This is a genomic window from Sedimentitalea sp. (genome assembly GCF_039973035.1).
In the GTDB taxonomy this organism is placed as follows: Bacteria; Pseudomonadota; Alphaproteobacteria; order Rhodobacterales; family Rhodobacteraceae; genus Sedimentitalea.
The window spans coordinates 57,672-114,427 of the sequence record NZ_JBDWLR010000094.1 but is presented as its reverse complement, the minus strand read 5'-3'; the positions used below and the strand labels follow the sequence as shown (position 1 = coordinate 114,427).

The following is a 56,756-nucleotide window of genomic DNA, read 5'->3' as shown; positions in this document are numbered from 1 at the left end:
AGCATTTGTGAAGGTCGCCGTTTGGCACCACGACATAGCTGTTGGGTTTGACTGCCGTACACATACCCAGGAATCTCGGCACGCGGGGCATCGCCATCAGCCCTTTTTCGAAGGCCAGCGCCTGCAACCGGTTTTCCACATCTGCATAGTCAGTCTTGGACAGGCAGCTGTCGCACCCGCTGGCGTTTTCGGCGACGCTTTCGACCGGTGCAAAATAGACCGAGACACCTGTCTTGATGCTCAGCCCGTTCTGGTTCAGCACATCTAGCACCGCGCGGGCCTCGCGTTCGTTCTGACCATCAATGTTCACCCGGACCGACACCGTCAGCAGCTTGCGCGCGGTGACGGCCTTGATGTTGTCGATGATCTTCTGGAATGTCCCGCGCCCGCTGGTCAGGTGGCGGCGGCTGTCATGTGCGGCTTCATCCCCGTCAATGGTGATCTGCACCCGCGTCACCCGCGCCTTTTGCAATTTTTCCGCTACTGGCACAGTCATCTTGTAGCCGTTGGAGATCATCATCGAGCTGTATTTGATACCATTCTCATCGCAATGCTTGATCGCTTCGGCGGAAATGTCCCAGATCGCTTCCTGATCCATCAACGGTTCGCCGCCATACCAGGTCATATGAAAGCTCTTCTTGCCCTGGAGACGATCCAGCACAAACGCCTTGGTCGCCGCGCGCACCTTTGGAGTCATCTTGGTCAGCGGCTTGTCGAGGCCCTGAAAACAATAGTGGCAGCCAAAATTACAGGACAGCGTCGGCGCGATGGTCAACATCATGTGCCCATCGTTGTGACGCACTCGGTCATAACTGGCCCGCAGAACCGCAAGCTCGTCGGCATCCGCATTCAGCACATAACCGCCCTGAACGAACCCGCGATAGATCGGTAAAAATGCCATCGACCCTGCAACTGTCAGATCATTCCACAACGCCATATCTTCGGCATCCCAGATCGAAAACGACTGCGACACGGTATTATATGCCAGATGCCGATCGCCTTTCAGAGGGATCAGGATGGTATAGCGCGAAGGCTTGATACTTGTCGTTGCGTCTTGCGGCGTTTCGTTCTGGAATTGACCATCAGGCATAACGTGCCTCCCTTGAGGACGTGGCAAACAGCATGAAGACCAATAACGACAAGGCTGCCGATGCCGAGATAAAATAGATCGAATAGGACCAGAGCTGACTCTGGGCCAGTCCAAGCGACAGGACCTCGCCCAACAGGATCAAAGTTGCTCCGTGAAGCGCGGCCACGACCCAGATGTTAGTCCCGATCAGACGCAGCGTCAGGTAATAGATTCCTGACCCTGCCGCGATCAGGGCCGCTGGCAGGCCCGCAGGGACATAGAAAATGAATATGGCCAGTGCCGAGATAACGTAGACTGGAAAGATGTCGCGACCGAACGCCTTGATCACCGCCTCACGGAAAAACAGACCCTCAGCGATGACAACCAACACGACTTGCGCCAGCAGCGTTTGGATCAGAGTCGCCGGTACAATCGGTTTTAGGTTGATCTGAACTAGGGCAAACCCATACGCCAGCGGCACGATCCAGAGCAACGGACCAAGGAACACTCCCAGTGCAGTACGCGGCCATGACCAATTCAGGCGTTCGCTTCCATACAGGGGGTCTTTGGGGCAGTGCATGGTCGTTATTAAGTCACTTCGCAGAAGAAGCAGGGCGCATATCGCCAGCGCGCCGTAAATAATGATGGGCGTATCAGAAGGATTAAGCCCGAAAACGCCATGTCGAAGAGTCTCGGACACCCCGACAAATATGAAAAAAATTATGGCATATGCGACTTGCACAACTGCCTCCGGTACAAAAAATACTCATTCAAAACAGGCATAGGATGCGAGACGCATTCATGATTCGTAAAGTCTTTTCTGGATTTTGCATGCCAGATGTCAACATATGTTCATGTTTTATGGGTTTGCCAGACCGGCCAAACACGACACACGTGCACATGTATGACTGCCTCCATCCTATGCTGAAACCAACCCATCGCGATACAATCCGGACCGCGTGCAACTGACACAAGTCGGCGCAAACCTACGGTCAAAATGGTCTGGCTGCACCCGTCGCCTGAAGGTTTGACGCAACATTGATAAGCTGCATGTCGCCAAGCCCTTTGATCGCCACCGTCCCGATATCGCTTATCTGAAACTCGTCAATCAACGCATACTTCATCTCTTCGGGTGCCGCGATATTGCCCGGATTGGCAAAAATCTGAAGCCGGGACGCCATGTTCACCGCAGGCCCAAAAACATCATAGACATATTTCTGGATGCCAACGACCGAACCGACCGCCGCACCTGTGCCAAGACCGATCCGCGCGTTCCATTTGTGTTGGTGGCTTTCGTTGCGACGGTTCAGATACCGCTGAAACCGAACGGCACAATGCGCAACTGCTGTGGCATGGTCTGGCGTCGCATCCGGCATGCCGGACACGGCAAGATAGGCATCACCGATGGTCTTGATCCGTTCGCAACCGTATTGTTCGACGATACGATCAAAAGCAGTAAAGATATCGTTCAGTTCGCCAAGCGTGACCGTCGGATCGGTCTTGGCGGCGAAATCCGTGAAGTTCACAAAGTCCAGCATCACAACCGAAACCTCGGGGTATAGCTGTGGGGTGACGACGCCAAATGTCTTGAACTCTTCATAAACCGCGCGCGGCATAACGTTCAGCAGCAACCGCTCTACCCGCTCTTTTTCTCGCTCCAGTTCGCGGGTGTTGCGTTCGACCATGGTTGAATAACTGTCGATCATGCTTTCGAGTTCACGGATGCGCGTGATGTTTTGGCATTCCACCACCAAGAGCGGTGCATCCTGCGAGGTCGCCAGTGATATCGTCACCGCAATGACAAGGGTGCGGCGTTTCGGTTTGATCTGAACTTCGCCTACAAAACGGACACCGGTCTCAAGAACTCCGGAAACTGCGTCCGGGTCGAGCCCCTCCAGCAAATCCGTCAGCGTTGTGTCCACCCCGCTACCGAACCATTCGGTGAAGGACTCGTTCTGAAAGATCATCTGCATATCCGTGGCGCGGATGATCGCCACGCCGACCCCTATGGCCCTCAGCAGGTTTTCATTGATGGTTGAAATGCTCATGCGGCTTCGCGTGCCACGATGATCGATCGCTTGCCTTCGACGGCTGCCAAGGTCAGCAGAATGTCATCTTTGGATATCCGGTGTTCGCTCAGCGCCTCGCTCAGAATGGTGACCACCTCGTCAAAATCCGCATGGGAAATCTTGAGATGCCGGTGCACGGCCTCAAGACGGTCATCGCTAATCGACGCCGGTCCGCCCATCAACGAGGCAATAAATTTGGTCTGATGGTCGATCAGACGCGCCATGTCGATGTTGTCAAAATGATCTCCGATCTGATCGGAATCCAGCACCATTTCGTAGAACGTCATGATGATGCGGCTCACAGTCTTGAACCCGCCATATTTCTCGAAAAGCGACTGAGGCATGCGATTTCCGTCTATTCTTCCCTGAAAATACCGCCAGCCTACGCTGAAATCGCAACAAATCCAGACTTTTCCGAATATCCTCTCCCGCGGCTCTACTTGACGCGACGCGCGCTCGCACAAAAAAAGGCCGCGCAATATGCGCGACCTTTTCGATTCTGTATGGCGTTTGCCGTTTAACGCTTGGAGAACTGGAAGCTCTTGCGGGCCTTGGCCTTGCCGTATTTCTTACGTTCCACCACGCGGCTGTCGCGTGTCAGGAAGCCGGCAGCTTTCAGAGCGCCGCGCAAGCTGGGATCATAGAGCTGCAGTGCCTTGGAGATGCCGTGCTTGACCGCGCCGGCCTGACCGGAGAGGCCACCGCCTTTGACGGTTGCGTTGACATCGAACTGGTCTTCGACACCGGCAATCGTGAACGGCTGGCGCAGGATCATCTGCAGCACAGGGCGTGCGAAATAGCTGTTCAGTTCCTTGCCATTGACGACAACCTTGCCCGAGCCGGGCTTGATCCAAACACGGGCAACCGCATCTTTCCGTTTGCCGGTGGCATAGGAACGACCCAGTTCGTCACGAACGGGTTCGCGCGAAATGGTTTCGACAGCCGGAGCTGCTTCGAGTCCGGCGACCTGGTTCAGGTCTTCGAGTGTGTTGATTTCTTCAGACATGACTCATCAGCTCCGGGTGTTTTTCTTGTTCATGGATTTGACATCCAGAACTTCGGGGCTTTGCGCCTCGTGGGGGTGATCGGTGCCTGCATAGACGCGCAGGTTGGTCATGACCTGACGGCTCAGACGGTTGCCCGGCAGCATGCGCTTGACGGCCTGTGTGACAACACGCTCAGGATGCGCACCATCAAGGATCTGCTGCTTGGTGCGGCTCTTGATCCCACCGGGGTGGCCAGTGTGCCAGTAGAAATGCTCGTCGCGTTTCTTGCCGGTCATCTGTACCTTGTCGGCGTTGATGACTATGACATTGTCGCCCATATCCATATGCGGAGTAAAAGACGCTTTGTGCTTGCCGCGCAGGCGCACGGCGATGATCGACGCAAGACGGCCCAGAACAACGCCCTCGGCGTCGATCAGGATCCACTTCTTGTCGATATCTGCTGGTGTGGCAGAGAAGGTGTTCATGGCAGGGGTTTCCTGTTTGACGTGAAAAGCGGGCGCAACGCGCACCCGCCTGAATTCGATGGACGGGGTTTACGGCCAGACAGCGCGTGGGTCAAGACTCATCTACCCGATATAAATATGCGAAATCAAAGTGTTACAAATTAGGTATCTAAATACCCCAAAAATCAGGGGAGATACAGACCTATAAATGCGAAGCCCGCTGATTGACCGCAAATTTCATCTGCGCCAGAGGCGGAACACTATCAACAAAACGGCTCGGTCTGGATCATGCCAGTCCGAGCCGCGACATTCTTTTGTTGGCTGTCTCTAAAGATCAGGCGGCACGCCGATTGCGCAGCCGACGCAGCGCCGCAATTCCGCCGACAGCGGTCAGCAACATTGGCAATCCGGCAGGCAATGGAACCGGACTAACCGGTGCGGCCTGCTGGGGCAGACCCACAAAGTTCTGGCGGTGGATTTGCGCGTTCAAGACCACATTGTTGGCAAACAACGTGCCTTCGATGGCACCACCGCCAACGCGGACATCCGCATCCGACGCAAGGATCGAACCGACAAAACCACTGTTGAAAGAGATATTCGTCGCTTCGTGGAAGTTCCACAGAACCTGCTGACCATATGCATCTGGTGCATTGCTGTTTGTGAACCCGCCGGTCGCGCCGGCCACGTTGATAACGATGATTCCATCAGAGTTGCCCGAAAAGTCAAAGCCGATGTCGCTCACATTATAACCCGAGTTGCTGTAAAGCTGGGTCCAGTCCACGTCAAATACGGTCATGTCATCGGCGTTAGCTGCGAAAGTCAGCCTTTGGCCAACCATGTACTCGGACCCTGTTTCGATCAGTTCCGACAGGTCTCGCGACAGGTCATCCAGAACCGCGCCAAAGTTCTCTGGGGCATTGACTGGCGAGCCAGTGGTTAGTGTTCCACCCTGCATATCGGTCGAACCGGACACGCTGCCGACGCTGGCGTCGCCGCTGTTGCCGACACGCAGCAGACCACCGACGTTCCCCTCAATCACAACCGCGTCGTAGTCAGACTCGGACACCCCGCCGCCGGAAGAGAGGTTGCGGTGGGTTTCCAGGTTACCTGATTGCATATCGCCACCGATCAGAACTCGACCCTCTACGCTCGAGGTGGCGTTGGTCACATCCCCTTTGACGATTAGGTTGAACTGATTGAGCAGCTGGCTCGCATCAAGCGTCGCGGCAGATCCGGCAGTGGCCAGTGAGACAGTGGCCGCAGAAGCGAGCAATAGTATTGTTTTCATCGGTTACTCTTTGACTGGTATAAACATTTAAGCTGCACGACCACCAAGCTTTGGTCGTTCTACCGGCGCATTAAGAGTCCGAATATGTCCATTTCAAGACGAGCCACCCGACAAGGAATGTGACGTAGCGTCCTTATCCACCAAAAGCCGCGATTCCTGATGTGCTATGCCTGTTTAGGCGGAATCGAGTAGGTCAGGCTTGCACGTGCAACCGGGTTCTCCGACCCTTCGGAGTAAATCAGCACATCGGTGATCGCCAGCGCCTTGCCCAGTTTGAGCAGCCTGCCCTTTGCAATCAGATCGACCCCGGCCTTGGGCTTGCGCATGAAATCCATCGATATGTTGGTGGTCACCGCCAGCGCCTCTTTCCCGATCGGGGCCATGGTCGCGACATAGGCGGTGACATCCGCAAGTGCGAACATCGACGGTCCCGAGACCGTGCCACCAGGACGCAAGTGGCGCTCGGCCGTGAAAAGCCGCATGGTCACGGTTTCCCCATCCAGATGATCAATGGCAAAGTCGTCTTTGACCTGAGGAAACACCTCTTTCAGGAAATCCATCATTTCTGATGCGGTGAATTTTGGCTGCATGCTTTCCTCCGGCGCGTTTGGCGCATAACGTCGCCGCAAACATGTGCGAGGGCAAGATGACAATATTGGAACGTAGCGACACCGGTGCCGTGGCGCATCTGAAAATGAACGCACCCGAACGGCTCAACGCGCTGTCCGATGAGATGATCGCTGCGCTGCAGGTCGAATTTGACGCGCTGAGAGAAGACAGCAGCGTGCGGGCCGTGGTGGTCTCGGGCGCGGGCAAGGCGTTTTGCGCTGGCCACGATCTCAAACAGATGACCGCCGGGCGCCAGAGCGAAGACGGAGGGCGTTCCTATTTCTCCGGTCTGTTCAGCCGCTGCGCCGCCATGATGCTGAGCATCCGGTCCCTGCCCCAGCCCGTAATCGCCCAGGCGCACGGCATCGCCACCGCTGCGGGCTGCCAATTGGTGGCCTCATGCGATCTGGCCATCGCGGCGGAAGACACGCGATTCGGCGTCAACGGGGTCAATATCGGGCTGTTCTGTTCGACACCGATGGTGGCGCTGTCGCGCAATATCCCACGCAAGCAAGCGTTTGAAATGCTGACAACCGGCCAATTCATCGACGCCCCCCGTGCCGAGACCCTCGGTCTGATCAATAGATCGGTTCCCGCCGACCAGTTGGCCAGCGAAACCGCCGATCTTGCCAATACGCTCGCGGCCAAACTCGGTTCGGCCGTCAAGATCGGCAAGCGCGCATTTTATGAGCAGATCGAGCAGCCGCTGGAACAGGCCTATGCCTATACCGGTGACGTGATGGTCCAGAACATGATGATTCGCGACACCGAAGAGGGAATCGCGGCCTTTATCGACAAGCGCGCGCCGGATTGGGATCAGTAGCCTCAGCAGAAACGACTGGAAATCTCAGCGTTTACCTTTTGTTAACCCGAGGCTTTCAATCGACTCGGGACTGTGTCAAATTTTATCTAAGGGCTCAGCCCTTGTGAAAAGCGGTCGCCGCTGAATGAATGTCCCTCCAAACTGGTTCTCTCACCAGTTCGACGGTTTTCAGCGGCGACCTTTTCGGTTCTCCCCCTTTCCGCTGATTTGCCACGCGCCAGTTGCGCTGTACTGGCACCTGCCCTACATGGCCTGTCATGACAGAAGTTCTTCATATTGTCGGTGGCGGCATGGCCGGTTCCGAAGCGGCGTGGCAGGCGGCGCAAATGGGCGTGAACGTGGTGATCCACGAGATGCGCCCCAACGTCGAAACCTTTGCCCACAAGACCGGCAACCTCGCCGAGATGGTCTGCTCCAACTCGTTCCGGTCTGACGATTCCGAACAGAACGCAGTCGGACTGCTTCACTGGGAAATGCGTGCCGCGGACGGCTTGGTCATGTCCGCCGCCGACGCGCATCGCCTGCCTGCCGGTGGCGCGCTTGCCGTTGATCGTGATCCATTTGCCGAAACCGTAACTGCCCGACTCATGGCGCACCCTCGCATATCTGTGTCCTATGAGGAAATCACCGCTCTGCCCGACGAAGGAAGCTGGATCCTGGCAACCGGCCCGCTGACCTCTGCCGGGCTGGGGGCCGCCATTCAGGCCGAGACCGGGCGCGAGGCGTTGGCGTTTTTCGACGCCATCGCCCCGATCATCTATTTCGACAGCATCGATATGTCCAAAGCATGGATGCAGTCACGCTATGACAAGGGCGAAACCGAGGAAGAGCGCACCGCCTATCTCAACTGCCCGATGGACAAAGCCCAATACGAGGCCTTCATCGACGCCTTGCTCGCCGCGGACAAGACCGAGTTTCACGAGGGCGAAACGGCTGGCTATTTCGACGGCTGCCTGCCGATCGAAGTGATGGCGGAACGCGGTCGCGAAACCCCGCGCCACGGCCCGATGAAACCCGTCGGCCTGACCAACCCGCATCAGCCCGACATCAAGGCCCATGCCGTAGTCCAGCTGCGCCGCGACAATGCGCTCGGAACGCTTTATAATATTGTCGGTTTCCAGACCAAGATGAAATACGGCGCCCAGACCGAGGTGCTGCGCATGATCCCCGGCCTCGAAGACGCCCGTTTTGCACGACTGGGAGGCATACATCGCAATACCTTCCTCAATTCCCCGCGCCTTCTCGACGACCGCATGCGCCTGAAATCACGGCCCAATATTCGCTTTGCCGGACAGATCACCGGGGTTGAGGGCTATGTTGAAAGCGCCGCAATGGGCCTGCTCGCCGGGCGCATGGCCGCATCCGAGTTGCTGGGTCAAGACATCGCCCCACCCCCGCCCATGACGGCCACAGGGGCTCTGATCACGCACATCACCGGCGGAGCGGATGCCAAAACGTTCCAGCCAATGAACGTGAATTTCGGGCTCTTTCCCCCGGTTGAAGGGCTGAAAGGCGGTCGTCGGGGGCGCAAGGACCGATACAAGGCCTATACTGACCGAGCCAAGGAAAACTGGCTCGCGTGGCTTAGGCAGACAGCACTGGACGCGGCCTGATATTGCCCCCTAGTCTGACGGCATGACAAACGGATTTCTTGATAAGGCCTATGGCGCGCGCGACGCTGCCAGCACGCGTCAACTCTATGATGACTGGGCTGCCAACTACGAGGCGGAAATCGCCGAGAACGGCTATGCCACACCGGGCCATTGCGCCGCCGCACTGCGTGCCTATTCGAAGGATCCACAACACCCGGTTCTTGATTTCGGCTGCGGCACCGGGCTTTCAGGGCTGGCTCTCAAGTTGAATGGGTTCACCTGCATCGACGGCGTCGATCTGTCTGCTGAAATGCTGGAGCAAGCCCGCGCCAAACAGATCTATCGCAGACTCGATCAAATCGCTCCCGATGCCCCCCTTTCCCACGCTCCCGGCGACTATGCTGCAATCGCAGCTATCGGAGTCATCGGCGCGGGGGCGGCTCCTATATCGGCATTTGACACGATGATGGCCGGGCTAGCATCCGGTGGCCTGCTTGTGTTTTCCTTCAATGATCACGCGCTAGAGGATCCAGCCAATGAGGGCAGGCTGAATGAATATCTCGACTGTGGCGCTGCGCGATTGCTCTTCAAAGAGTATGGTGACCACCTCCCCGGGATCGATCTCAAGTGCAACGTATATGTTGTTGAAAAAACGTGAACTTCACGACCCGTTTTGCCCCGTCCCCAACCGGACCTCTGCATCTGGGCCATGCCTATTCCGCGCTCCTTGCCCATGACATGGCAACGGCGCGCAACGGGCAATTCCTGTTGCGGATCGAAGACATCGATCAATCCCGCGCCCGCCCTGAATGGGAGGACGCAACCTATACTGATCTGCATTGGCTCGGTCTGAACTGGCCCGCCCCGGTAATGCGCCAGTCAGAGCGCGGCGCGGCCTATGGTGAGGCATTGAATCAACTCTGGACCCGAGGACTGCTCTATCCCTGCACTTGTACGCGCCGGGACATCGAAGCCGCAGCTTCCGCTCCGCAAGAAGGCGCCCCTCTCCACGGCCCCGATGGGGTGATCTATCCCGGTACCTGCCGTCCTAAGGAGCCCAAAACAACGCTGCCCATTCCGAAAGACACTGCATTGCGCCTCGATATCGCGCGTGCACTCGCCACTTTGCCGCCAGAACCGCTATGCTTCACTGAAACCGGAGCGGGACCTGATGGCGCAAGCGGTGTCATCACAACTGCCAAATCTGACCTCTTGGCCAGCGTGGGTGACGTGGTGCTGCTGCGCCGCGACATGGGCACATCCTATCATTTGTCAGTCGTACTCGACGATGCCATCCAGGGCATCACCGATGTTGTGCGGGGACGAGACCTGTTTGAAGCCACTCAGATCCATGTCCTGCTGCAACAGCTTCTCGGCTTTCCAACCCCAACCTACCATCACCACCGACTGATACGCGATGACACCGGAAAACGGCTCGCCAAACGAGATGACGCCCGTGCAATTGCAAAGTATCGCGCCGAGGGAGCTACCCCCACCGACATCCGCGCGATGATTGGCCTCTAACCAGCCACCGCTATTTCATCTTTGCAAAATACTCCGGGGAGTTTGAGGGGCAGCGCCCCTCATCCAACCAGCGAAGCATCAGTGCTCCGGTGCCATCAGTTCGACCTCTTCGCCATCCCGCACAGCCGTGTAAAAACAACTCCGCCGATTTGTATGACAGGCCGGACCGGTTTGGCGAACGGTCACCAGGACGCAATCCTTGTCGCAATCGAACCGAAACTCGACCAGCTCCTGAACGTGTCCCGAGCTTTCTCCCTTGACCCAGAACGCCTGCCGCGACCGCGACCAATAGGTGACCCGCCCGCTTTCCAATGTCCGCCGCACAGACTCGGCATTCATCCAGGCCATCATCAGAACCTCACCGGTCTCCGAATCCTGCGCAATGGCCGGTATTAGCCCGGCTTCATTATAGACCAAGGTATCAGGTTCAAAGGACATGGCGGAAAACCTTTTGCATCACAGTTTCCCGGCCTTATGTATGGAGAAGTCAGCAAGAGGGAAAGACATGTCCGGCGATACCGACCTGATCAAACTCTATTCGGCCCGCATTCTCGCGCTGGCCGCCGACATTCCGCACCTCGAACGGCTCGACTCCCCTGATGCAACAGTCAAGAAACGCTCTCCGCTCTGCGGGTCGACCGTTACGGTCGATGTTTGCGTTGATGACGGTCGGATCACTGAATTTGGACAGGACGTCAAAGCTTGTGCGCTCGGGCAGGCCTCTGCGTCCGTCGTCGGGAGCGCAATCATCGGCGCAACGCGCGCGCAGGTCGAAACCGCCCGCGATCAGCTCAAGGCAATGCTGAAACAAGACGGCCCGGTGCCCGACGCCCCGTTTGACGGTCTCGAAGTGTTGATTCCGGCGCGTGACTACAAGAACCGCCACGCCTCGATCCTCCTCGCACTCGAAGCCACCGCCGAGGCGATCGAACAGGCCGATCAGGCGAACTGCGCCTGACTCACAAAAAAAACCGCCGCACATCCCGGGCGGATGGCGGCGGCAGTCAAAGCTCTCTCATGCGGGATCCGGATCGACCGGTGGGACCAAGAGGCATGGACCCGAGGGGAACAGGACAGGACCCACTTGCATCGATATGGGACGTGATGCAGGCCGTCCGGCATGAGATTGCAGGCAGAAACAGAGAAACTCGTATCAATAAAGTCCGGGCAGATGCAGCGCGACCATCAGCATGACAACCAGTGCTCCGGCCCCGATTGCGTCCTGCAGTAGCGTATCTTGGGTACGGCGAAAGACGGTTTTGATCTGGCTCATCATGGCGTTTGCTCTCCCGGTCAGTCGTTAAGCATTTGTTGACCTTTTGTTCTCATTTTGAACCACTTTTGTAAAGAACTTTTTGAGAACATTTGCGAACTTTTCGGGATTTCGCAGCTAACCCACTGAAATCAAATGGATCGCGCGATTCTGCCGCATCAGCCACAAAAGCACCCGCGCGGCACGCCCCCGATCGGTGCTCAGATCCGGATCCTTGGCCAGCAAAGCGCGGGCATCACTTTGGGCGACCGCCATTAACCCCGCCTGTCGTTCCAGATCGGCAATCTGAAAGCGCGGCAACCCGGATTGCGCGGTGCCGATGACATCGCCAGCCCCGCGCAGTGTCAGATCGGTCTCGGCAATAACAAATCCGTCCTCGGTTTCACGCGAGACCTCCAACCGTTTGCGCCCTCCTTGGGACAAGGGCGATTGATACATCAGCAGACAGGTGGATTGCACCGATCCCCGGCCCACCCTGCCCCGCAGTTGGTGCAATTGGGCCAGTCCAAATGTTTCGGCACGTTCAATGACCATGATCGTCGCATTCGGAACGTTCACGCCGACTTCGATCACGGTGGTTGCGACCAGAACCTTGGTTTCGCCCGCCTGAAATGCCGCCATCGCGGCGTCTTTTTCCGCCGGTGGCATCTGACCATGCACCAGCCCCACAATGCCTTCGCCCAGCACCGCGCGCAGTCGTTTGAACCGATCCTCGGCAGAGGTCAGATCGACGAGTTCGGATTCCTCAACCAGTGGGCACACCCAATAGCATTGCCGCCCGTCATCAATCGCACCGCGCAGGTGCCCAATCACTTCATCCATGCGATCGGTGCTGACAACGGCAGTCTTGATCGGCTTGCGCCCCGGTGGCTTTTCATCCAGCACCGATACGTCCATGTCACCATATTGCGCCAGCGCGAGACTGCGTGGAATCGGTGTCGCGGTCATCACCAGCACATCCGCTGCAACGCCCTTCTCGGCGAGTTCCATCCGCTGTCTCACGCCGAACCGATGCTGCTCGTCGATGATCGCCAGCCGCAAATCGCGAAACGTCACATCAGGCTGAAACACCGCATGGGTTCCCACTAAAATCTGGATCTTGCCCTCTGACAAGGCGGCCAGCTTGGCCTTGCGTTCGCTTCCCTTGTCCCGCCCAGTGAGAAGCTCCAGCACGACTCCGGCGTCATCCGCCAATGGGCTCAACGCCTCAAGGTGCTGACGGGCGAGGATTTCGGTTGGGGCCATCATAACACCCTGACCGCCCGCTTCGACAGCAACCAGCAAGGCAATGAACGCCACCAAGGTCTTGCCCGCGCCCACATCGCCCTGCAACAGCCGGTTCATTCGCTGCGGTGCCGCCATGTCGGCAGCAATCTCCTCGAACGCTCTGGATTGTGCCGTGGTTGGCCGATACGGTAATGATTGCAGCACCTTGCCCTGCAAACTTCCAGTGCCGCTGCTGACGATCCCCCGCGCCTTTCGCTCCATCTGCCGAGCGAGCGCAAGCGTCAACTGATGCGCCATCAACTCGTCATAGGCCAGCCGCGCGCGCGCAGGCGTGGTCGCCATGACATCATCCAGACCGGCGGGGGAATGGGCCGCGTGCATCGCCGTTGCCCAATTAGGCCAGCCCTGACGCTGTGCCTGATCGGCATCAATCCATTCCGACAACTCGGGCACCCGCGCCAAGGCACCTTGCACCGCTTTGTACATGGTCTTTTGCGTAATGCCCTGCGTCAGATGATAGACCGGTTCAAATTCGGGGATTTCGCCGGCGTCTTCTGGCGGTAGCATATGGTCGGGATGCACCATTTGCGCCATGCCATCAAAGAGTTCGAGTTTGCCTGACACGACCCGCCGTGCGCCCTCAGGTAGCTGCCGTTTCAGGAAATCGCCGCGGGCGTGGAAAAACACCAGTTGAAAATCAGCCTGCGAATCCTCCACATGAACCCGATAGGCGCCGCCACGCCCCGAAGACGGACGATGCGCGCCAATCGTAACTTCGACTGTCAAAGTGGAAGGCAAATCAACCCCTTTGATCGTATCGCGGCGGCGGCGATCAACGACAGCGTAAGGCAACGAAAACAACAGGTCACGCGGCGTTTCGAACCCAAGTTGGCCGAAGCTCTGGGCGGTCTTCTGGCCGACACCCGGTAGGGTTTCCAGCCCGGCGAACAGCGGAAAGAGCGGTTCCGGCCGACCGCTCATGCCGCGCCGATCAACTGCAGCCAACCGTCTTCATCCAACGTATCAATGCCCAATTCTGCGGCCTTCTTGGCCTTGGACCCTGCGCCGGGACCGGCAACCAGAATATCGGTTTTGGCACTCACGGAGCCGGATACCTTTGCACCCAAGGCCTCGGCCCGCGCCTTGGCTTCTGCCCGGGTCATCTTTTCCAGAGTTCCACTGAATACCACGGTTTTTCCCGCGACCGGGCTGCCGGATGTATCGGGGCGCATTGCCTCGTTGACCGTCAAATGCGCCACAAGCCGGTCGATGGAGGCCCGTTCGTTTTCTTGCGCGAAGGCCGTCACAAGCGATGTCGCCATCACCGTGCCAACACCGTCAATCGACAAGAGATCGTCCCAGTCCGGTCCTTCCATTGCGCTCGCGCCGGTCATCGCGGCTTCAAACGCGGTCCAAGTGCCAAAATGCGTGGCCAACAGGTTCGACGCCGCCTCACCCACATGACGCAGCCCCAAGGCAAAGATCAACCGACCAAGGGGAATGCTGCGCTTCTCGTCAATCGCATCAAAGAGCTTCTCTGCAGATTTTTCGCCCCAGCCCTCGCGGTTCCTGAGCTGTTGCATCCCGCTGCCATACCGCTCGCGCAGCGTGAAGATATCAGCGGGTTCCTTGATCCATCCATCCAGATAGAACTGTTCGACCTGCTTGGCGCCCATCCCTTCGATATCGAATGCTGCGCGCGATACAAAATGCTTCATCTTTTCAACAGCCTGTGCAGGGCAAATCATCCCCCCGGAACACCGCCGCACCGCATCGCCTTCTTCGCGGATCGCATCACTGCCGCATTCCGGGCAGACCGTTGGAAAGAGAAAGGGCTGCGTTTCTGCCGGGCGTTTGCTCAGGTCCACATCGGCAATCTTGGGTATCACATCACCGGCCCGGTAAACCTGCACCCAATCGCCAACTCGAATGTCCTTGCCGTCGCGAATCTCCTGTCCACGCGCATCCCGCCCGGCGATGTAATCTTCGTTGTGCAAAGTCGCATTGGACACAACCACCCCGCCAACCGTTACAGGAGTCAGTCGTGCCACCGGACTGAGCGCGCCGGTGCGTCCAACCTGAATATCGATGGCCTCCAACCGGGTCCAGGCAAGTTCAGCGGGGAATTTATGCGCGATCGCCCAACGCGGCGTTGTGGAGCGGAACCCCAACCGACCCTGCAGCGCCAAATCGTTGATCTTGTAGACGACACCGTCAATGTCATAACCCAATGTCGCGCGTTGCTCTTCGATCTCAGCGTAATGTGCGATCATATCTTCGGGTCCCGCACAAAGCATGGTCAGGGGATTGGTAGAAAATCCCATCTTTGCCAAACGCGCAAGTGCGCCCATCTGAGTCTCTGCCAAAGGCTCGGACAAGTCGCCCCAGCTATAGGCAAAGAACCGCAGTGGTCGCGATTTGGTGATGTTGGCATCCAGCTGCCGCAGCGACCCCGCCGCCGCATTTCGCGGGTTGGCAAACCGCTTGTCGCCGCGTTCCTCCTGCCGTGCATTCAGGGACGCAAAATCCGGGTGCGACATATAGACTTCGCCGCGCACCTCCAGAACCTCAAGCGCACCGCTCAAATTCTCAGGTATGTCATCGATTGTACGGGCATTGGCCGTCACATTCTCTCCGACCGAACCATCTCCGCGAGTCGCAGCCTCAGTCAAAACACCGTTCTCGTAGCGCAAGGAAAGAGACAACCCATCGATCTTGGGCTCTGCCGTGTACGCAAGCGGATCGTCCTCGGACATCCCCAAATACTTGCGAATACTGGTATCAAAAGCCCTGACATCGCCTTCATCAAACGCGTTCCCGAGCGACAGCATCCGCACTCTGTGCGCGACTTTGGCGAAACCGTCACCAACGCGGGCACCAACCTGTTCGGACGGACTATCCTCCCGCTTGAAATCGGGAAAGCGTGTTTCGATTTCAGCGTTGCGCCGCCGTAGGCTGTCATACTCGGCGTCCGACATCTCTGGCGCGTCGGAAACGTAATAGGCGGCGTTTGCGTTCTCAAGCAGCGCGGCAAGACGACTCAGTTCCGCCTTGGCCTCTTCTGCCGTCATCTCCGAAATGTCTGTCTTCTGTGTCAAAACTCCGCCCCACACCGGTTTTCAGACCAGTGATAGGGCGCAGCATGGGTCAGGTCCAGATCGCAATCGTCGTGAGTGGTGGTATCAACCCCGGCCCGACCCGGTCGAGATGCATGGTCGCGTGACTTTTCGTTCAGGCACCAACGGCGAGACGCGGGCTTTCTACCTGATCGCCCTGCGGATCGCGCAAGACATAACCCCGGCCCCAAACCGTTTCGATATAGCTTTCACCATCGGTCGCGTTGCTGAGTTTCTTGCGCAGCTTGCAAATGAAGACATCGATGATCTTGAGTTCCGGCTCGTCCATTCCGCCATACAGATGATTGAGGAACATTTCCTTTGTCAGGGTGGTCCCCTTGCGCAAACTCAGTAGTTCCAGCATCTGGTATTCTTTGCCGGTCAAATGCACAGGCTGGTCGCCGGCGCTGACCGTTTTCGCGTCAAGGTTGACCGCAATCTTGCCCGTATGAATGATAGACTGCGAATGGCCTTTGGATCTGCGAATAATAGCGTGAATTCGCGCGACAAGCTCTTCACGGTGAAATGGCTTGGTCAAATAGTCATCGGCGCCAAATCCAAATCCCTTGATCTTGTTTTCCGTATCATCTGCACCCGACAGAATGAGAATTGGTGTTTCAACCCGCGCAAGTCGCAGTTGCCGCAGGACATCGTGGCCATGCATATCTGGCAGATTCAGGTCCAAAAGGATCAAATCATAGTCATAGAGCTTTGCCAGATCGATGCCCTCTTCACCAAGATCCGTCGCATAGACGTTCAGGTTGGCGTGTGTCAGCATCAATTCGATGCTCTTTGACGTCGTTGGGTCATCTTCAACTAGTAATACGCGCATTCCAAGCTCTCCGCCTCAATCGTTTTCCCGTTCCGCATTAACCTTGAACAAGAAAAGTTAACCGTGCGTTACCGTCAAAATTGATTATGGCATTGCAACTTATGGTTGTCGATACTTTTTGAGTGACGTCGCCTTCAACGCATCTTCGCCATGGTCCGCGACGGCGGCGATCCAGCTTCTGAATTCCTCATCGCTCAGCCCGTATTGTCGAAGCGCATCGGGTTGCGTTATCAGCCCATACAGTACCCCGCGAACGACCGCTGCCTTGCGCGAGGCCACCCAACGTCGCGTATTGGCCGGGGGCAAATCAGCCCGCGTCATGATCGTCCCGTCCGGAAGCGTCACAGCGCGCGGACCCTCCACCTTTTTCAGAAACATCTGTCATTCCTCTACATCACCCACTCAAATGTGACGCAGCAGACTTAACGAGGCATGAAACCGCCCCTTGTGAGTCTCTAAGATTTTCCTATATTCTGCGAGGCCTTCCCAACCGTGCAGGAGACGCCGATATGGCGCTGGATACAGACACCCCGCTAAATTCACTTGGCTTTGCCAAAGCCCCGGCTGACACGCGGGTTGTCGTAGCCATGTCCGGTGGTGTCGACAGTTCCGTGGTCGCCGCGGTTCTGGCTGACGAAGGCTATGACGTGGTCGGGGTCACGCTTCAGCTTTACGATCACGGTGCTGCCCTTGCCAGGAAAGGCGCCTGCTGTGCTGGGCTTGATATCCACGATGCGCGTCGCGTCGCAGAGGAACGTGGCTTTCCGCATTACGTTTTGGATTACGAAAACATCTTCAAGGATGCGGTGATCGACGAATTTGCCGACAGCTATCTCGCTGGCGCGACTCCTGTGCCTTGCATCCGTTGCAACGAACGGGTCAAATTCAAGGATCTGCTCGAAACGGCCCGCGATCTTGACGCCGACTGCATGGCCACCGGTCACTACATCCAGCGCAAGGTTGGAGCCAACGGGCCGGAATTGCACAGTGCCGAAGATTCCGCACGCGATCAGTCCTATTTCCTGTTCTCCACCACCCCGGAACAGCTCGACTATCTGCGCTTCCCGCTGGGGCATTTGCCGTCCAAGGCCGAGACCCGCGCGCTAGCGGCCAAATACGGGCTCAGCGTTGCAGACAAGCCTGACAGCCAGGACATCTGTTTTGTGCCCAATGGCAACTATGCTGCAGTGATCGAGAAACTGCGCCCGGACGCCGCCGATCCGGGCGAAATCGTTCACGCCGATGGTCGGGTGCTGGGTCAGCATGACGGGATCATCCATTATACCATTGGTCAACGTCGTGGTCTGGGCATCGGCGGCTTGTCCGATCCGCTTTATGTGGTGCGCCTCGACGTCGACAAACGGCAGGTTATCGTCGGCCCCAAGGAACTGCTCGCCACGCGCACGGTTCCGGTCCGCGAGATCAACTGGCTTGGCGATGTCCCGCTGACCAGCCAGTCAGATTGGCATATCTCGGTCAAGGTCCGCTCGACCCGCCCTCCGCGCGAAGCGATCCTGCGGCCCATCACCGAAACAACGGCGACGGTAGAACTGCTTGACGCCGAAGAGGGAGTCTCTCCGGGTCAGGCTTGTGTGTTCTACGAGACCGGTGGCAGCCGGATTTTTGGCGGTGGCTGGATCTGGCGCGGTTGAACCCGACTTTAGGCTGGACCGTAGTATTGCCTCACAAAAGGTCCGTAGCGCTGTCGCTGAGCACGTAGAGACCGGCGACGATCATCACATAGGAGCCAAGCGGTTCCGCACGTTTGGTCCAGCCCGGTGCCAACCCGCCATGTCGGAGCGGAACGTATGCAGTGAGAGCCATCGCTGCAATCGCAAGCAACGCCCCCGCGACGCCCCAAAGCCTGTAGCCCGGCAGGCTGTCGGTCAGGATCGGCACCAGAACACCAAACGTGTCCGCTGACATGCCAAGGAACATCAGGATCAGAGCAATCAGCCCACTGCTCCGCGGTAGTTGATCGCCATCTGGCTCTGGCTTTTGCCTCGCCCGGCGCGCGACGTAAATCCCACGTATCCCCATCGCAATCGGCACCACGCCAAGATAACCGGACCGTCCGGAAAGAACATCGCTGGCGCCCAGCGACACTGCAACGGAAACGCCGAGAACCAACACTTGTGCCACGACATAGCCAGTCAAAGCACGTGCCGCACCAAGCGGGATCTGGATGACGAACAGAACCAACAGATTGTCGATGTTGGTCAGAACAAGCGCCAGGCCGGTGCTGGTTGCAAAGGCAAGGTAATCCATTGCGGCGCTAAAGACGTGCCAGCACGGCCCGCGCTGCGCGCAACCCCGGAGCGTCTCCGCCTCGCCCCAGCCGCTCCATGGTCAGCTCCATCGCCTGCATCTGCGCGCCGGGATTGTCCAGCACTTTGTCCAGCGCTGTAGAAATCTGATCCGGCTGACAATCCGGTCCCAGACATTCCGGAACCACGCGGGTGTCGCTGACCAGATTGACCAGGGTCACAGTATCAATCAAGGCCATACGGCTGATGATCTGCCAGCTCAGCCAGTTGAACTTGTAGGCCACCACCATGGGCGTCTGCGCGGCGGCCAGCTCCAACGAGACGGTGCCTGATGCCGCAAGGGCCACATCCGCCGCGTGGAACGCCGCTCGCTTGTGTGCCTGTGCAGTTTCCGCATCGAATGCCCTCGGATCGACCACAACCGTGCCCACGGGCCAGTCTGCAACCCGCTCGCGCACCAGATCGGCAACCGGGGCCGCTGCTGGGACAACGATGCGCAGATCCGGATGTGATTGCGCCAACCGGGACAGAGCCCGACCAAAGACCGGCGTCAGCCGCGACACCTCGCCTTGGCGCGATCCGGGAAGCACGAGCGCAAATCTCTGATTGCCGAGATCGAATGCCGACCGAAATGCCGCGACCTCTTCCGCGGTTGCCTGCGGCTCTGCCACCACCGGATGCCCGACAAAGTCGCACTGCATTCCGGCGGCTTCCATGTAGGGAGGTTCAAACGGGAACAATGCCAACACCTGGTCGATCATGCGCGCCATTTTCTGCGCCCGCCCTGGTCGCCACGCCCAGACCGTCGGTGCCACATAATGCACCGTGCGGATCGGCGCGGCGGCCTTGACCTGCTTGGCTACACGCAGGCAGAAATCGGGGCTGTCGATGGTAATCAGAACATCCGGCTGGGCCTTGATCACCGCTTGTGCCGTCTCCGCGATCCGTCGTTTTAGATGTGTATACTTCGGCAGAACTTCGGCAATGCCCATGACGCTCAGCTCGTCCATGGGAAAGCGGCTTTCCAGCCCCTGCGCCTGCATCTGTGCACCACCTACGCCTTCAAACTGCACGTCCGGTACAAGGCTTCGCAGCCCCGTCATCAACGCCCCCCCGAGGCGATCGCCCGATGGCTCTCCCGCGATCAGAAAGACACGCATCAGCTGTTCCGGTCCCGCACCCAGAGAAAGAGACCTGCCTTATCGCAAGCCGCAACAACCTCGGCTTGGTTCAGCACCATCACCCCATTGGTTTCGATCACCACACCCTGCAATCCGACTGCGGCAGCAGCACCGATGGTATCGACACCGATGGTTGGCATATCCGCGCGCGTGTCCTGATCCCGCTTGGGCGCCTTGAAGAGCACACCGCCTCTGGGGTCCGCTTCCAGCCGCGCGCCGAGGCTCTGCAGCATCCAATCCGTGCCGTACACCGTTTCGATGGCCAAGGCCTGCCCCGCCTGCACGACACAGCATTGCCCCACATCCGCCGCCGACATTGCGTCGACAATCTGCGCAGCGCGGTCGGCATCGGCGCGGGCCGTATCGTCGGGCTCACACCGCGTCATGCACCCCGTCGCGGGCAGCAGTCCAGGCGCGATCTCATGTGCCGAGCGAACCGCGAAACCGGCATGTTCAAATACCGAAATCACCGCCCGCAATGCACCATCATCGCCCTGAATCAACGCCTGTTGCAACACCGGTATCAACGGCATCGTTGCGGCATCAATGGCCGACGGTTCAATCGCCGGACGGTCGATGGCCCCGGCAAGACAAATCTGGTCCACGCCCTTTGCCTTCAGGTCAGCCAGCAAGCTGCCGAGTGTTTCCAGACGGAACGTCTCGTCGACTTTGACCCCATCCGGCTCAAACCCAGCGAGGGCACAAACAATCGGGCGGGTTTCAAGCTGCTGAACAAGAGCGTGGGGCAGCCCGCCTGCCCCTGCAATAAGCGCCAATCCCATCTGTCAGCGCCCCGGAACCAGAAAAGACCGGTCGGTATGGCCGAGAACAAAGTCCACCATTTCATGGACCTGCTGGCTGTCGGTCTCTTTGCCCAGACGTTCGACACGTTCGTGGAATGTCCCTTCCCCTTGCGCCAGCATCTGAAACGCCGCCCGCAACGCGGTGATGTCTGACCGCGCCACGCCGCGCCGTTTCAGACCGACGAGGTTCAGCCCGTGCAATTCTCCACGCGGAGCCTGCACGAGGCCATAGGGGATCACGTCGTTTGTCACCATGGTGACAGCGCCGATGATCGCGCCGCGCCCGATCCGCACCCATTGATGGATACCGGCCAGACCGCCGATGATCACGTCATCCTCAAGCACACAATGCCCAGCGATGGCCGCCGAGTTGACCACGATCACCCGGTCCCCGACCTGCGCGTCATGTGCAATATGACAACCCGCCATGAACAGCCCGTCATCGCCAACGCGAGTCACGCCCCCACCGCCATCGGTGCCGGCATTCATCGTCACATGCTCGCGAATGCGGTTGCGCGCGCCGACTACCAACCGACTGTCCTCGCCCTTGAACTTCAGATCCTGTGGAATCTCTCCGATCACAGCAAACGGAAAGATCACCGTGTCATCGCCAATTTCGGTCTTTCCGGTGACCACCACGTGGCTTTTGAGTTCGACACGATCACCCAGAACCACGTCTGCGCCCACGATGCACAGCGGACCGATGATACAGTCCTGCCCAAAACGGGCGCCGTCCTCGATCACCGCCGTTGGATGCACTTGCGTCATTCCGTCAGCCCTTGGGAAAGTCGATCATGGCGGTGAATTCTGCCTCGGCAGCAAGTTCACCGTCCACAGTTGCCTTGCCACCAAATTTCCAGACTTTGCCGCCCGGTCTGCCGCGCAGGGTTTCAAGCTCCATAATCAACACGTCGCCGGGGATAACCTTGCGGCGGAATTTGCACTTGTCGATCGACATGAAATAGATCAGCAAATCCTGATCCACCACGTCGGCACCAACACCGATCATCACGCCCGCCGTCTGGGCCATCGCCTCGACGATGGTTACACCGGGCATCACCGGTGCACCGGGAAAATGCCCCTGAAAATGCGGTTCGTTCATCGTGACATTCTTGAAGCCCCGCGCAGAGTTGGTACCGTTGATCTCTTCAACCTTGTCCACCAGCAGGAATGGATATCGATGTGGCAGGATTCGCTGGATCAGATGAATGTCTGCGCGTTTCAAGTCGTCTGTCATTAAACATGTTCCTGAAATTGAGGCTGCAGGAACCTGAGTAACAACCCGGTCCGGCTTGGGCAAGTTACACTGTCGCATTTCAGCAGTACCAAGCGGAGTAGCCATAGGACCATGACGGCTGATCTGCTGGCCGTTCGTCCGTGCGGTACTAGTGTTAGTCGGCGTCGGCAGGCGCATCCGCTGACGTGACACCATCCTTGATGGTCGCATTCAACCGGTTGATCGCGACCTCTGTCACGTCAATCGCAGTAACGCTCAGGAATACGCTGGAGCGTTCCAACACCACGCCGGCGCCGGCCTCGCGCATGAGATCCGTGAGGATCGGGCGCGCAGCCTGGATGAATTTGACCTGCTCTTCCTCGTTCCTTTGAACCAGCGCGCGGGCCTTGGCGTCCTGTGTTCGGCGGAATTCTTTGACCTTCACATCAAATGCATCGGCAAGCTCCCGGAACGCTGCCGCTTCCATACTCGGGCGGCGCTCGGTCAGTTCCTGTTCCTCATTGGTGAGTTCCTGCTCAATACGCCGGTTTTCCTTCGCAAGCTCTCCGCTTGCAGCCTCAAACTCACGGGCGACCCGCTGGCCAAAGGCAGAATCGCTGAACAGGCGTTCAGATGAAATCGTCAGGATCACGCTGTCCGGCAGACCAAGCGCTTGTGAAGATGCGCCTGTCGGAATCACAAGTAGCAGCAGGAGGACCCGGATCAAATCCGCCAGAGCGGACCTCATACGTGCCGCGAGATGCTTCATCTGAAATCAGAACCGCGCCTGAAGCGTCAGGTCAAAGCTCTGTTCCTTGTCAAAGACCTCTTTCTGAATCGCCTTGCTGAAGTTGAAACGAAGCGGTCCAAAGCCGGTTGTCCAAAGCAGCGATACCCCGATCGCGGAACGCCACGATCCGTCCGCTCCGCATACCCCTGCAACACCCTCACACATCGCGCCAGCAGTATCGACATTCTGGGTACCCCAAAGGTTGCCGATATCGTAGAAGACGCCGCCGCGCAGCCCCAATTCCTCGGGCAATCCCAGTGGGAATTCGGCCTCGAAACGGGCAACAGCATAATAGTTGCCGCCGATGGCGTCATCGAATCCGTTAGACTGGTCACGAGGACCGATGCCAGCAGGTTCAAAGCCACGCATAATAGATGGTGTCAGGATGTACCGGTCGATGGACCGGCTGGGCGTATCTGACTCCCAGCTCAATGCCCCAGCTTCAAGGGAGGCCCTGATGACAACTTCTTCGTTCAGAATGCGCTTTTGGGCGACAATCTTGGCTGTGGATTTGATGTATTTGTTGTCACCACCAAGTCCCGCAAAATCTGCGCCGATCTGAAACAGGACACCCGCATTTGGATTAAGTCCGGTCAGTCGGCTGTCATAGATATAGCTAAGTCCGAATGCGCTGCTCGAACGGCGGCCCTGTTCGATCTCACGCAGGATGACCGCGCCACTATAGTCTTCTGCGGGGGTGCCGCGCGCTTCCATTTCGCTGTCATCATAGCTGTAACGCGTTTGGATTCTTCCGTTCTCACTGATCGGAAAGGTTAAGGAAGGGCTAATGAATCCACGGTCAATGTCGTAGCTTGCAAAGCTCGAAGATGCCGACGCAACACCAAGATCGATACTGAACTGCAAATCACGTCCCAGAAGATAGGGTTCTGTGAAGCCAAAGATGTAGGAGTCTGTTTCCTGCGCTGTCGAGATATTAAACGACAGCCGCTGGCCACGACCCAGAAAGTTGTTCTCTGTGAGACCTATGGCAATACCAAACCCATCGACCGCCGAGTAGGAACCGCCAAGGTTCAGCGATCCAGTGGGCTGCTCTTCGACATCTACATCAACGATAACCTGTGCGGGTGTCGATCCTTCGCGCGTGTCCACCTCAGCCGTCGCAAAAAAGCCGAGTGCACGAATACGCTCCGCGCTTTCACGAATTTCACGCGGGTTGAACGGGTCGCCCTCAACGCTCTTGAATTGTTGACGAATAACCCGGTCCAGGGTCGTTGTGTTTCCTTCGATGTCGATTCGTTCAACGAATATCCGAGGCCCTTTAACCAAGGCAAATTGCACATCAAGGGTAAGATCCCTGTCGTTGCGGGTAATCCGTGGCTCTACCCGAAGGAAATCCACACCTTGCTTGAGGCCGTGACGTTCCATCCGGGCAATGGAATTTTCAATCAGCGAAGGTGAATACACTACTCCGGGGCGCACCTTGAGAACATCCTGGTATTCGGCCGCATCAACACCGGTCATCTCGGATACCGTGCTGATCTGACCGAACTTGAACTGCTGCCCCTCTTGAACATTCATCACGAGATAAAAGCCGTCACGTTCCTTTGTCAGTTCGACATTTGTGCCGAGAATCCGAAAGTCGACGTAGCCTCGCGACAAGTAGAAGTCGCGCAGGACCTGCTTGTCGAACTCGATGCGGTCCTCGACAAGCGTGTCCGCGCGGATGAAGGTCCGTAGGAGACCTGCCTGCTTGGTCTCCAAGATACGGCGCAAACGTCGATCAGAAAACACCCGGTTGCCGACAAAGCTGATCCGTTCGACTTCGATCGTATCACCCTCGGCAATCTCAAATATCAGATCGACGCGATTGTCGCTGCGCCGGATGATGCGCGGGGTGACGGTTGCGGCAATCCTGCCTTGCTGCGAATACGCCTCGGCAATGATTCCGGCATCGGCCTCGGCAATGGTCGGGTTGAAGACTTGCCGCGACTTTGACTCAATAAATCCTTCGAGGTCTTCATCCTTAAGGCGGCGATTGCCTTCGATGCTGATCCGGTTGATCGTCGGGCGTTCCGTGACTGTGATCTGCAAAGTGCTGCCACGCGGTTCAAGATCGACGCTTTCAAAGACACCGCTGTCCACGATTCTCTGATATGCGGCGTTCAGTTCGCCCGCACTCACCGATTTTCCCGGGTTGATTCCCGTATAGGCCGCAATCGTCGCTGTCGGAATCCGCTTGTTGCCTTCGACCTGAATCGAATTGAACGTATAGGATTGCGCCGCCGCAATCCCCGCAGAGAACAGTGAAACTGTTGCAAAGACTAGAAAAAATGGGATCAGTCGCCGATACCATATATTGACGCAATTGCATGCGTGATCACGAGATATGCCCACAGCCCAGCCCAAACCCATCTGTCTTAACCCCGTCTCATCACAGCTTTGAGATTGTGATTATCGGGAATGTCAGATGATGTCAAAAGCACATGAGGAACGGTCTGTTCGGGTCCGTGCGACGTACTGAAGCAACATGGCAAGAGGGCGCTACAAGCTGGCCAGATACCCGCTTGCCAGCAAGGCCGTTATTATTGCCAGCAGGAACAACAGACGGTCCGCGTTCAACTCGACCATCAGGCTGAGTCCGCGATATGTTTTATGCAATGCCTGCATGACCGTGTTCCTTTGGCTCCATTCTTTTCCAGAGAACAAAAAAACAACTATAAGCAGAATGTGGCAAGACTGGGGCAAACCTGTGTTGCCGGCGTGGCGCGACTAAAACCACACGACTCAAAGCCTTATCAAAAAGCTGGCGATTTCAACTTGTTCTGAACAGAATCTCACGCAGATGCGCTTCGTGTTAGCAGAACAGGTCGTTGCCCAGGGCGAACACCATCAGCGACAGGATCAGGCTTAACCCGATGGCCATCAGGATGCGAAGCGCACCGTCACTTGGCGGTTTGCCCGCAACGGCTTCGTAAGCGTAGAATACCAGATGCCCCCCATCCAGCGCCGGAATGGGAAAGAGGTTCAACAGGCCAACTGCCGTCGACAGAACCGCGATGAACCAGATAAAGCTCTGCGCCCCTTGCGACGCCATCGCGCCTGACGTTTCCGCAATACCGATCGGGCCTGACATGTTGCAGGTGCTGATCGCGCCGGTGACCATATGCCAAAGACCCGATAGCGAACTGGAGATGATTGCCATTGTCTGCACGGAACCACCAACCACGGCCTCGCCCAACCCGGCCCTCTCGGTTGCAGGAAGGAACGCCATGCCACCGGCAATGCCGATACGCCAGTGTGTGACAAAGCCGCCATCCGCCTGTGGTTCGTCGGTGCGACGGGGGGCCAGCGCAAATTCAAGCGTTTCACCCTGCCGCCAGACATCCAGCAACAACACCCGGCCATCCGAAGACTCCACGGCAGATTTCAGTTGATCAAAGGCAAATATCGGCGCGCCATCAATGGCCGTGATCACATCCCCCGATTCCAGTCCGATATCCATCGCAGCGCTGCGCGGGGCGACCTGTGACACATAAGGCGGAAACAGGTAGGGACCTTCAACATCGCGCTCTTGCCCATCGCGCCGCACGGTGTAGTCAAGCGACGGTTCGACCGGAATGTCCTGGGTGAATGTCGACCAGGCTACGTTGTTGTCAAAGGCCGGAGCGGTAGAGCCTGAAATCGCGATGATTTCATCACCTTGGGCAAGTTGATGAAAGCCGGCAGGCAGGTCCTGAACTTCGCCAACTGTGAGCGGTTCGCTGACCACGCCCCGCGTCAGAACGATGGCCGAAAATACAAGGATGGACATCACGAAGTTAAAGATCGGCCCTGCCGCAACCGTGGCCGTTCTTGCCCACAGTGGCGCACCATGCATCGTGCGGCGCAATTCCGCCGGGTCACGCTCGGCGGTTTCCATCGCCTCGGAATCCTTGCCCGAAGCCGCGTTGGCATCACCAAGAAACTTGACGTATCCGCCAAAGGGCAACGCCGCAATTTGCCAGCGGGTGCCACGCTTGTCCATGCGACTGTAAAGCACCGGACCAAACCCCAGCGAGAATACTTCGGCGTGAATACCCGACCAGCGCCCCACGATATAGTGACCGTATTCGTGCACCGCCACGATGACCGAGAGCGCCACGACAAATGCGAGCAACGTATAAATAAGTCCGCCAAACTGCGGAATAAGCGACACTAAATCCAAAGTCTTATCCTGCTCGTTTTTCCATTGCGGCGTCGGCCCACACTCTGGCGAGATGGTCCGTTTGCATCACGGTTTCAAGGGTCATTTCTGTATCAATGCGCCCGGGTTCTGCTTCAAACCGTGTCAGGACGTCTTCGACAACGCTCGCCATGTCCACGAATCCGATGTGTCCTGCAAGAAATGCGTCCAACGCCCGCTCTTTGGCGCCGTTGAACACGGCGCCAGACAAACCACCACGTTTCATCACATCGCGCCCCAACCGCAAGGCAGGGTAACGCGCCTCTTCGGGTGCGCGGAACGTCATCTGAGCGATCTTGGCGAAATCCAGCCTTTCGACTGGAAGAGCGCAGCGTTCCGGCCAGTTTAGCGCAAAGCCGATGGCATGGCGCATATCAGGCGGCCCAACATGCGCCATCAATGCCCCGTCATTAAACCCGACCATGGCGTGTATCAGGGATTCAGGATGAACGATAACCTCGATCATCTCAGGTGAAATCCCAAAAAACTCTTTGGTTTCGATAAGTTCCAGCGCCTTGTTGAACATGGACGCGCTATCGATTGTGATCCTTTGGCCCATGTCCCAGTTGGGATGGCGTGAGGCCTGTGCCAGCGTCGCGCCTTGCAGTTTTTCGAGCGGCCAATCGCGAAACGCACCGCCACTGGCGGTAATGATGACCCGCTCGACAGCGTCCAGTTTTTCTCCGATCAGCGCCTGAAACACAGCAGAATGTTCACTATCAACGGGCAGTAATCGCCCGCCATTCTTTTCTGCGGTCTCAAGCACCAACGTCCCGGCGCAGACCAGCGATTCCTTGTTGGCCAAGGCCAGTGTCGCGCCCTGCTCCAATGCAGCCAGCCCCGGTTTCAGTCCAGCGGCACCAACGATTGCCGACATCACCCAATCGGCGGGCCGCGACGCGGCTTCGACCAACGCCTCCGGCCCGGCAGTGGCTTCAACTCCGCTGCCCGCGAGCGCGGCACGCAGGTCTTCCAATAGGTCTGGAAAGGCCGTGACCGCCACATCCGCATTCAGCGCGCGGGCATCCTTGGCCAGTTGCGCGATGTTGCGTCCGCCAGTCAACGCAACCACGTCATACTCGGCTTGGGCGTTTTCAAGCAGGTCGATGGTGTTCTGTCCGATGGACCCGGTCGCGCCGAAAATCGAGACCCGTCTCATCACACTGTCCCCGGAGGCAATCCGCACAGCCCCGCGATCACGAGAACAAAGAACGAGGCCCCCAACATACCATCAAAGCGGTCCAGAAACCCGCCATGACCGGGAATCAGAGTGCTTGAATCCTTGACGCCAACCATCCTCTTGACTGCGCTTTCAGCGATGTCCCCCATCTGCGCCGCAAACGCGACAAGGACAGAATAAGGCACCAGCAACAGGCTGGTGTCCTGCTGCGCGGCAAAGGCAAACCCCACCACCGCCGCACCGAGCCATCCCGCCACTGTCCCGGACCACGTTTTTTTCGGGCTGACCTTTGGCCAGAATTTCGGGCCACCCAACATGCGACCAGCAAAATACCCTGCAACATCCGACACGATCACGATCACGATCAACCAGATGATCCACACGAGGCCAAAGTCATCGCGCACGACCATCATTTCCAGCCCCGCCAACAGGACAAGAACCATGAACGCGCCACAGATCAAACGATGCTCGCGCGTGGCGAGAACCCCGAGGAGTACCGGCAATAGAAGCAGCGGAAACAAATAGGGGGTCGGCAGGTAGAGCGCGAGTATCAGCGACAAGGCCGCAACAACCGCTGTTGCAATCACCAGAGGCCCGCCCTGCCCGTTCAGCATCCGCAGCAGTTCCCAGATCATCGCACCACACACGGCACCGACAAAGATGTGAAAGACATCGGCGCCTGCCCAGATGGCCAACACGCCGACTGCGATCATGACAACTGCGGATCCGATGCGTGGCGCGAGATCCGCCCAGCGACCTGAGCCGCTCATGCGAGTACGGCGCCGAATCTGCGGTCGCGGGTGCCATAGCTGGTGCAAAGTCGACGCAGCTCTTCGGCCGAAAAATCAGGCCAGAGCGTGTCGATGAATTCATATTCGGAATAGGCCGACTGCCACAGTAAAAAGTTCGAGATACGCGCCTCGCCACTGGTTCGGATCACCAGATCCGGATCCGGCAGCACATGAGTATCAAGATAGCGTGGCAGCGTTTCCTCATCGACATCATCCGGGCTTAGCCGCCCGTCTGCGACATCCTGCGCCAGCCGTTTGGTCGCCCGCGCGACCTCGTCACGTCCGCCGTAGTTGAGGGCGATGGTTAGATGCACCAGATCGTTATTCGAGGTCATTTCCTCGAGCTGGTCCATCAGGATGACCAGCTTTTCGTCGAGTCTCACGCGGTCACCGATAAAACGCACGCGCACGCCACGTTCTTTCAGAGCACGGGCCTCGCGGGTGATATAGCGGCGAAACAGGCTCATCAGGCCGGCGACCTCGACCTGTGTGCGTTTCCAGTTTTCGGTCGAAAACGCAAATATCGTCAGATACTTGATGCCAAGTTCCGGGCAAGCCTCGACCACATCGCGCACTCGGCGTGCGCCTGCGTGATGCCCGAACAGTCGTGGCCGGCCACGCGCCTGCGCCCATCGACCATTGCCGTCCATGATGATTGCCACATGACGTGGACCGCCCGGAGGCGCCGTATCCGGAACCGGTGTCATGCCGCCCTGTTTCAAACCTGCATAATTTCCGCTTGTTTCGTTTCAAGCCCCGCATCGATGCCCGCGATATGCTTGTCGGTCAGTTCCTGAACGGTTTCTTCCCAGAATTTCTGATCGTCTTCTGACACAGAACCGTCGGACTTGGCCTTTTTGATCTGGTCCATGCCATCACGACGCACATTGCGGATCGCTACCCGTGCATGTTCGGCATATTGTCCGGCCACCTTGGTCAATTCGCGGCGGCGTTCTTCGTTCAATTCAGGGATTGGCAACATGATGATGGTGCCGTTCAACTGCGGGTTAATGCCAAGCCCGCTTTCCCGGATCGCCTTTTCGACCTTGCCGACCAAGCCTTTGTCCCAGACATTGATCGTGACCATGCGTGGTTCAGGTACATTGACCGTGCCCACCTGGTTGATTGGTGTCATCGCGCCATAGGCGTCGACCATCACCGGCTCGAGCATCGAGGCACTGGCGCGCCCGGTCCGCAGCGATGCGAATTCCGTGCGCAGGTTGGCCATGGCGCCATCCATGCGCCGTTCAAGATCATCCGTGTCCAGCATGAAGTCGTCAGACATATCGCTCTGTTCTCCCGAATTGCGCGTTTCGTTTCGTGCCGTTCAGTATCACTGCTGGCCTTCCGCCACGTTATTAGCAGAAGAACCGGGAAACGCCAGCGACACTTATTATCTAGATTACCCGCGACCGACGCAGGCCTTCCCCCAAATCAGCGTCACCCCTGAACCTTGGTATAGGTGCCCTCGCCCGCGAGAATTCCCTTAAATCCGCCGGGTTCATCCAGCGAGAACACGATAATGGGCAAGTTGTTATCGCGCGCCAGGGCAATCGCGCTGGCATCCATTACGCCCAGCCGTTTTGCCAGCACATCATCGTAGGAAACGAAATCGTACCGCTTGGCATCGTCATGTTTCGCCGGGTCCTTATCGTAGACGCCGTCAACCTTGGTGCCTTTAAAGATCGCCTCGCATTTCATCTCGTTCGCGCGCAGCGTCGCAGCCGTGTCGGTGGTGAAATACGGGTTGCCGGTGCCGGCCGCAAAGATGCAGACCCGCTTTTTCTCAAGGTGGCGAACGGCTCGGCGGCGAATATAGGGTTCTGCAACCTCATTCATGGTGATGGCGCTGATGACACGGGTATGAATATCCAGCGCCTCGAGCGCGGATTGCATCGCCAGCGCGTTCATCACTGTGGCGAGCATCCCCATGTAATCAGCGGTGGTGCGCTCCATCCCCTGTGCAGACCCTTGCAGCCCGCGAAAAATGTTGCCGCCGCCAATCACCATGCAAATCTCGACACCGAGATCGTGAACCGATTTCACCTCATGTGCAATCCGCTGTACCGTTGGCGGATGCAGACCAAATCCCTGATCCCCCATCAACGCCTCGCCCGAAATCTTGAGCATCACTCGGCGAAAGGCGGTACCGGATTGCGCGCCTTGCGCGATTGCAGTGTCGGAATCTGGGGAAGTGGTCATGTTGCGCTCCGCGGCAGGACGGGTTTATTTGCGCGCAAAATGAAGGAAATTGCGTCCGGGTACAATCCGCCATCCGGCAGTCGTGCGCAATGAGCTGTAGAATTTTCAAATCGCGCGACGGAGTGACCTGAAAAGCCCGATGCAAATACCTGATATACCGAAAGATAAACCAGTATTGATTGCCGGGCCGACCGCATCGGGGAAATCCGCGCTGGCATTGGAAATCGCCGAGCGGGACGGTGGCATCATTGTCAATGCCGATGCCAGTCAGGTCTATGACTGCTGGCGCATCCTGACTGCGCGCCCCTCGATGGAAGAGGAAGCGCGGGCTACGCATAGGCTGTACGGTCATATCCGCTGCACCGAGGCGTATTCCACAGGCCATTGGCTGCGCGAGGTCCTACCGCTGCTAAAGAGGCCGCGCCGCGCCATAATCGTCGGCGGCACCGGTCTCTATTTTTCTGCCCTCACTCAAGGTATCGCAAACATTCCACCAACGCCCACCGAAGTGCGCGACCACGCCGATGCGCTGAGCCATGACGCGCTGATTGCGGCGGTCGATGAACGCACCCTCGCCGGGCTTGATGTAAAAAACCGGGCACGCGTGCAGCGTGCCTATGAGGTACAGGCCACCACCGGGCGCACGCTTGCCGACTGGAAAGCCGACACTCCCCCTCCCGAACTGCCGCTGAGCGATGCGGTTCCGCTGGTCTTTGACGCACCGCGCGATTGGCTGAATGCGCGCATCGCTCGCCGTTTTGACCAGATGCTGGACATGGGGGCGCTTGAAGAAGTGCGGGCCATGCTCGACCAGTATGACTCCGCCCTGCCCGCGTTTCGCGCCATTGGCGTTCCCGAACTGATCGCACATCTACGAGGAGAGTTGAGCCTCGATGACGCGCGAGAGCGCGCCACGATTGCAACCCGGCAATTCGCAAAGCGTCAGCGTACATGGTTTCGCGCGCGAATGCAGGGTTGGACGTCGGTTTCGCCCGAGACCTGAGCGGCAACGCTGGGCATCTGTACCCAATTCCAACATCAGAAGTCATACAGCCCACGCATCATGGGTGCCGTCTCGGCAACGCAAGATCTGTCGTTTTATTGCGTCCGACATGTCGCAAATATTACCAGAATGTCGAAAGCGATCATTGACCTAAGCCCGAATCTCGTGCCGAATGCCGTCAGGGAATGAAGCCAAAAGCAATCATAAGCCGCGCGGGGGCCTGCTGGAAAAGCAGGACGCGACGTGCGTGTCATTCCGATACACTCATCAAATCGACAGGGAGAGTTAAATGACTCAGCAAACAATCAACGGCAAGCCCGTTCACTGGGCCGCCGAGATGCACGCAAAGGAATATCGCGAGGGCAAGATTACCCGCCGCGATTTCCTCGCTCGCGCATCGACATTCGGTGTTGCAACGGCCGCTGCCTACGCCATGGTCGGGCTGCCCATGCCAGCCCACGCCCAAACCGAGCCTCAGCCTGGCGGCACCATCAAGGTGCAGACCAGCGTGCGCCCCCTCAAGGACCCGCGCACATATGACTGGAGCGAGATGGGCAACCAGACTCGCGGAACCATCGAATACCTCGTCGAGTACAATTCCGACGGTTCCTTCCGCGGCATGTTGCTCGACAGCTGGGAGATCAACGACGACGCGACCGTCTACACGCTCAATCTGCGGCAGGGCGTGACCTGGAACAATGGCGATGCGTTCACCGCAGATGATGTTGCGCGCAATATCGCGGGCTGGTGCGACAAGAGCCTTGAAGGCAACTCGATGGCTGGTCGTTTTGCTACGTTGATCGACGAAGAAAGCGGTCAGGCGGTCGAGGGTGGCATCGAAGTGGTCGATGATCACACGGTCAAGATCAACCTGCAAAAGCCTGACATTTCGCTGATCGCGGGCATGTCCGACTATCCGGCAGCCATCACACATTCCACGTACCAGACCGATGATTTCACCGCGAATGTCGGCACTGGCCCGTTCCTTATCGAAGAGCTGGAAGTCGGCGTGAAATGTACGCTGGTGCGCAACACCGATCACTCTTGGTGGGGTACGGATGTCTATGGCGGCCCCTATCTCGACCGCGTGGAATACATCGACTATGGCACTGATCCCGCGGCCTGGCTTGCGGCGATTGAATCCGAAGAAGTCGACATGCTGCACGAGAGCGTCGGCGAATTTATCGATGTGCTCGACGGACTGGGTCTCGTGAAATCCGAAGTGGTTACTATGGCCACAGTCGTCGTCCGCCCCAACCAGTTGGCCGAAATCGACGGCACGCAGCCCTACGCGGACAAACGTGTGCGGCAGGCGCTCGCGATGGCGGTCGACAACTCGGTCCTTCTGGAACTTGGCTATGGCGGACGCGGCGAAGTTGCCAACAACACCCATCTTGGCCCCAAGCATCCCGAGTATTTTGATGTTGGCGCGGCCAAACATGACCCCGACGCGGCCAAGGCTTTGATGGAAGAAGCGGGGATGATGGACTTCGAACATGAAATCCTGTCCATCGACGATGACTGGCGCAAGAACACCACTGATGCGGTGGCGGCACAACTGCGCGATGCGGGTTTTCAGGTCAAACGCTCGGTTCTGCCCGGCTCGACCTTCTGGAACGACTGGACCAAGTATCCCTACAGCTCGACCAACTGGAACCACCGTCCGCTGGGCGTGCAGATCTGGGCGCTTGCCTACCGGTCAGGTGAGGCCTGGAATGAATTCGGCTGGGCGAATGCGGATTTCGACGCCTTGCTCGAAGAAGCCTTGTCCATCGCCGATTCAGACAGGCGCCGCGAAATCGCTGGCAAGGCGGCGGCCTTGATTCAGGAAGAAGGCGTGACGATCCAACCATACTGGCGCGCACTGTACCGTCATATGCGCGAAGGGCTTGTCGGCACTGACCAGCACATTGCGTTTGAACACCATCAATACAAATGGGGATTGGCCTCCTAAGCCAGCCCTCTTCCCCGCTCCGGCTCGCCGGGGCGGGGCACCTCTCGGGACCGGGGCCACAATCGCCCCTGCAAGACAGACACCGGACCAAACCGGGCCATCCCGCACCTGACCGACAGGGGACATAATGGGACTATTCATTCTGCGCAGAACGGGCGTGATGATACTGACGGCGATCTGCCTCACCTTCATCGTGTTCTTTCTGACCAATCTCTACCCGAACCTCGAAAAGCTCGCCAAGACCCAAGGCAACTTCCGCATGTCTGACGAAGCGGTCGAAAGCTGGCTGACCAAAGGGGGCTATATGCAGCCCTTGCCCGTCAAATACGGTCAGTGGTTGGGCGTGTTGCCCGGCTGGACTCTGGAAAGCGAAGACGGCTTTACCGGCCGCTGCATACGGGGAACCGCCACCGCCGAAGAGGCTGCAGATGCCCGAAGGTTCTGTGGTATCCTGCAAGGTGACTGGGGCTATTCGACTGTGTTCAAGGATGAGGTCTCGGGCATCATCGCCACGCGGCTCGGCCTGACGGGCAAGTTGATGTTCTGGGTTCTGGTCCTGATGATCCCATCGGCCCTATTGGTCGGGGTGCTCGCCGGGATGCGCGAGGGAACCGCAACCGACCGCACACTTTCGACCTTTTCGATCATCACCACAGCGACGCCCGAATATGTATCAGGCGTGATCTTTATCGCGGTCTTTGCATCCTCGGCGGTCGGTCTGAAATGGTTCAAGGGCACGGCGACCTCGGCGATGGAGAACGCCAATTTCGAAAACTTCTTCCTCCCGGTCCTCACCATCTCGCTCTACGGCATGGGTTATATCGCGCGGATGACGCGGGCCAGCATGACCGAAGTGATGACCGCGCAATACATTCGAACCGCCCGGCTCAAAGGCGTGAAATTCTCGAATATTGTCGTGAAACACGCGCTTAGAAACGCGCTGATCGCTCCCTTTACGGTGATCATGCTGCAGTTCCCGTGGTTGCTGAACGGCGTCGTCATTGTCGAGACCCTGTTCAACTACAAGGGCTTTGGCTGGGTGTTGGTGCAGGCCGCAGGCAACAACGACATCGAGCTGTTGCTCGCGGTGTCGGTGGTTTCGGTGATCGTGGTTCTGGTGACCCAGCTGATATCGGATATCGGCTATGTCTACCTCAATCCGCGCATCCGTATATCTTAAGGGAGGGCAGAGAACATGGAACCTCTCGGCACATTCGATATCATCATCCGCGTCCTCTATCAGTTCACCTCAGTGTGGATCGCGCTCATCATCCTGTTTGCAGTCTCGATCGCGTTCAAACGCAGATTGGGCCTCTACGGGAAACTCTTTGACAGTCCCATCGGCATGATCGGGTTTGCGCTGGTGATGTTCTGGGTTTTTACCGGCATCTTCGGAGCGCTCGACCTGATCGTGACCCATGATCCGCTGGCGCAGATATCCGGCATGAAAAACAAGGTGCCCGGCACGCCGCTCCCTGACCCCGAAGAGGGGCAATATGGCTGGTATCTGCTCGGCGGTGACAACCTTGCCCGCGATGTATTCAGTCGCATGGTCAGCGGGGCCTGGGTGGTGGTGCAGATCGCGCCGCTTGCCACGCTATTTGCCTTTATGGTCGGCATCACGCTGGGTCTGCCTGCGGGTTACTATGGCGGACGGCTCGATACGCTGCTGTCATTCCTTGCCAACCTGATCCTTGCCTTCCCAGTGATCCTGCTGTTCTACCTGCTGGTGACCCCGGAAATCGTGGCGACCGGCGTACCGAACTATATGGCGACAGTGCTCTTCGTCTTTCCCATCGTCTTTGTCGGCGTCCTGCTGAATTCGCGGTATTACACCCAGCCCGGGTTCCGAACTCCGCTCCTCATCGGAGTGTTGGGTGTGATGGCCTGGCTTTACCTGTCGCTGATTTCTGAAGTCGGCACCAAGGTTGCGATCCTGCCCGGCGTGCTCGACATCTTTGACATTCCCGGTGGCATTCTTGTGGTGTTCGTCTCGGTGGTTTTCGTCAACTCACCCACGGTGTTCCGCATCGTGCGCGGGCTGGCGATGGACATCAAAACCCGCGACTATGTGGCCGCCGCGCAAACACGGGGCGAAGGTCCGTGGTACATCATGCTGTGGGAAATCCTACCCAACGCGCGCGGCCCGCTGATTGTCGATTTCTGCCTGCGTATTGGCTATACCACCATCCTCCTCGGAACCTTGGGTTTCTTTGGCCTCGGCCTGCCACCCGAAAGCCCGGACTGGGGCAGCACGATCAATGAAGGCCGCAAGCTCTTGTCGATCTACCTGCATCCTGCCCTGCCCCCGGCCTTTGCATTGCTCAGCCTGGTGTTGGGTTTGAACTTGCTGGCCGATGGTCTGCGTGAAGAGAGCCTTAAGGACTGATGCTGGCCTTACTAGCAAATGTAATGGCAATCAGTGCGGCAATTGTTGCTTCTGTCTTTTGGTTCCTAAGCGCGAGAAAGGAACCACCGGCTACGTATGGCTACGGCACTTATGCACCAGATGATTGGGAAACCAATCCTTCGCCTGCTCTACTTTGGGCGAAAGACAATGCCAAAAAGAGTAGGTATGCCGCTATCGCTTCTGGCGTATCCGCAATGTTTTTCGCACTGGCGACCACACTCGACCTTATCGGAAAGGCAAGTTGATCAATGACGAAATTGGATTACGACGGACCGATCCTCGAAATCGACAAACTATCGATCTCGTTCTTCACCCGGCTGCGGGAAATCCCGGCGGTCATGGATTTTTCGGCCACCGTACAACCCGGCGAGGCGGTTGGTCTTGTCGGTGAATCCGGATGCGGGAAATCCACGGTTGCGCTTGGTGTCATGCAGGACCTTGGCAAAAATGGCCGCATCGTCGGCGGTTCGATCAAGTTCAAGGGACGCGATCTCTCTGCAATGAGCGAAGAGGAGTTGCGCGGCATCCGTGGCAGCGAAATCGCGATGATCTATCAAGAGCCGATGGCCTCGCTGAACCCGGCGATGAAAATCGGTAAACAGCTGATGGAAGTGCCGATGATCCATCAGGGCGCATCGGAAAAAGAGGCCTTTGAACGCGCCCTTCAGGTGGTCACCGACGTCAAGCTGCCCGACCCAAAGCGTATCCTCAATTCGTTCCCACACCAGCTTTCCGGTGGTCAGCAACAGCGCATCGTGATCGCCATGGCGTTGATGTCCGAACCGGCGCTTTTGATCCTTGATGAACCGACCACGGCGCTAGATGTGACGGTCGAGGCGGCCATCGTCGAACTGGTCAAGGATCTGGGCCGCAAATACGGCACCTCCATGCTGTTCATTTCCCACAACCTCGGCCTGGTGCTGGAAACCTGTGACCGCATCTGCGTGATGTATTCCGGCGAGGCGGTGGAACGCGGCAGCATCGAAGATGTGTTTGATGAAATGCAGCATCCTTATACACAGGCGCTCTTCCGGTCGATCCCGCTGCCCGGTGCCGACAAAAACAGCCGCCCGCTGGTTGCGATTCCGGGCAACTTCCCCCTGCCTCATGAACGGCCCAAAGGCTGCAATTTTGGCCCGCGCTGCGATTATTTCGAAGAAGGTCGCTGTGATCAGGGTGACATCATGATGGAGCCGGTTCCGGGAAATGACCGCCACCACACGCGATGTCTCAAGTTCAAAGAGATCGACTGGAACGCGCCGATGCAACAGGCGGAGACCAAGGAAAAGGGCGAAATCGGTGATGTCGTCCTCAAGATGGACAACCTCAAGAAATACTACGAGGTCGCGGCCAATGCGATGTTCGGCGGCGGCAGCAAAAAGGTCGTCAAGGCCAATGAAACCCTCAGTTTCGAGGCGCGAGAATCCGAAACCCTCGCCATCGTCGGTGAATCGGGCTGCGGCAAATCTACGTTTGCCAAGGTGCTGATGGGGCTGGAAACCGCGACCGAGGGGCAAATCCTGCTGGATGGCCGCAATATCGAACAGATCCCCATCGAAAAGCGCGACACCAAGACGATCAGTGACGTGCAGATGGTGTTCCAGAACCCGTTTGACACTTTGAACCCGTCGATGACCGTCGGTCGCCAGATCATTCGCGCGCTCGAAATCTTTGGCATCGGCAACAGCGAGTCCGAGCGCAAGGCGCGGATGCTGGAACTGCTCGATCTAGTCAAACTACCCCGTGCCTTTGCCGAACGGATGCCCCGCCAGCTGTCCGGTGGTCAGAAACAGCGCGTCGGCATTGCCCGCGCCTTTGCCGGTGGCGCGCGGATTGTGGTTGCGGACGAACCGGTGTCGGCGCTGGACGTGTCGGTTCAGGCGGCCGTGACCGATCTGTTGATGGAGATTCAGCGCAACGAGAAGACCACGTTGCTTTTCATCTCTCACGATCTGTCGATCGTGCGCTACCTGTCGGACCGGGTCATGGTCATGTATCTTGGCCATGTGGTCGAGCTTGGCACCACCGATCAGGTCTTTTCCCCACCTTATCACCCCTATACCGAGGCATTGCTCTCCGCGGTTCCGATCGCGGACACCTCAGTGGAAAAGAAGCATATCGTGCTCGAAGGCGATATCCCGTCCGCGATGAATCCACCCAGCGGTTGCCCGTTTCAGACCCGCTGCCGCTGGAAATCCGAAGTCCCTGACAATCTTTGCGAGCGAGAGGTGCCTCCGGTGCGGATGCTGCCAGGCGATCATCAGGTCAAATGTCACCTCAGCGACGCGAAATTTGCAGAGATGGAACCGGTCATCAAGATTGCCGCAGAATAAAGGGCGATAGCGATCCTCTGGAATAGGGTCGCTGTCAAACAGCCCTAGCTGCCCCAGATGACCTTCACGTAGTTCTTGGTTTCCTTGTAAGGCGGAACGCCCCCATGCTTTTTCACAGCTTGGGGTCCGGCGTTATAGGCTGCCAGGGCCAGTCGCCATGATCCGAACTCGCGGAATTGGCGTGCGAGATACCGCGCGCCACCATCCAAATTCTCATACGGGTCCTTGGGATCAACGCCCAGTGCCCGCGCCGTTGACGGCATCAACTGCGCCAGACCAAACGCCCCCTTGTGCGAGCGGGCCTTAGGGTTCCAGCCTGATTCCTGCTGGACCAACCGCGCAAACAGTTCCTCAGGTACATTGTGCCGGCGTGCGGCCTCCTTGGCCATGCTCAGGTACTTGCCGCGATACTTGCCGCGGTAAGACTGCGTGCCGCCTTGGCTGGGGGTGTGGATCGTTGGCGGTTTCAGCCGGGCCGAATTCGCATACTGCTTGGCCGCACGACCGTCGAGCACCCGCGTCTGCGATGCAAACAGGTTCCGTTTGTTCTTTGTCGAGAACATATCCGCATGCGCGGCATGTGCCAGCCCCATGCTGGCAATCGCAATCGTCAACGCCAACCTGCGCATCCGGTCCACTTCCTGCTCACTGTTCCTCGGCGCGCACTATACCCAATTCATTCAGAAACGCCAGACATCGGCGTCTGTGTGGCGTTTACTTTGTTTAAACCTTCGTCCCGGACGTATAGGCTGGCGCAAACCGGGTCGTCAGGATTCGGATACAGTCCACACTTTACAGGAACAGGAAGCGCCATGGCCGGCTCAGTCAACAAAGTCATTCTCATCGGAAATTTGGGTGCCGACCCCGAAGTGCGCACGTTTCAGAACGGCGGCAAAGTGTGTAATTTGCGCATCGCCACAAGCGAAAACTGGAAAGACAAAAACACCGGCGAGCGGCGGGAACGCACCGAATGGCATTCCGTTGCCATCTTTAACGATGGGCTGGTTCGCATTGCCGAGCAATACCTGCGCAAAGGCAGCAAGGTCTATATTGAAGGTCAGTTGCAGACCCGCAAATGGCAGGACCAATCCGGTCAGGATCGTTATTCGACTGAAGTTGTTCTGCAGGGATTTGGCGGCACCCTGACCATGCTTGACGGTCGTGACGGCGGCGGCGGCGGTCGCAGCGAAGGCGGATATGGCGGTGGCCAAGGTGGCGGATATGACCGAGGCCAGCGGGATGACGGGTATGGCGGCGGTGGACAAGGCGGCGGTCAAAGCGCCCCGTCTTCACGCGATATGGACGACGAAATCCCGTTCTAAAGCAATTCGGCGCAAACCAGAATTATTTAACGCTGCATGAAATCATGGATTTCAGCGCGTTAGATTCTGGGCAATGATACAGCCCAAAGGCGAAACGCTATAGGACCTCTAATCGTCCTCCAGCGACACTCACATTCGACTGTCTGAACAGGGTCACGCCTTTGGCGTGACCCTGTACTCATCTTCGGAAACGTGCTCCAACCAACTGGCAACAGCACCGTCCTGCGCCTCTTGCATTGCGATATGGGTCATGCCCGTGTCCGGCGCAGCGCCGTGCCAATGCTCTTCCTGCGGTGGTATCCAAACGGTATCTCCGGCCCGGATCACACGCGGCGGCTCTCCTCTTAACCCAACCAACCCGACACCCTCGGTCACATAGAGCGTCTGCCCCAATGGATGCGTATGCCAAGCCGTGCGCGCAGCGGGTTCAAAACTCACCCGCAACGCGCGCAGCCTTGCCGGTTCCGGTGCCTCGACGATCGGGTCCTGCCAGACGGTTCCGGTAAACCAGTCGGAACTGGCACGTTGAGTCGGACGCTGTCCTGCTGCGAAAATATCCATATCCGTATCCTTTTATTGCAGGTTCTTCAGGCGTGGGTTCAGCAGGCAAGTTCGATCAGGTATGGCCCGGAAACTGACAGACCGGCCTTGATCGCCGCTTCCAGCCCCGGCGCATCTTCGGCGCGACAGCCATCGACGCCCATGCCGCGCGCCATTTCGATCCAGCCCAGTTCAGGCCGGTTCAGCGACAGCATATCAACCGCGCGTGGGCCTGGGTTCTGCACACCCACATTGGTCAACTCGCCGCGCAGAATTTCATAGCTCTGATTGGCAAAGATCACGACGGTCACATCCAATTGTTCCCGCGCCATGGTCCAGAGCGCCTGCAACGTGTACATCGCGCTGCCATCACCGATCAGCGCCAGAACCTTGCGGTCCGGACAGGCGACTGCAGCGCCGATCGAAACCGGCATGCCATAGCCGATAGAGCCACCACAATTGTTGATCCAGCTATGCGGAGCAGCGCCCGTCGTCCCGGCAGAAAAGGCGCGTCCCGTGGTGACCGATTCATCGACGACAATACCATTTTCGGGAATTGTGCGGGCCAGAACGGCGGCAATCGCTTCGGATGTGGCCGCACCAATCGGCAGCCCGATATCCTGTCGCGCTCCAACTCCTGCAGGAATGAGCCCGGCGGCACCCACAGCATCTGACAGCGCCTCAAGCGTCCCGACCAGATCATCACCCGCCCCCGCGAGTGGGATAATCTCGGCATCCTCTCGCGTCAGAATTGCTGGTTTTCCGGGATAAGCAAAGAACCCGATTGGCGCACGCGCACCCACCAGAACGATCCGCCGATACCCGCTGAGCGCCTCAAGCGCCAAATCAATCGGATAGGGCACCCGATTGACGGCAACCCGACCTGCACCACGCTCCATCCGGGCATTGGACCATTCTGACAACAGCGCACAGCCGGTCTTGGCCGCGATCCGCCCTGCCGAATCCAACGCCGCGTCACTCAGCGCATCGCCGCCCAACAGCAACAGACTGTCCGGCCCGCTCAGCGCCGCAATCGCCTGATCCAGTCCGGTCGTATCCAGATGCCCACGTTCCGGTACGGCACAGGGGTCCGCCACCTGCCCACCGGTTGTCCATGCCGTGTCACTTGGAAGAATCAGTGTCGCGACCTGTCCCGGTGGCGTCCGCGCCGCCTGAACCGCACGCGCGGCATCCGCCCCCACATCAGCGGCACTACCAGACGCATGCACCCAATGTGAAACCGGACGTGCAATTCCGGCAATATCCGACGTCAGCGGAGCGTCGAGTTCGATATGGCTCGCGGCATGTTCGCCAACGATATTGACCACACCCGAGCCTGCCTTTTTCGCGTTGTGCAGATTGGCCAACCCGTTCGCCAGCCCCGGCCCAAGATGCAACAGCGTACAGGCCGGACGCCTCGCCATCCGATAATACCCGTCGGCAGCACCCGTCGCCACGCCTTCGAAAAGTGCCAAAACGGATCGCATCCCCGGCACCTGATCCAGCGCGGCCACGAAATGCATCTCGGATGTCCCCGGATTGGTGAAACAGGTATCCACCTCACTCGCGATCAAGGATCGCACCAGGCTCTCTGCACCGTTCATGTCTGTCATTGCCCTGCCCTTTCTGAAATTTGCCCGATCCTACGCGCATGCCGAAGAGCGATGCAAACAGTCCGGCAGGTGTTGCCGTTTCCTGCATGATCTGAAAGAGTTGCGCGGCAAGTCCAGCGGGAGCCCGACACATGCACTACCACACCCCGACCAGTTTTGATGACGCCATCGCGATCGCGGCAGAGGCCACCGGCACCACGCGCTTTCTCGCCGGTGGCACCGATGTGCTCGTTCAGATGCGCGCCGATATCCTGACGCCCGACACCCTGATCAACGTCAAGGGAATCAGCGGCGTCAAAGACATCACCCGAACGCCCGAAGGCGGCTGGCAGATCGGCATTGCCGTTGCCGGTGCCGAGATGACCGAACATGCAGAGTTGACCCGCGACTGGCCCGGTGTGGTCGAGGCCACCGACCTGATCGGATCGACCCAGATTCAGGGGCGCTGCACGATGGTTGGCAATCTGTGCAATGCTTCGCCTGCCGCCGATGCCGTGCCTGCCATGGTCGCCGCCGAGGCCAGCGTCACGGTGACCGGACCGAACGGTACGCGGCAGGTCGCCGTCGAAGACATCCCAACAGGCCCCGGCAAGACCAGCCTGGATGCGGGCGAAATGATTACCGCTGTGCATCTCCCCCCGCGCGGCACAAATGGCGGTGACGCCTATCTGCGGTTCATCCCACGCACGGAAATGGACATCGCGGTCGTTGGCTGTGGCATCAACCTGCGCCTTGACGGCGACACAATCACCGAGGCGCGCGTTGCGCTTGGCGCGGTCGCCCCGACCGTGCGACTGGTGGCCGAAGCCGCCGAGGCAATCATCGGCACCACGCTTGATGACGCGGCCCTTACGGCGCTTTCTGAGGCGGCCAGCGCCGCTTGTTCGCCGATTGATGACAAACGCGGCACCGTCAAGTTCCGCACCCACGTAGCCGGGGTTCTGGCGCAGCGCGCGGCCAAGATCGCCTATGCCCGCGCCCAAGGCGAAAAGGACAGCTAAACCATGAGCAAGATACACGTCACCACCACCATCAACGGCGATCAGGTCGAATACCTGTGCGACCCACGCGAAACGCTGCTGGATGTATTGCGCGACCGGCTGGGACTGACCGGGGCCAAGGAAGGCTGCGGCACCGGCGATTGCGGCGCTTGCTCGGTCACTCTGGATGGTCGGCTGGTCTGTTCCTGCCTGATGCTCGGCGCCGAAGCCGAAGGCCACGAGATCACCACCATCGAAGGCATGGCCACCGGCGAAGAACTGCACCCGCTGCAGCAGAAATTCATCGAGTATGCCGCGCTTCAATGCGGCATCTGCACTCCGGGGATCCTCGTTGCGACCGAGGCATTGCTGAAGAAGAACCCCAACCCGACCGAAACCGAAGTGCGCTATTGGTTGGCGGGCAACCTCTGCCGCTGCACAGGGTATGACAAGATCATTCGCGCCGTGATGGACACGGCTGCAGACATGCGGGAGGCGTCGTAATGGCACTGGATTCTGAAAAGACCACTGGTTTCACCCAAGTCGGCACCCGCCCAAACCGGCCTGATGGCATCGACAAGGTGACCGGTCGTGCGCGCTTTGGCGCCGATGCCACCGCACCAGGCATGCTGTTTGCCAGCATCGTGCGCAGCCCGCACGCCCATGCCCGGATCAAGAATATCGACACCTCCAAGGCGACGGCGCTGGCCGGGGTCAAAGGCATCGTCACCCGCGCCGATTTCGCGACCGGACTGACCGGTGAGAACTGGAATATCCTCGAAAACGTCATGGCGGGCGATACCGCGCTTTATGATGGTCACGCGGTCGCGGCCGTTGCCGCCACCAGCGCCCTGATTGCGCGTGACGCCGCCAAGCTGATCGAGGTCGAGTACGAAGTGCTGCCCCATGTCACGGATGTGGACAAGGCGATGGCCGACGACGCGCCGGTGATCCGCGCAGGCACGGCCGACAAATCCGTTCCCGAAGGGCTGCACCCCAACGTCGTGCGCTATCACGAGAGCGGACATGGCGATGTAGAGGCCGGGTTCGCCGAGGCAGATCTGGTTATCGAGGATCACTTCAAGACCGAGGCCACCCACCAAGGCTATATCGAACCCCATGCCTGCCTTGCGACGCTGGGTGGAGATGGCAAGGGCGAGCTTTGGTGCTGTACCCAAGGTCACTGGAACGTGCAAAAGATCTGCGCCGCCCTACTGGGCGTTGAAACTGCCAATCTGCGCGTGACAGCGTCTGAAATCGGTGGTGGTTTTGGTGGCAAAACGGCTGTTTTCATCGAACCCGTCGCGCTCGCACTGGCGCGCAAGACGAACAAGCCGGTCAAGCTGGTTATGCCGCGCGCCGATGTGTTCAAGGCCACCGGCCCTACCGCGTCGACGTCGATGGATATCAAGATCGGCATGAAGAAGGATGGCACCATCACTGCGGCGCAAGGCACCTTCCGCCTGCAGGGCGGAGCGTTTCCGGGCGCACCAATGGAATTCACCGCCATGTGCGCCTTTGCCCCCTATGCGCTGAAGAACGTGCATCAGGTCGGCTATGACGTAATCTCCAACCGACCGAAACAAGCAGCCTACCGGGCCCCCGGTTCGCCGATGGCGGCGTTTGCGGTGGAATCGGTGATTGACGAGCTGTGCAATCAGCTTGGACTCGACCCAATCGAAACCCGGCTCAAAAACGCCTCAAAGAAAGGCACCAAGGCGAGCTTTGGGCCGATGTTTGATCAGATCGGTCTGGTCGAAACACTTGAGGCCGCGCAGTCACATCCGCATTACAGCGCGCCTTTGAAACCCGGTCAGGGCCGTGGGATTTCCTGTGGATTCTGGTTTAACCATGGCGGCGAAACTGCTGTTAATCTTGCACTTTCCGAGGATGGAACGGCCCAATTGGCGGTTGGCACCCCCGATATCGGAGGCAGCCGCGCGTCCATGGCGCTGATGGCCGCCGAAGAGCTTGGCATACCCTACGACAATGTCCGCGTGACCATCGCCGACACTGCAACGCTCGGCTATAACGAAGTCAGCCATGGCAGCCGCGTCACTTATGCCAGCGGTCTCGCTACCATCGAGGCCGCACGCGATGCCGTGAAAAAGCTCTGCGGTCGTGCCGCCGCGAAATGGGGTATCCCCGAAGACGCAGTGAAATGGGAAAACGGCTGTGCCGTGCCCTCGGGCCCCAATGCCGGTGATTTTGACCCGCTGCCCATCGCCGAGATCACCAAACGTATGGGCGCAACCGGCGGTCCGATCGTTGGTCATTTCGAGGCTACGCCCGAAGGCGCTGGCGTCAGCTTTGCCACCCACATCGTCGATGCAGAGGTTGATCCCGAGACCGGCAAAACCAGCGTCGTGCGCTATACCGTGGTGCAGGACGCGGGCAAGGCAATTCACCCCACCTATGTCGAAGGTCAGTATCAGGGCGGCGCGGCACAGGGCATCGGTTGGGCGCTGAACGAGGAGTATATCTATGGCGACGACGGGCGGCTTCAGAACGCCCTGTTCCTGGATTACCGGATTCCCGTCGCCAGCGACCTGCCCATGATCGACACGGTGATCGTCGAGGTTCCCAATCCCGGTCACCCCTACGGCGTGCGCGGTGTTGGGGAAACGTCGATCTGCCCGCCACTTGCTGCGATTGCAAATGCGGTTTCTGCAGCGGCGGGCGTCCGGTTGCGCGAATTGCCAATGTCACCGCCGCGGATTCTCGCGGCGCTCGACCACCAAAGCGATGGTTGAGGTCAATCTCTGGTCGGGCCTGCGCGCCCTTGCTGATGGCAAGGAAAGCGTTGAGGTCGATGCCAAAACAGTTGGCGAGGTCTTGGATGGCCTCGTCAAAGCTCACCCCGGATTGCAGGACGCAATTGACGCTGGCGTATCAGTCGCCGTCGACGGGCGTGTCATCGCCAGCAGCCTGACTGAGCCGGTGCAACCGGATAGCGAGGTATTTCTGATGCAACGTCTGAAAGGCGGATAGTTTCAGTAGATATCGACGGCTTCTGGATCACGCAAAGGCATAGCTTCCGCCCCGCTCCAGCGCCCGGATAAAGCCCGGTCGCGCGTGGATGCGTTCTACAAACTCTGCCAGCTTGGGATGCGCCTCACCGCGCCCTTGCCGCACCGCGACTTCGGCGGGAAAGCTCATCATGATGTCGACCGCTGACAACTCATCAAGCACAAAGTGACCGGATGGGCGCAGAATGACCTCCATATAGTTAAAATGTATATCCAATTGTTGCTCGATCCGGGGGCCGAGCGGCGCACCCGCGGCACCCAGCTTGCCAACATAAAGCGCCAGCAGAATTGGTGTCATCGCGGACCCTTCGGCGAAATGCATCAGCTCCTGATGGGAAATCCAGGCATCGCTTCCCGCCGGGGGAACCATCTGTGATCCGTATCGCGAACAAATATATTCAACGATCGCACCGCTCTCCGCGATCAGGCGCCCATCATCTTCGATCATCGGAGATTTACCGAGTTGGTGGATCTCCAACAGTTCCGGCGGCGCGAGATTGGTTTCCACATCGCGTTGATAGGTCTTGAGATCATATTCCAGACCCAACTCTTCGAGCAGCCAGAGAATACGTTGCGAGCGCGAATTTTTGAGATGGTGAACGGTGATCATGCCTTGTCTCCGAATGCTGGACTTAATGCACGCTGACGGTTTTGATCCCGAAACACCAGTGCCTAAGCAACGTAGCTCTCCGCAATATTTCTCGTGGCGGAACCGCCGCTTAACCTTGTCGATGTAAATGGCCGGATATATTCATGGGGACATCCAAAAGAGCAGCAAGGAAAAATCATGCAACGCTTCGCGATCAGCGGCTTTCTCATCCTGTCACTCGTTGCGGTTTCGGCCTGTGGCGGCGGCGGCGCACGCAACACGACCAATATGTCCACGGCAACCACCGGACAGGAACTGACCGACCTCAAGGCCGCCTTGGATGCCGGGGCGATTTCTCAGTCGGAATACGAAAAGAAGCGCAAGGAAATCCTCAAGAAGAAGGTCTGAGCAAGCGCGGTTTATATTGCCCGTGTTTCAAAGAAAAACCCCGGCGAACATATGTTCGCCGGGGTTTTTCTATTTGCTTCAAAAGCTGGTTTTTCGGCCTGAGCGCAACCAGCCACAATGAGAGACGGGTTTCGCTCGTAGCCGCTTAGCTCAGTTATTCGTAGGCGCCCCAAAGACAGGCAATGCTGCGGCCGAGTTCGCAGTAGAACTCCCGCCTTGCATCGCCTCTTTAAGAACGGCAACGCGGTCAGAGGACTGCCCCAACACAGTCGAACCACCACCAGCAAGCGAGTCCATCGCCAGGTTCATCCATGCGCCGGATTGTTGTGGCGATGTCTTGGCGGTGCCAAACCCTTCCCGCATGTGATGGCTGACCATTTCGCCATAGCCAAGCTGCCCAGCCGATGCGAGCAGTACAGCCGATGCAAGTGCCATCGACGCGTTATCGGTGCGATAGCCAACTCCCAGACAAACCTTGCCACCGGAGACCAACTGATCCATCGGACGACCCGAGCTTTGCAGGAAGCCCGCCGTATCACCAATGACCTTGTCAGGGCGCGACGTTTCAAGCGCAACCATATGCGGCGCGATTGCCTGTGACAGACCCTCACACTGCTGCGCAACCTGTGCGTCCGTCATATTCGGGATCGTCGACACAATCGACGTGCTTTCTGCCATGGCATGGGTCCGCGCCAAACAAAACTGCTCGTTCAGGGCAAACTCAGCGTCAGTAACCCGACCTGCCGTGGTGATGCCGCCATTTGCTGCCGTCAGAACATTGATCTCGTTGCAATACTCATTCACGGACTTCGGCACCTGACCAAAGGTGAACTCAGGCAAGGCACCCGTGTCGGCCCGCGCGGTCACCGGCTCAGGCTGAGTTGGCACTGGCGCGGGAACAGGTGCTGGTGCAGGAGCGGCAACAGGCACCGGTGCTGGCGCAGGAGCGACAACTTGCGGAACAGCTACAGGCGCCGGTGCTTGAACTGCGGCGCTCTGGATATTCGGGTTTGGCGTCTGGATGCCCATCTGTTCATTGCGATAGGTCCGCAGCAATCCGCCGTAACCCTGTGTCGCAACGATCTGGTTATAGGGTGCGACCGAAGAACTGGCCAACGCCCGCTGATAGCTTCCCAACAGAAAGTCTTTTTCGTAAGTGTCCAGATAACCATCCGGCTGAAAGCCCATGTCAGCCTGATACCGGGAAATTCCGGACCGGCTCTTGCGGCCAAGCGAACCATCAACCGACCCGACATGGTATCCAAAGTAATTCAATGAAGTCTGGACCTGCCGGTTCTCGGCACGCTGAGCGGACGAGATGCCACTGCTGTAAGTCCGCGTCCGTGTCGTTGTGCGCTGACGCTGCTTATTCTGCTGAACACCATGCATGATGGCTGCGCCCAATAACGCGCCACCCAGAATCTTGCCCGCATCGCCCGCCAACGCGCGTTGAGAGGGCACGGCGATAAGGCTCGCTGCGACCAATGACGTCAATAATCTCTTGCTAAACATATTTAATACCTCACGCTTGATAGGACGTAACCTGACACGGGCCTCGTGCCGAAATTTCGCCCTTTGCGGTTAAAATACCAATTCTCACGGCAATAGCGGACCATGCAAAGGGCTTTTTGTCAAGATTCGTGGCCTGAAACGCACCCTGTCCGGCAGATAGCTGGCGTCAATGTGATTGGACTTGCGATCTTTGCGACCTCAGTTCAGTTGAGTGCCACGTAAAGCAACTGGGCCGGGGTGATGTCTGGGCGGGCCTCATAGGCAACCAGATCCTCCCAAAAACGATCAAGGGTCCGCAGGGTATTTTCGCGCTCGGACAGAGACAGTTCTTCGCGCAGCACGTTATAGGCGGCCTCGCGATCGGTCGCCCCGATGTCTGTCGATAACGTTTCCAACGCGGCACGAAACGACAACAGGTAGGTCGATTGTACATGCCGCATCTGTTTGATCTCGGCCACGTGCTTCTCGACCTGCCGCCCATAGACCGGGCTGTTTTCTCCGGCACGCTGCAAATCGATAAGCAGTCGGATATTGCCGGCCTTGTTCTCGATATCTGCGGCGTTCTCGTCCAGTGAATCCACGAACACCGCCCCCGCCAGCAGCGTCGCGCGCGCGGATTGCTGAAGCGCGGTCTGCGCACGATCACGCGCGCGGCGAAATTCAAGCTTGAGGTTATCAAGTTCGTCCCTGCGCCGCGGGTCGATCTCGGCCTCGATCAGCGTAGTAATCCGGGCGACCGGATCGACGGTTGCGCCATTCTGATCGGCATTTGCCAATTCCATCCAGCGATCGCGTATCTCGTTCAACCGCTGGTCGGTCGTCGTGATCGGCGCGGCCAGAACGAAACGCACGCCAAAGGTTTCGGCCCGCAGCGGCGTGCCTTTCGCGGCGTCAAACGGAGGGTACTCGGTTCTTTGCGCACTGTAGATCTGATCGGCACTGGACAGGACCGAACCACCTCGCGTCACAATGCCGCCAACCTGACCGCCCGGCCGACCAACTGCATTCAGCCGAAACGGTTCAAGCATCAGTTCCTCGGCGTTGCCGTAAACATCAAACAAACCGAGCGGATTTGGTTTGCGTAACCCGACAGGCCCCAATGTTCCGCGCGACGATCCGGACGCCTGAAAGCGCGCATAATCCCGCAGATCCCCATTGCCAAAGAAAAGTGGGGCTGGAAATTGCGTTGCATCCACACGGGCACCGCCGCGCGTCGCATACTCCCATTCGGCCTCGGTCGGCAGGCGGACAAAGGCAGGAGCGTCATCGACATGTGGCAAGGCATTTGTCGCGTTCTGCAGCAGCCATTCGTTGTAGCGCTGCGCAATTGCCACTGCATCAAACCAGCCAAGACCGCCTTGCGCCAGACGGTCAACCCGAGACGGCGCTTCGCAGTCTCCCATCAAGGCCCGGTACTGACCCCGTGTAAGTTCATAGCGCGCGATGTAGTAATAGGTGGTCCCGCTGTCGTCATCCTCAAATGGCCCTCGCAGGTACGCGGGCAACAGATAGTCGGCGTATCCGGTCTGATCCCGCGACTGCCCCAAACGTACGCGGCGATCCGCAAGAGGATCGCTTGCATCCACCGGAACACTAACCTTCTGAAAGGCCATCGCAGCACCGCAGGGCATCGGCAGCAGCAGATCGGCGGGTTCGGTTTCAAAGGCTGGATCAGTCAATTCAAGCGGCCAACCCTCTTGGGCAGACAGAGGACCGGCCAAGGTTAAGAGTATAACGACCAACAATCTCTGTATCATCATATGCCCTCTCGCAGAACGCTGGCCGGGTCGAGCCGCTGCGCCGACCACGCCGCGACCGCGGCGGCGCCCAGAACCAGAACCAGCACACCAAGGCAGATCGTCAGCCCGTGTGCGATCGGTATCTGCGTGATGGACGCGCCTTGGGGAAGCCCCTGCCCAAACATCGCGCCAGCGATACGCCCGGCCGCCAGATACAACAGGAACGAGACGGTCAAACCCGCGAGCGAGGTGATCAGTGCCTGCACTACCGGAAACAACGCAAGCGTACGCCCCGGTATGCCCAACAGCGCCATGCCCGCCAGAACCGTCTTTTTGCGGCTGACGTCCGACCAGAACCCAAGCACCAGTGCCGCGCCAAGGCCAAGTGCCGCAAGCCCGGCAGTCAATCCAAGCGCAAGGTTCAGCTTACGGCCCAATCCAAGCAAGGATTCAACGTCGCGCGTGCGTGCCGTGGTGCCGATGGACAGGTGATCTTCGATCCGTGCCTGCAGACCTGCGAGATCCTGCAGATTTCGGGCATAGACGCGGATCCCTTCGTAGGACGGCACCCGGTCCGCCAGATCACGCGTGCCCGTGATGCCGTGATCCGGCAGGCTGTAGGAATCATAAAAGGCCTCGATCAGGTCAAGCATTTCAAACGGTGCCAGCACGGCGCGCCCGGCCGTGGCCGTTTCCGGCAAGACCAGCGCAACTGTGACGGGCAGGACAAGTTGCTTGGGGCGCCCCTCGGCCTGGCTGATCAATTGCAGGTCGGTGCCCGCACTCAGTTCCAACCGTGCTGCCAGCTGGGCACTCACGGCAACCTGATTACCAGAAATCTCAGCCCCATCCGGCAAGGTTGGATCCCCCGCGCCGGTCGGGATGATCAACGCCGGGCGCATTCTTCGCCCACCTTTCGCGCGGACGTTCATGTAATCGAACTGGCCGCGCACCTTGGGCGTCAGAAACGCAATCTCTGGCCAATCGCGCATGGACGCAAGATCGGCGTCTGCAAAGGACGCATTGCCGCGCGTGTCGATTTGCCGGTTCACCGGGTCCGCGAGCATTTCACCGATAAGCGCCGAATAGACACCATTCTTGACACCGAACAACACCAATAGCGGCACAAGTATTCCAACCATGATCGCCACATTGCAGAACAGAAAGAACCGGTCGCGCATCAGATCACGCCATGCCAGCGTAGCAATCAGCATGACACCTGCTCCAACCTGCTGGTTACGACACCGTCCCGTGCCTCGGTGGTCAACCCGAGACGCGGAATGTCAAATCGCGCGATACGATCGGTGTCGTGGCTTGACAGGATTACGCCGCACTCTTGTTCAGCCGCTGTGGACAGAAACAGGTCCAATACCACATCTGCTGTGTCGCTATCCAGTGCCGCCGTGGGTTCATCTGCAATGACAAAGGGCGGTCGGTGCGCCAATGCCCGCGCGATGGCCACGCGTTGTCTCTGACCGATGGACAGGGTCCCCGGCATCAGACTCGCGACTTCGCTCAACCCCAATCGATCGATCAACGCCGAACACCATGCAGTATCTTTGCACCCGGTCACCTGTTGGGGTAGTGCGATATTATCGGACACCGTAAGAAACGGCATCAATGCACCTGTCTGGGGCACGAAACCAAACATTTTCCCACGCATCCGGGCCAGATCCGCATTGCGCGCCCCGCTTTGCCACAGCGCCGTCAAATCCGTGTCATCACATGAAAACACTGTGCCTGCGCCCGGTGCCCGCAACAGGCCGAGCAGTTCCAGCAACAGGGTCTTTCCCGATCCGCTCGCCCCGGTCAAGGCCACCGCCTGCCCCGGCTCAAGCTCCAGCCGATCAATCTGCAACCGAAATGCGCGATCCCTGTCGCGCAATTCTATCCGACCATTGGTGAGCGTCAGACCGCGCGCCATCGGGCCTAGGGCAACACGTCAAATGGCATCGCAAAGACGTATTCGCCGTCCGGTGCGCCATCATAGAGTGGTGTCCAGACTTTGGGGTCGAGCAACCATTTGCGATACTGCGCAAGTTTCTGTCGCATTCCGTCCAGAATGGCCCGCCGGTTCATCGCGCTCTGCGCCCAGCGATCCTCGGTGGTCAGCATCAACTGGCTCTCATAGGGCAGATCATCGAGAAATTCGAGCGCGCCGCCCAACGTATCACTTTCGGTGTTGATAAGCCGGTCAGGGTTCTGCGCCATTCGCGCAACAACATCCCGCACCTGGGTGAAAAAGTTTGCGGCATCCTCGGCACCCCGGCTCTGTTCCCCCAGCGTCAGCAACTGCGAGAGCAGGTCGGCCATCGTCGCCATTTCGTTCTTGGTCACCAGCAGCCGTGGTTCGATGGCCAGCCTTGACGGATCCTCGACCGCCTTTTCCGAAACCCAACCCTCGATCACGTCCGGGGCCTGTGTCCCGCGCAACCGCCCCAGATAAGCAAGCTGCAGGGCAAGGCCCAGATTGACCATCTCCTGACCGGTATCTTCTGGTGCCAGCACCGGCTGGTCATTGCGCGCCACCCGGATCACATCCGTGATCGCAGTGACAAGCCGCGTTACAGACTCCTCAAGCGCCTGTGGTGATCCGTCTTCGATGCCGTAATAAAACGTGTCTTCGTGGAAACGCGACAGATCACGATATTGCGCGGCGGCATAGGCATGTTGCGCCTCGCCCCCTGCCGAGGTTTGCAAATGCAGGGTCATGATCGCAACGCCTTTGTCCTGCGCATCCCGCTGCAATTCCTTGGCCCCGATATGGGTCCTTGCATTGGGATCACGAACATCCTTGGGACCGGCGTCGGTGATCAGGATCACGATCCTGGCGTCGAACGGATCGCGCCCGCCGCCGCTCCAATCGGTGAGATCAACGGCATCTTCCACACCGGCCAAACTGTCTTCGTTAAAGCCCGGCGAATTGATCTGGGCAACACGGGTCGCCGCCCGGATCGTTGCCACCACCGGGGTCTGATCCTGACGACGCTGCAGCGGCAACAACGTGCGCGTCCGGTATTCAAGCTCTGGCGTGGCTCCGGGGTTGTCCCGAAAGGCAACGACCCCGAATTGCACCCGCTCGCCGATCTCGGTGCCCTGCAATTCGTCAACGATCTGTTCTACAGCCGCTTGGGTGCGCTGAATATAGGGTTCCATCGATTGCGTCGTATCAAAGACAAAGACGATCCCTGCATCAAAACTGTCAGCTTGCGCCTGTGCAGGCTCAGTTGCCTCGCGAAGCGGCACCGAAGCGACCTTCATCAGCAAGTTTTCTTCGTAGTTCAACGGATGCAGATCCTGCACGAAATCGAGGATCGGCATCAGGTAAAGCTGATCGACGATATTGACGAATTCCGTTGGCTCCACGGCGACGAGCCCGCGCGTATCCGGCACGGTCCCCGCTGCAACTTCCGCCAGCATGCGTGCCTGCGTCTCGCGCAGCGCCTCATGCTCCATCATCTGGCGCAACCGCGCTTCGCTATCGAAGACAAACTGCCGTTCCCGACCGGCGCTGTTGGTAAAGGCCGCGACGATGTTCTGTTTCCACGGGACCACGGTTCCCGCCTGCACCCAACCGGTCGGCCCGCCGCTGATTGAAGGGCCGACCTGAATCCATCCCGGCTGAACATCAAAGATGTAGAGCGGCTGAAATGCGGGATAACCCAGCGTTGCTGCCTCGCCCGGGCTCGGATAGCCAAGCGCGCCGGGCCGCGTCAGAACCCGCTGATAGACCGTCTTGCGCCCCTCGGCGAGCAAGGGTCTTTCGGCGCCCTGCGCGACACTGGGCACCGGGGCGATCATCGGCCCCAGCAGGACGATACAACCTGCGATGGCGACGCGAATACGAGACCAGCTACGAACAGAAATCATCATAAGCCCCTTTGGCTAAGGTCGCGTCATCATTCGCCAACCGCTCGCACGTCTTGCTCAGGTTGTCGGCGGCCGTTTCGGATCCAGCGGTCACCGCTCGTGCATAGTATTCCGAAGCCTGCGCCGGATCATCCGCAAATGTCAGCCCGGTCAGGTTTTCGATCCGCGGGTCCAGCACCTCGCCATCGTACAGCGTACCAAACAGCAACAGCGCATCAGGATCATCTGCCGCGGCGGCCTCTTCTACAAGGCTCAGTGCGGTGTCCGGCTGAACATCAGAACCACAGGCACGGATTGCGTCGGCAATTGCAACGAACCCGCCCTTGGTTGCGGCGAGTGTCTGCCGAGTACAGGGCGCGGTTTGCTCCGTGACAACAGGCGCAGATTCAGGTGTGGGTTCAGGTTCGGAGTCCGGCCAGAAATACCAAGCGAGGGCGGCGGCGATCACAAGTGCCGCCAACAACAAGGGCAGACCCCATCCGCGCCTGCGGTCTGGTTCGACCTCCAACTCTTCCGGTTCTTCTTGCGAAAGCTCCAGAGACTCGATGACGTCGAGTTCCGCATCCTCGGGACCGTCCGGCTGGACCGTTCCGACACGTCTGTCTATGATCTCAACCGGCTTGCGGCCCACCGGTTGCAGGCCGCCCAAAACCGCCGCGCTGGCGCGTTGCGGGACGTTGTCTGGCCAGATCACGTCATAGGTACGACCGGCCAAGGTAAGACGCAAAGACGCATATTCTCCGAGCTGGTTGACAATCTCCGGGCCAATCCGCAGCCAATCTGCACCATCATGCCGATAGACGTCGTAAGGGCCGAATTCAAACTTTTCAGTCTGCCAATTCGGCTCGGCGTTGCCGCCGGACGCGTCAGCGTCGTCGGGACGCGCCAGCCAGCGTTCACCAAACGCATCAAAGACAGCAACCAACTGCCCACCGTCCGGCAGGCTGCCTGCCTCAAGCTCGAGAAACGCATAGCCGCCGGCAGGTTCCTGCGGATCAGGATGAACCTTTAAACTCATGCAGCGCGCGACCCGGTGAGTGAGGCGAGAATCTGGCCAAGGCGCAGGTTCTGCTCGATGTTGATTTCTCCACCGACACCATCCTTGGCATTGGCAAGCGCCACCGCATCCAGTGCAAACACCCAATCGGTCCACATTTGCTCGGCCGTGGCCCTTGGTGTCGCGGGAAGGTCGTCAACGCTATCAGCAGCTGGTGGTGCGCTGAATATCGCGCGGCTTTCGCCATCAGGCGTCTGGACTTGCGGGCGATCCGGTTCAGGCACATCCAGCATACCCAGCGTTGATACAAAGCGATTGATGCTCTCCGCGCTCAGGATCGAGGCAGGTTGCGCCTGTTTTTCGACCGTCAGCCCGAAATTGATTTCCCGGAGCCCATCCGCCGCCGACCGTCCCAGCCCAATGCGCCGTGCGGCATGAATCAATTCTGCAACCAGATCGCCTGCGGTCACGTCGCCCAGCCCGTATGCCTTGCGGCGCGCACGGTCATCCCGAAGCTGTTTCATCCGGTCAATCCAAAGCTCGATCGCGGTTTCGGATTGAAACTGTTCCAGCGTCATGGTGCGCACATTCGATTGATCATTCTCTGCGGCGCCAGCATTCGGTGCCGGGCGCGCGGGTCTGCCGGGTCGCTGCAGAACAGGTGTCTCTGCGATTTCAGGACGGCTGCCCCCACCCGCCGCGCTCACCGCGCTGGTGATCCGGACAGAGCTTGGAACCCGTGCAATGCGACCTTCGATCTCGTCCTGATCGACCATCAGCGCCGCCAGTACCGCGCCAAAGCGATGCCGCGCCAGCGCGTCTTCGAGATCGTCAATGATCCGGCTCACTATTTGCTTCTTTTCGTCAATACGCGTTTCCACGTCATCAGCCACGTGAAACGGGTTGATCGCCTGCCTGAGTTCCTGCCGGGCCTGATCCAGCTGCGTGGCGATCTGGCGCAACTTACTGTCA

General features: G+C 58.5%; 57 protein-coding genes (2 of these 57 cut by a window edge). 18 read left to right on the top strand and 39 right to left on the bottom strand.

All coding sequences use genetic code 11. The features are described from left to right. From ABJO75_RS25550 to ABJO75_RS25515, 8 genes are all read right to left on the bottom strand, one after another. Positions 1–1,090 carry the 5' portion of a radical SAM protein gene (locus ABJO75_RS25550; protein ID WP_348125194.1) on the bottom strand. It extends 401 nt beyond the left edge of the window, so only the first 1,090 of its 1,491 coding nucleotides appear in the window; its start codon is at positions 1,088–1,090; the stop codon falls past the left edge of the window. Beyond that, entirely contained in the window at positions 1,083–1,649 is a 567-nt protein-coding gene (locus ABJO75_RS25545) for a CPBP family glutamic-type intramembrane protease (RefSeq protein ID WP_348125192.1), read from the bottom strand. Before ABJO75_RS25545 ends, ABJO75_RS25550 begins: the two co-directional genes overlap by 8 nt. 412 nt (positions 1,650–2,061) lie before the next feature. Then, positions 2,062–3,117, bottom strand: a complete 1,056-nt coding sequence (locus ABJO75_RS25540) for an adenylate/guanylate cyclase domain-containing protein (protein ID WP_348125190.1) — start codon at positions 3,115–3,117, stop codon at positions 2,062–2,064. After that, complete coding sequence (locus ABJO75_RS25535) at positions 3,114–3,482, bottom strand: group 1 truncated hemoglobin (protein ID WP_348125188.1); 369 nt, start codon at positions 3,480–3,482, stop codon at positions 3,114–3,116. The genes ABJO75_RS25540 and ABJO75_RS25535 overlap by 4 nt, the downstream gene beginning before the upstream one ends. A gap of 173 nt (positions 3,483–3,655) precedes the next feature. Further along, a complete protein-coding gene (rpsI, locus tag ABJO75_RS25530) occupies positions 3,656–4,144 on the bottom strand; it encodes a 30S ribosomal protein S9 (protein WP_348125186.1) in 489 nt (162 codons plus the stop codon). A 6-nt stretch (positions 4,145–4,150) separates the two neighbouring features. Next, the gene (rplM, locus tag ABJO75_RS25525) at positions 4,151–4,609 is read right to left on the bottom strand and encodes a 50S ribosomal protein L13 (protein ID WP_348125184.1); all 459 of its coding nucleotides are present in this window, start codon (positions 4,607–4,609) and stop codon (positions 4,151–4,153) included. Positions 4,610–4,922: 313 nt separating this feature from the next. Continuing rightward, entirely contained in the window at positions 4,923–5,876 is a 954-nt protein-coding gene (locus tag ABJO75_RS25520) for a choice-of-anchor A family protein (protein WP_348125183.1), read from the bottom strand. A 164-nt stretch (positions 5,877–6,040) separates the two neighbouring features. Continuing rightward, positions 6,041–6,466, bottom strand: coding sequence for a PaaI family thioesterase (locus ABJO75_RS25515; RefSeq protein WP_348125181.1), 426 nt, complete (start codon positions 6,464–6,466; stop codon positions 6,041–6,043). Between the two features lie 56 nt (positions 6,467–6,522). Between ABJO75_RS25515 and ABJO75_RS25510 the strand changes: the two genes are divergently transcribed. The 4 genes from ABJO75_RS25510 (at position 6,523) to gluQRS (ending at position 10,424) form a co-directional block, all read left to right on the top strand. Further along, positions 6,523–7,308, top strand: coding sequence for an enoyl-CoA hydratase (locus ABJO75_RS25510; protein WP_348125179.1), 786 nt, complete (start codon positions 6,523–6,525; stop codon positions 7,306–7,308). 257 nt (positions 7,309–7,565) lie between these two features. Then, positions 7,566–8,921 carry a methylenetetrahydrofolate--tRNA-(uracil(54)-C(5))-methyltransferase (FADH(2)-oxidizing) TrmFO gene (gene trmFO / locus ABJO75_RS25505; RefSeq protein WP_348125177.1) on the top strand — a complete coding sequence of 452 codons (1,356 nt, stop codon included), beginning with the start codon at positions 7,566–7,568 and terminating at the stop codon, positions 8,919–8,921. 22 nt (positions 8,922–8,943) lie between these two features. Continuing rightward, positions 8,944–9,558 (top strand): methyltransferase domain-containing protein, encoded by a 615-nt coding sequence (locus tag ABJO75_RS25500; protein WP_348125175.1) that lies wholly within the window; start codon positions 8,944–8,946, stop codon positions 9,556–9,558. Next, entirely contained in the window at positions 9,555–10,424 is an 870-nt protein-coding gene (gluQRS, locus tag ABJO75_RS25495; RefSeq protein ID WP_348125173.1) for a tRNA glutamyl-Q(34) synthetase GluQRS, read from the top strand. The genes ABJO75_RS25500 and gluQRS overlap by 4 nt, the downstream gene beginning before the upstream one ends. A gap of 78 nt (positions 10,425–10,502) precedes the next feature. Here gluQRS and hisI read toward each other — a convergent pair whose 3' ends face one another. Beyond that, complete coding sequence (hisI, locus tag ABJO75_RS25490; protein WP_348125171.1) at positions 10,503–10,862, bottom strand: phosphoribosyl-AMP cyclohydrolase; 360 nt, start codon at positions 10,860–10,862, stop codon at positions 10,503–10,505. Between the two features lie 67 nt (positions 10,863–10,929). Between hisI and ABJO75_RS25485 the strand changes: the two genes are divergently transcribed. Beyond that, positions 10,930–11,382 carry an iron-sulfur cluster assembly scaffold protein gene (locus tag ABJO75_RS25485; protein WP_348125170.1) on the top strand — a complete coding sequence of 151 codons (453 nt, stop codon included), beginning with the start codon at positions 10,930–10,932 and terminating at the stop codon, positions 11,380–11,382. A 195-nt stretch (positions 11,383–11,577) separates the two neighbouring features. Here ABJO75_RS25485 and ABJO75_RS25480 read toward each other — a convergent pair whose 3' ends face one another. The 5 genes from ABJO75_RS25480 to ABJO75_RS25460 all read right to left on the bottom strand — a co-directional run bounded on the left by ABJO75_RS25480 (position 11,578) and on the right by ABJO75_RS25460 (position 17,250). Beyond that, complete coding sequence (locus ABJO75_RS25480) at positions 11,578–11,700, bottom strand: hypothetical protein (RefSeq protein ID WP_348125168.1); 123 nt, start codon at positions 11,698–11,700, stop codon at positions 11,578–11,580. 114 nt (positions 11,701–11,814) lie between these two features. Next, complete coding sequence (gene recG, locus ABJO75_RS25475; protein WP_348125687.1) at positions 11,815–13,905, bottom strand: ATP-dependent DNA helicase RecG; 2,091 nt, start codon at positions 13,903–13,905, stop codon at positions 11,815–11,817. Then, complete coding sequence (ligA, locus tag ABJO75_RS25470; protein ID WP_348125685.1) at positions 13,902–15,995, bottom strand: NAD-dependent DNA ligase LigA; 2,094 nt, start codon at positions 15,993–15,995, stop codon at positions 13,902–13,904. Before ligA ends, recG begins: the two co-directional genes overlap by 4 nt. 160 nt (positions 15,996–16,155) lie before the next feature. Continuing rightward, positions 16,156–16,872 carry a response regulator transcription factor gene (locus ABJO75_RS25465; protein WP_348125166.1) on the bottom strand — a complete coding sequence of 239 codons (717 nt, stop codon included), beginning with the start codon at positions 16,870–16,872 and terminating at the stop codon, positions 16,156–16,158. Between the two features lie 99 nt (positions 16,873–16,971). After that, the gene (locus ABJO75_RS25460; protein WP_348125165.1) at positions 16,972–17,250 is read right to left on the bottom strand and encodes a DUF1153 domain-containing protein; all 279 of its coding nucleotides are present in this window, start codon (positions 17,248–17,250) and stop codon (positions 16,972–16,974) included. Positions 17,251–17,381: 131 nt separating this feature from the next. On the opposite strand from ABJO75_RS25460, the gene mnmA reads away from it, so the two are divergent. After that, the gene (mnmA, locus tag ABJO75_RS25455; RefSeq protein WP_348125163.1) at positions 17,382–18,524 is read left to right on the top strand and encodes a tRNA 2-thiouridine(34) synthase MnmA; all 1,143 of its coding nucleotides are present in this window, start codon (positions 17,382–17,384) and stop codon (positions 18,522–18,524) included. A gap of 31 nt (positions 18,525–18,555) precedes the next feature. On the opposite strand, the gene ABJO75_RS25450 is transcribed toward mnmA, so the two are convergent. The 14 genes from ABJO75_RS25450 to pyrH form a co-directional block, all read right to left on the bottom strand. After that, complete coding sequence (locus ABJO75_RS25450) at positions 18,556–19,140, bottom strand: hypothetical protein (RefSeq protein ID WP_348125161.1); 585 nt, start codon at positions 19,138–19,140, stop codon at positions 18,556–18,558. Positions 19,141–19,147: 7 nt separating this feature from the next. Next, on the bottom strand, positions 19,148–20,299 hold the full coding sequence (gene lpxB / locus ABJO75_RS25445; RefSeq protein ID WP_348125159.1) for a lipid-A-disaccharide synthase: 1,152 nt from the start codon (positions 20,297–20,299) through the stop codon (positions 19,148–19,150). Beyond that, complete coding sequence (gene lpxI, locus ABJO75_RS25440; RefSeq protein ID WP_348125157.1) at positions 20,299–21,102, bottom strand: UDP-2,3-diacylglucosamine diphosphatase LpxI; 804 nt, start codon at positions 21,100–21,102, stop codon at positions 20,299–20,301. The genes lpxB and lpxI overlap by 1 nt, the downstream gene beginning before the upstream one ends. 3 nt (positions 21,103–21,105) lie before the next feature. After that, on the bottom strand, positions 21,106–21,891 hold the full coding sequence (lpxA, locus tag ABJO75_RS25435) for an acyl-ACP--UDP-N-acetylglucosamine O-acyltransferase (RefSeq protein ID WP_348125155.1): 786 nt from the start codon (positions 21,889–21,891) through the stop codon (positions 21,106–21,108). Positions 21,892–21,895: 4 nt separating this feature from the next. Further along, positions 21,896–22,360: a 3-hydroxyacyl-ACP dehydratase FabZ gene (fabZ, locus tag ABJO75_RS25430; RefSeq protein ID WP_348125153.1), complete on the bottom strand. Its 465-nt coding sequence runs from the start codon at positions 22,358–22,360 to the stop codon at positions 21,896–21,898. A gap of 154 nt (positions 22,361–22,514) precedes the next feature. Then, a complete protein-coding gene (locus ABJO75_RS25425) occupies positions 22,515–23,108 on the bottom strand; it encodes an OmpH family outer membrane protein (protein WP_348125151.1) in 594 nt (197 codons plus the stop codon). 6 nt (positions 23,109–23,114) lie between these two features. Continuing rightward, complete coding sequence (gene bamA, locus ABJO75_RS25420; RefSeq protein WP_348125150.1) at positions 23,115–25,502, bottom strand: outer membrane protein assembly factor BamA; 2,388 nt, start codon at positions 25,500–25,502, stop codon at positions 23,115–23,117. 129 nt (positions 25,503–25,631) lie between these two features. Further along, positions 25,632–25,757 (bottom strand): hypothetical protein, encoded by a 126-nt coding sequence (locus tag ABJO75_RS25415; RefSeq protein WP_348125148.1) that lies wholly within the window; start codon positions 25,755–25,757, stop codon positions 25,632–25,634. 187 nt (positions 25,758–25,944) lie between these two features. Then, positions 25,945–27,294 (bottom strand): RIP metalloprotease RseP, encoded by a 1,350-nt coding sequence (rseP, locus tag ABJO75_RS25410; protein ID WP_348125146.1) that lies wholly within the window; start codon positions 27,292–27,294, stop codon positions 25,945–25,947. 4 nt (positions 27,295–27,298) lie between these two features. Then, the gene (gene dxr, locus ABJO75_RS25405; protein WP_348125144.1) at positions 27,299–28,471 is read right to left on the bottom strand and encodes a 1-deoxy-D-xylulose-5-phosphate reductoisomerase; all 1,173 of its coding nucleotides are present in this window, start codon (positions 28,469–28,471) and stop codon (positions 27,299–27,301) included. After that, positions 28,471–29,262, bottom strand: coding sequence for a phosphatidate cytidylyltransferase (locus ABJO75_RS25400; RefSeq protein ID WP_348125143.1), 792 nt, complete (start codon positions 29,260–29,262; stop codon positions 28,471–28,473). Before ABJO75_RS25400 ends, dxr begins: the two co-directional genes overlap by 1 nt. After that, entirely contained in the window at positions 29,259–29,990 is a 732-nt protein-coding gene (locus ABJO75_RS25395) for an isoprenyl transferase (RefSeq protein WP_348125141.1), read from the bottom strand. Before ABJO75_RS25395 ends, ABJO75_RS25400 begins: the two co-directional genes overlap by 4 nt. Positions 29,991–30,001: 11 nt before the next feature. After that, positions 30,002–30,568 (bottom strand): ribosome recycling factor, encoded by a 567-nt coding sequence (gene frr, locus ABJO75_RS25390; RefSeq protein ID WP_348125140.1) that lies wholly within the window; start codon positions 30,566–30,568, stop codon positions 30,002–30,004. Positions 30,569–30,723: 155 nt separating this feature from the next. Beyond that, positions 30,724–31,413: a UMP kinase gene (pyrH, locus tag ABJO75_RS25385; RefSeq protein WP_348125683.1), complete on the bottom strand. Its 690-nt coding sequence runs from the start codon at positions 31,411–31,413 to the stop codon at positions 30,724–30,726. Positions 31,414–31,624: 211 nt separating this feature from the next. On the opposite strand from pyrH, the gene miaA reads away from it, so the two are divergent. The 6 genes from miaA to ABJO75_RS25355 all read left to right on the top strand — a co-directional run bounded on the left by miaA (position 31,625) and on the right by ABJO75_RS25355 (position 39,185). After that, positions 31,625–32,488, top strand: coding sequence for a tRNA (adenosine(37)-N6)-dimethylallyltransferase MiaA (miaA, locus tag ABJO75_RS25380; RefSeq protein ID WP_348125138.1), 864 nt, complete (start codon positions 31,625–31,627; stop codon positions 32,486–32,488). 289 nt (positions 32,489–32,777) lie between these two features. Beyond that, a complete protein-coding gene (locus ABJO75_RS25375) occupies positions 32,778–34,442 on the top strand; it encodes an ABC transporter substrate-binding protein (RefSeq protein WP_348125136.1) in 1,665 nt (554 codons plus the stop codon). 127 nt (positions 34,443–34,569) lie between these two features. Beyond that, positions 34,570–35,622: an ABC transporter permease gene (locus tag ABJO75_RS25370; protein WP_348125135.1), complete on the top strand. Its 1,053-nt coding sequence runs from the start codon at positions 34,570–34,572 to the stop codon at positions 35,620–35,622. Positions 35,623–35,637: 15 nt separating this feature from the next. Continuing rightward, positions 35,638–36,831: an ABC transporter permease gene (locus ABJO75_RS25365; RefSeq protein WP_348125133.1), complete on the top strand. Its 1,194-nt coding sequence runs from the start codon at positions 35,638–35,640 to the stop codon at positions 36,829–36,831. Further along, positions 36,831–37,097 carry a hypothetical protein gene (locus ABJO75_RS25360; protein ID WP_348125131.1) on the top strand — a complete coding sequence of 89 codons (267 nt, stop codon included), beginning with the start codon at positions 36,831–36,833 and terminating at the stop codon, positions 37,095–37,097. The genes ABJO75_RS25365 and ABJO75_RS25360 overlap by 1 nt, the downstream gene beginning before the upstream one ends. 3 nt (positions 37,098–37,100) lie before the next feature. Then, positions 37,101–39,185, top strand: a complete 2,085-nt coding sequence (locus ABJO75_RS25355; protein ID WP_348125129.1) for an ABC transporter ATP-binding protein — start codon at positions 37,101–37,103, stop codon at positions 39,183–39,185. Between the two features lie 44 nt (positions 39,186–39,229). Here ABJO75_RS25355 and ABJO75_RS25350 read toward each other — a convergent pair whose 3' ends face one another. Next, positions 39,230–39,814: a lytic transglycosylase domain-containing protein gene (locus ABJO75_RS25350; protein WP_348125127.1), complete on the bottom strand. Its 585-nt coding sequence runs from the start codon at positions 39,812–39,814 to the stop codon at positions 39,230–39,232. A gap of 183 nt (positions 39,815–39,997) precedes the next feature. Here ABJO75_RS25350 and ssb point away from each other — a divergent pair, with 183 nt between their 5' ends. After that, positions 39,998–40,507, top strand: coding sequence for a single-stranded DNA-binding protein (ssb, locus tag ABJO75_RS25345; protein WP_348125125.1), 510 nt, complete (start codon positions 39,998–40,000; stop codon positions 40,505–40,507). A gap of 153 nt (positions 40,508–40,660) precedes the next feature. Here ssb and ABJO75_RS25340 read toward each other — a convergent pair whose 3' ends face one another. Together ABJO75_RS25340 and ABJO75_RS25335 are read right to left on the bottom strand one after the other, a co-directional pair. Then, complete coding sequence (locus ABJO75_RS25340; protein ID WP_348125123.1) at positions 40,661–41,068, bottom strand: cupin domain-containing protein; 408 nt, start codon at positions 41,066–41,068, stop codon at positions 40,661–40,663. A 38-nt stretch (positions 41,069–41,106) separates the two neighbouring features. Then, positions 41,107–42,660: an acetolactate synthase large subunit gene (locus ABJO75_RS25335; RefSeq protein ID WP_348125121.1), complete on the bottom strand. Its 1,554-nt coding sequence runs from the start codon at positions 42,658–42,660 to the stop codon at positions 41,107–41,109. Positions 42,661–42,791: 131 nt separating this feature from the next. On the opposite strand from ABJO75_RS25335, the gene ABJO75_RS25330 reads away from it, so the two are divergent. The 4 genes from ABJO75_RS25330 to ABJO75_RS25315 are packed head-to-tail and all read left to right on the top strand — an operon-like array spanning position 42,792 to position 46,631. Continuing rightward, the gene (locus ABJO75_RS25330) at positions 42,792–43,661 is read left to right on the top strand and encodes a xanthine dehydrogenase family protein subunit M (protein WP_348125119.1); all 870 of its coding nucleotides are present in this window, start codon (positions 42,792–42,794) and stop codon (positions 43,659–43,661) included. A 3-nt stretch (positions 43,662–43,664) separates the two neighbouring features. Next, positions 43,665–44,144: a (2Fe-2S)-binding protein gene (locus ABJO75_RS25325; protein ID WP_348125117.1), complete on the top strand. Its 480-nt coding sequence runs from the start codon at positions 43,665–43,667 to the stop codon at positions 44,142–44,144. Beyond that, the gene (locus ABJO75_RS25320; RefSeq protein ID WP_348125115.1) at positions 44,144–46,393 is read left to right on the top strand and encodes a xanthine dehydrogenase family protein molybdopterin-binding subunit; all 2,250 of its coding nucleotides are present in this window, start codon (positions 44,144–44,146) and stop codon (positions 46,391–46,393) included. Before ABJO75_RS25325 ends, ABJO75_RS25320 begins: the two co-directional genes overlap by 1 nt. Beyond that, positions 46,386–46,631 carry a MoaD/ThiS family protein gene (locus ABJO75_RS25315; protein WP_348125113.1) on the top strand — a complete coding sequence of 82 codons (246 nt, stop codon included), beginning with the start codon at positions 46,386–46,388 and terminating at the stop codon, positions 46,629–46,631. Before ABJO75_RS25320 ends, ABJO75_RS25315 begins: the two co-directional genes overlap by 8 nt. 27 nt (positions 46,632–46,658) lie before the next feature. On the opposite strand, the gene ABJO75_RS25310 is transcribed toward ABJO75_RS25315, so the two are convergent. Beyond that, a complete protein-coding gene (locus ABJO75_RS25310; protein WP_348125111.1) occupies positions 46,659–47,279 on the bottom strand; it encodes a glutathione S-transferase in 621 nt (206 codons plus the stop codon). Positions 47,280–47,456: 177 nt separating this feature from the next. On the opposite strand from ABJO75_RS25310, the gene ABJO75_RS25305 reads away from it, so the two are divergent. Further along, positions 47,457–47,666: an SHOCT domain-containing protein gene (locus ABJO75_RS25305; protein ID WP_348125109.1), complete on the top strand. Its 210-nt coding sequence runs from the start codon at positions 47,457–47,459 to the stop codon at positions 47,664–47,666. A gap of 150 nt (positions 47,667–47,816) precedes the next feature. Here ABJO75_RS25305 and ABJO75_RS25300 read toward each other — a convergent pair whose 3' ends face one another. From ABJO75_RS25300 to ABJO75_RS25270, 7 genes are all read right to left on the bottom strand, one after another. Next, positions 47,817–49,178: a peptidoglycan-binding domain-containing protein gene (locus ABJO75_RS25300; protein ID WP_348133094.1), complete on the bottom strand. Its 1,362-nt coding sequence runs from the start codon at positions 49,176–49,178 to the stop codon at positions 47,817–47,819. Between the two features lie 203 nt (positions 49,179–49,381). Continuing rightward, a complete protein-coding gene (locus ABJO75_RS25295) occupies positions 49,382–50,938 on the bottom strand; it encodes an SUMF1/EgtB/PvdO family nonheme iron enzyme (protein WP_348133096.1) in 1,557 nt (518 codons plus the stop codon). Next, entirely contained in the window at positions 50,935–52,131 is a 1,197-nt protein-coding gene (locus ABJO75_RS25290) for an ABC transporter permease (protein WP_348133099.1), read from the bottom strand. Before ABJO75_RS25290 ends, ABJO75_RS25295 begins: the two co-directional genes overlap by 4 nt. Then, positions 52,125–52,841 carry an ATP-binding cassette domain-containing protein gene (locus ABJO75_RS25285; protein ID WP_348133102.1) on the bottom strand — a complete coding sequence of 239 codons (717 nt, stop codon included), beginning with the start codon at positions 52,839–52,841 and terminating at the stop codon, positions 52,125–52,127. The genes ABJO75_RS25290 and ABJO75_RS25285 overlap by 7 nt, the downstream gene beginning before the upstream one ends. 5 nt (positions 52,842–52,846) lie before the next feature. After that, entirely contained in the window at positions 52,847–54,787 is a 1,941-nt protein-coding gene (locus ABJO75_RS25280) for a vWA domain-containing protein (protein ID WP_348133105.1), read from the bottom strand. Next, positions 54,771–55,805, bottom strand: coding sequence for a hypothetical protein (locus ABJO75_RS25275; RefSeq protein WP_348133108.1), 1,035 nt, complete (start codon positions 55,803–55,805; stop codon positions 54,771–54,773). The genes ABJO75_RS25280 and ABJO75_RS25275 overlap by 17 nt, the downstream gene beginning before the upstream one ends. Then, positions 55,802–56,756, bottom strand: partial view of a virulence factor SrfC family protein gene (locus ABJO75_RS25270; protein WP_348133111.1) — the end only. 1,694 nt of this gene lie beyond the right edge of the window; only the last 955 of its 2,649 coding nucleotides appear in the window; the start codon falls outside the window, past its right edge; it ends in the stop codon at positions 55,802–55,804. Before ABJO75_RS25270 ends, ABJO75_RS25275 begins: the two co-directional genes overlap by 4 nt.

Coding starts and splice junctions, on each gene's coding strand:
- ABJO75_RS25500 (WP_348125175.1), top strand. CDS start 8,944: ATGACAAACGGATTTCTTGATAAGGCCTATGGCGCGCGCGACGCTGCC.
- ABJO75_RS25275 (WP_348133108.1), bottom strand. CDS start 55,805: ATGAGTTTAAAGGTTCATCCTGATCCGCAGGAACCTGCCGGCGGCTAT.
- ABJO75_RS25415 (WP_348125148.1), bottom strand. CDS start 25,757: ATGCAGGCATTGCATAAAACATATCGCGGACTCAGCCTGATGGTCGAG.
- pyrH (WP_348125683.1), bottom strand. CDS start 31,413: ATGCTCAAGATTTCGGGCGAGGCGTTGATGGGGGATCAGGGATTTGGT.
- ABJO75_RS25300 (WP_348133094.1), bottom strand. CDS start 49,178: ATGTTTAGCAAGAGATTATTGACGTCATTGGTCGCAGCGAGCCTTATC.
- ABJO75_RS25360 (WP_348125131.1), top strand. CDS start 36,831: ATGCTGGCCTTACTAGCAAATGTAATGGCAATCAGTGCGGCAATTGTT.
- ABJO75_RS25365 (WP_348125133.1), top strand. CDS start 35,638: ATGGAACCTCTCGGCACATTCGATATCATCATCCGCGTCCTCTATCAG.
- ABJO75_RS25480 (WP_348125168.1), bottom strand. CDS start 11,700: ATGATGAGCCAGATCAAAACCGTCTTTCGCCGTACCCAAGATACGCTA.
- ABJO75_RS25545 (WP_348125192.1), bottom strand. CDS start 1,649: ATGCACTGCCCCAAAGACCCCCTGTATGGAAGCGAACGCCTGAATTGG.
- ABJO75_RS25285 (WP_348133102.1), bottom strand. CDS start 52,841: ATGGCGCGCGGTCTGACGCTCACCAATGGTCGGATAGAATTGCGCGAC.
- ABJO75_RS25340 (WP_348125123.1), bottom strand. CDS start 41,068: ATGGATATTTTCGCAGCAGGACAGCGTCCGACTCAACGTGCCAGTTCC.
- ABJO75_RS25290 (WP_348133099.1), bottom strand. CDS start 52,131: ATGCTGATTGCTACGCTGGCATGGCGTGATCTGATGCGCGACCGGTTC.
- ABJO75_RS25425 (WP_348125151.1), bottom strand. CDS start 23,108: ATGAAGCATCTCGCGGCACGTATGAGGTCCGCTCTGGCGGATTTGATC.
- dxr (WP_348125144.1), bottom strand. CDS start 28,471: ATGAGACGGGTCTCGATTTTCGGCGCGACCGGGTCCATCGGACAGAAC.
- ssb (WP_348125125.1), top strand. CDS start 39,998: ATGGCCGGCTCAGTCAACAAAGTCATTCTCATCGGAAATTTGGGTGCC.
- ABJO75_RS25375 (WP_348125136.1), top strand. CDS start 32,778: ATGACTCAGCAAACAATCAACGGCAAGCCCGTTCACTGGGCCGCCGAG.
- ABJO75_RS25370 (WP_348125135.1), top strand. CDS start 34,570: ATGGGACTATTCATTCTGCGCAGAACGGGCGTGATGATACTGACGGCG.
- fabZ (WP_348125153.1), bottom strand. CDS start 22,360: ATGACAGACGACTTGAAACGCGCAGACATTCATCTGATCCAGCGAATC.
- lpxI (WP_348125157.1), bottom strand. CDS start 21,102: ATGGGATTGGCGCTTATTGCAGGGGCAGGCGGGCTGCCCCACGCTCTT.
- lpxB (WP_348125159.1), bottom strand. CDS start 20,299: ATGCGTGTCTTTCTGATCGCGGGAGAGCCATCGGGCGATCGCCTCGGG.
- ABJO75_RS25330 (WP_348125119.1), top strand. CDS start 42,792: ATGCACTACCACACCCCGACCAGTTTTGATGACGCCATCGCGATCGCG.
- ABJO75_RS25295 (WP_348133096.1), bottom strand. CDS start 50,938: ATGATGATACAGAGATTGTTGGTCGTTATACTCTTAACCTTGGCCGGT.
- ABJO75_RS25400 (WP_348125143.1), bottom strand. CDS start 29,262: ATGAGCGGCTCAGGTCGCTGGGCGGATCTCGCGCCACGCATCGGATCC.
- ABJO75_RS25350 (WP_348125127.1), bottom strand. CDS start 39,814: ATGCGCAGGTTGGCGTTGACGATTGCGATTGCCAGCATGGGGCTGGCA.
- ABJO75_RS25315 (WP_348125113.1), top strand. CDS start 46,386: ATGGTTGAGGTCAATCTCTGGTCGGGCCTGCGCGCCCTTGCTGATGGC.
- trmFO (WP_348125177.1), top strand. CDS start 7,566: ATGACAGAAGTTCTTCATATTGTCGGTGGCGGCATGGCCGGTTCCGAA.
- mnmA (WP_348125163.1), top strand. CDS start 17,382: ATGGCGCTGGATACAGACACCCCGCTAAATTCACTTGGCTTTGCCAAA.
- ABJO75_RS25460 (WP_348125165.1), bottom strand. CDS start 17,250: ATGTTTCTGAAAAAGGTGGAGGGTCCGCGCGCTGTGACGCTTCCGGAC.
- ABJO75_RS25485 (WP_348125170.1), top strand. CDS start 10,930: ATGTCCGGCGATACCGACCTGATCAAACTCTATTCGGCCCGCATTCTC.
- frr (WP_348125140.1), bottom strand. CDS start 30,568: ATGTCTGACGACTTCATGCTGGACACGGATGATCTTGAACGGCGCATG.
- ABJO75_RS25310 (WP_348125111.1), bottom strand. CDS start 47,279: ATGATCACCGTTCACCATCTCAAAAATTCGCGCTCGCAACGTATTCTC.
- ABJO75_RS25540 (WP_348125190.1), bottom strand. CDS start 3,117: ATGAGCATTTCAACCATCAATGAAAACCTGCTGAGGGCCATAGGGGTC.
- rplM (WP_348125184.1), bottom strand. CDS start 4,609: ATGAACACCTTCTCTGCCACACCAGCAGATATCGACAAGAAGTGGATC.
- ABJO75_RS25510 (WP_348125179.1), top strand. CDS start 6,523: ATGACAATATTGGAACGTAGCGACACCGGTGCCGTGGCGCATCTGAAA.
- rpsI (WP_348125186.1), bottom strand. CDS start 4,144: ATGTCTGAAGAAATCAACACACTCGAAGACCTGAACCAGGTCGCCGGA.
- ABJO75_RS25325 (WP_348125117.1), top strand. CDS start 43,665: ATGAGCAAGATACACGTCACCACCACCATCAACGGCGATCAGGTCGAA.
- ABJO75_RS25515 (WP_348125181.1), bottom strand. CDS start 6,466: ATGCAGCCAAAATTCACCGCATCAGAAATGATGGATTTCCTGAAAGAG.
- ABJO75_RS25465 (WP_348125166.1), bottom strand. CDS start 16,872: ATGCGCGTATTACTAGTTGAAGATGACCCAACGACGTCAAAGAGCATC.
- hisI (WP_348125171.1), bottom strand. CDS start 10,862: ATGTCCTTTGAACCTGATACCTTGGTCTATAATGAAGCCGGGCTAATA.
- ABJO75_RS25395 (WP_348125141.1), bottom strand. CDS start 29,990: ATGACACCGGTTCCGGATACGGCGCCTCCGGGCGGTCCACGTCATGTG.
- bamA (WP_348125150.1), bottom strand. CDS start 25,502: ATGGGTTTGGGCTGGGCTGTGGGCATATCTCGTGATCACGCATGCAAT.
- ABJO75_RS25535 (WP_348125188.1), bottom strand. CDS start 3,482: ATGCCTCAGTCGCTTTTCGAGAAATATGGCGGGTTCAAGACTGTGAGC.
- ABJO75_RS25335 (WP_348125121.1), bottom strand. CDS start 42,660: ATGACAGACATGAACGGTGCAGAGAGCCTGGTGCGATCCTTGATCGCG.
- ABJO75_RS25450 (WP_348125161.1), bottom strand. CDS start 19,140: ATGGATTACCTTGCCTTTGCAACCAGCACCGGCCTGGCGCTTGTTCTG.
- ABJO75_RS25320 (WP_348125115.1), top strand. CDS start 44,144: ATGGCACTGGATTCTGAAAAGACCACTGGTTTCACCCAAGTCGGCACC.
- ABJO75_RS25280 (WP_348133105.1), bottom strand. CDS start 54,787: ATGATTTCTGTTCGTAGCTGGTCTCGTATTCGCGTCGCCATCGCAGGT.
- ABJO75_RS25305 (WP_348125109.1), top strand. CDS start 47,457: ATGCAACGCTTCGCGATCAGCGGCTTTCTCATCCTGTCACTCGTTGCG.
- recG (WP_348125687.1), bottom strand. CDS start 13,905: ATGAGCGGTCGGCCGGAACCGCTCTTTCCGCTGTTCGCCGGGCTGGAA.
- ABJO75_RS25355 (WP_348125129.1), top strand. CDS start 37,101: ATGACGAAATTGGATTACGACGGACCGATCCTCGAAATCGACAAACTA.
- miaA (WP_348125138.1), top strand. CDS start 31,625: ATGCAAATACCTGATATACCGAAAGATAAACCAGTATTGATTGCCGGG.
- ligA (WP_348125685.1), bottom strand. CDS start 15,995: ATGACGGCAGAAGAGGCCAAGGCGGAACTGAGTCGTCTTGCCGCGCTG.
- ABJO75_RS25520 (WP_348125183.1), bottom strand. CDS start 5,876: ATGAAAACAATACTATTGCTCGCTTCTGCGGCCACTGTCTCACTGGCC.
- lpxA (WP_348125155.1), bottom strand. CDS start 21,891: ATGACGCAAGTGCATCCAACGGCGGTGATCGAGGACGGCGCCCGTTTT.